The 57,671-nt window shown below is 36.8% G+C and carries 40 protein-coding genes (2 of these 40 running past the window's edge); 21 read left to right on the top strand and 19 right to left on the bottom strand.

Going from position 1 to position 57,671, the window contains the following annotated elements:
* A protein-coding gene (locus tag ACFIKQ_RS00695) for a YifB family Mg chelatase-like AAA ATPase (protein ID WP_375655578.1) crosses the window boundary here: on the top strand, nucleotides 1-1,197 show its 3' portion. 336 nt of this gene lie to the left of the window's left edge; the window shows 1,197 of its 1,533 coding nt (coding positions 337-1,533); the start codon falls outside the window, past its left edge; it ends in the stop codon at nucleotides 1,195-1,197.
* Nucleotides 1,198-1,208: 11 nt separating this feature from the next.
* On the opposite strand, the gene ACFIKQ_RS00690 is transcribed toward ACFIKQ_RS00695, so the two are convergent.
* Nucleotides 1,209-2,114, bottom strand: a complete 906-nt coding sequence (locus ACFIKQ_RS00690; protein ID WP_375644369.1) for a transporter substrate-binding domain-containing protein — start codon at nucleotides 2,112-2,114, stop codon at nucleotides 1,209-1,211.
* Between the two features lie 1,409 nt (nucleotides 2,115-3,523).
* On the opposite strand from ACFIKQ_RS00690, the gene gyrB reads away from it, so the two are divergent.
* The 11 genes from gyrB to tsaE all read left to right on the top strand — a co-directional run bounded on the left by gyrB (nucleotide 3,524) and on the right by tsaE (nucleotide 21,868).
* On the top strand, nucleotides 3,524-5,956 hold the full coding sequence (gyrB, locus tag ACFIKQ_RS00685) for a DNA topoisomerase (ATP-hydrolyzing) subunit B (RefSeq protein WP_375655576.1): 2,433 nt from the start codon (nucleotides 3,524-3,526) through the stop codon (nucleotides 5,954-5,956).
* A 118-nt stretch (nucleotides 5,957-6,074) separates the two neighbouring features.
* Complete coding sequence (gene ubiE, locus ACFIKQ_RS00680; protein ID WP_375635382.1) at nucleotides 6,075-6,857, top strand: bifunctional demethylmenaquinone methyltransferase/2-methoxy-6-polyprenyl-1,4-benzoquinol methylase UbiE; 783 nt, start codon at nucleotides 6,075-6,077, stop codon at nucleotides 6,855-6,857.
* Nucleotides 6,858-6,859: 2 nt separating this feature from the next.
* Nucleotides 6,860-8,446, top strand: a complete 1,587-nt coding sequence (gene ubiB, locus ACFIKQ_RS00675; RefSeq protein WP_375644366.1) for a 2-polyprenylphenol 6-hydroxylase — start codon at nucleotides 6,860-6,862, stop codon at nucleotides 8,444-8,446.
* Nucleotides 8,447-8,514: 68 nt separating this feature from the next.
* On the top strand, nucleotides 8,515-9,936 hold the full coding sequence (gene coaBC / locus ACFIKQ_RS00670) for a bifunctional phosphopantothenoylcysteine decarboxylase/phosphopantothenate--cysteine ligase CoaBC (RefSeq protein ID WP_375655574.1): 1,422 nt from the start codon (nucleotides 8,515-8,517) through the stop codon (nucleotides 9,934-9,936).
* A gap of 1,883 nt (nucleotides 9,937-11,819) precedes the next feature.
* Complete coding sequence (locus ACFIKQ_RS00665; RefSeq protein ID WP_375635379.1) at nucleotides 11,820-12,539, top strand: sulfate transporter family protein; 720 nt, start codon at nucleotides 11,820-11,822, stop codon at nucleotides 12,537-12,539.
* A 906-nt stretch (nucleotides 12,540-13,445) separates the two neighbouring features.
* On the top strand, nucleotides 13,446-14,366 hold the full coding sequence (gene accD / locus ACFIKQ_RS00660) for an acetyl-CoA carboxylase, carboxyltransferase subunit beta (protein WP_375635378.1): 921 nt from the start codon (nucleotides 13,446-13,448) through the stop codon (nucleotides 14,364-14,366).
* Nucleotides 14,367-14,370: 4 nt separating this feature from the next.
* Nucleotides 14,371-15,690 (top strand): bifunctional folylpolyglutamate synthase/dihydrofolate synthase, encoded by a 1,320-nt coding sequence (locus ACFIKQ_RS00655; RefSeq protein ID WP_375655572.1) that lies wholly within the window; start codon nucleotides 14,371-14,373, stop codon nucleotides 15,688-15,690.
* Nucleotides 15,691-15,732: 42 nt separating this feature from the next.
* Nucleotides 15,733-16,731, top strand: coding sequence for a complex I NDUFA9 subunit family protein (locus ACFIKQ_RS00650; RefSeq protein WP_375655571.1), 999 nt, complete (start codon nucleotides 15,733-15,735; stop codon nucleotides 16,729-16,731).
* 718 nt (nucleotides 16,732-17,449) lie between these two features.
* Nucleotides 17,450-18,847: an adenosylhomocysteinase gene (gene ahcY / locus ACFIKQ_RS00645; RefSeq protein ID WP_375644364.1), complete on the top strand. Its 1,398-nt coding sequence runs from the start codon at nucleotides 17,450-17,452 to the stop codon at nucleotides 18,845-18,847.
* A 33-nt stretch (nucleotides 18,848-18,880) separates the two neighbouring features.
* Nucleotides 18,881-21,346, top strand: coding sequence for a PAS-domain containing protein (locus ACFIKQ_RS00640; protein WP_375655569.1), 2,466 nt, complete (start codon nucleotides 18,881-18,883; stop codon nucleotides 21,344-21,346).
* Nucleotides 21,347-21,397: 51 nt separating this feature from the next.
* On the top strand, nucleotides 21,398-21,868 hold the full coding sequence (gene tsaE, locus ACFIKQ_RS00635; protein WP_375626156.1) for a tRNA (adenosine(37)-N6)-threonylcarbamoyltransferase complex ATPase subunit type 1 TsaE: 471 nt from the start codon (nucleotides 21,398-21,400) through the stop codon (nucleotides 21,866-21,868).
* Between the two features lie 774 nt (nucleotides 21,869-22,642).
* Here tsaE and trxA read toward each other — a convergent pair.
* The 6 genes from trxA to ACFIKQ_RS00605 form a co-directional block, all read right to left on the bottom strand.
* Complete coding sequence (trxA, locus tag ACFIKQ_RS00630) at nucleotides 22,643-22,966, bottom strand: thioredoxin (protein ID WP_375655567.1); 324 nt, start codon at nucleotides 22,964-22,966, stop codon at nucleotides 22,643-22,645.
* Between the two features lie 175 nt (nucleotides 22,967-23,141).
* Nucleotides 23,142-26,618 carry a double-strand break repair helicase AddA gene (gene addA / locus ACFIKQ_RS00625; RefSeq protein ID WP_375655565.1) on the bottom strand — a complete coding sequence of 1,159 codons (3,477 nt, stop codon included), beginning with the start codon at nucleotides 26,616-26,618 and terminating at the stop codon, nucleotides 23,142-23,144.
* Between the two features lie 2 nt (nucleotides 26,619-26,620).
* The gene (addB, locus tag ACFIKQ_RS00620) at nucleotides 26,621-29,740 is read right to left on the bottom strand and encodes a double-strand break repair protein AddB (RefSeq protein WP_375655563.1); all 3,120 of its coding nucleotides are present in this window, start codon (nucleotides 29,738-29,740) and stop codon (nucleotides 26,621-26,623) included.
* Between the two features lie 730 nt (nucleotides 29,741-30,470).
* Nucleotides 30,471-32,045 carry a peptide chain release factor 3 gene (locus ACFIKQ_RS00615; protein WP_375655561.1) on the bottom strand — a complete coding sequence of 525 codons (1,575 nt, stop codon included), beginning with the start codon at nucleotides 32,043-32,045 and terminating at the stop codon, nucleotides 30,471-30,473.
* Entirely contained in the window at nucleotides 32,045-33,706 is a 1,662-nt protein-coding gene (locus ACFIKQ_RS00610; RefSeq protein ID WP_375655560.1) for a lysine--tRNA ligase, read from the bottom strand. The genes ACFIKQ_RS00615 and ACFIKQ_RS00610 overlap by 1 nt, the downstream gene beginning before the upstream one ends.
* 364 nt (nucleotides 33,707-34,070) lie before the next feature.
* Nucleotides 34,071-35,318 (bottom strand): argininosuccinate synthase, encoded by a 1,248-nt coding sequence (locus tag ACFIKQ_RS00605; protein ID WP_375635369.1) that lies wholly within the window; start codon nucleotides 35,316-35,318, stop codon nucleotides 34,071-34,073.
* 170 nt (nucleotides 35,319-35,488) lie between these two features.
* Here ACFIKQ_RS00605 and ACFIKQ_RS00600 point away from each other — a divergent pair, with 170 nt between their 5' ends.
* Nucleotides 35,489-36,136, top strand: coding sequence for a LysE family translocator (locus ACFIKQ_RS00600; RefSeq protein ID WP_375635368.1), 648 nt, complete (start codon nucleotides 35,489-35,491; stop codon nucleotides 36,134-36,136).
* A 496-nt stretch (nucleotides 36,137-36,632) separates the two neighbouring features.
* On the opposite strand, the gene rlmN is transcribed toward ACFIKQ_RS00600, so the two are convergent.
* The 6 genes from rlmN to lptC form a co-directional block, all read right to left on the bottom strand.
* A complete protein-coding gene (rlmN, locus tag ACFIKQ_RS00595) occupies nucleotides 36,633-37,859 on the bottom strand; it encodes a 23S rRNA (adenine(2503)-C(2))-methyltransferase RlmN (RefSeq protein WP_375635471.1) in 1,227 nt (408 codons plus the stop codon).
* A gap of 42 nt (nucleotides 37,860-37,901) precedes the next feature.
* Nucleotides 37,902-38,405, bottom strand: coding sequence for an invasion associated locus B family protein (locus ACFIKQ_RS00590; RefSeq protein WP_273787736.1), 504 nt, complete (start codon nucleotides 38,403-38,405; stop codon nucleotides 37,902-37,904).
* 1,808 nt (nucleotides 38,406-40,213) lie between these two features.
* Nucleotides 40,214-40,678, bottom strand: a complete 465-nt coding sequence (gene ptsN / locus ACFIKQ_RS00585; protein WP_012754449.1) for a PTS IIA-like nitrogen regulatory protein PtsN — start codon at nucleotides 40,676-40,678, stop codon at nucleotides 40,214-40,216.
* A gap of 911 nt (nucleotides 40,679-41,589) precedes the next feature.
* On the bottom strand, nucleotides 41,590-42,384 hold the full coding sequence (gene lptB / locus ACFIKQ_RS00580) for an LPS export ABC transporter ATP-binding protein (protein WP_375635367.1): 795 nt from the start codon (nucleotides 42,382-42,384) through the stop codon (nucleotides 41,590-41,592).
* A gap of 6 nt (nucleotides 42,385-42,390) precedes the next feature.
* Nucleotides 42,391-42,990 carry an LptA/OstA family protein gene (locus ACFIKQ_RS00575; protein WP_375655558.1) on the bottom strand — a complete coding sequence of 200 codons (600 nt, stop codon included), beginning with the start codon at nucleotides 42,988-42,990 and terminating at the stop codon, nucleotides 42,391-42,393.
* A gap of 76 nt (nucleotides 42,991-43,066) precedes the next feature.
* Nucleotides 43,067-43,711 carry an LPS export ABC transporter periplasmic protein LptC gene (gene lptC / locus ACFIKQ_RS00570; protein ID WP_375644358.1) on the bottom strand — a complete coding sequence of 215 codons (645 nt, stop codon included), beginning with the start codon at nucleotides 43,709-43,711 and terminating at the stop codon, nucleotides 43,067-43,069.
* 184 nt (nucleotides 43,712-43,895) lie between these two features.
* On the opposite strand from lptC, the gene ihfB reads away from it, so the two are divergent.
* From ihfB to ACFIKQ_RS00535, 7 genes are all read left to right on the top strand, one after another.
* Entirely contained in the window at nucleotides 43,896-44,174 is a 279-nt protein-coding gene (ihfB, locus tag ACFIKQ_RS00565; RefSeq protein WP_012754445.1) for an integration host factor subunit beta, read from the top strand.
* Between the two features lie 7 nt (nucleotides 44,175-44,181).
* On the top strand, nucleotides 44,182-44,478 hold the full coding sequence (locus ACFIKQ_RS00560; RefSeq protein WP_375635364.1) for a lipopolysaccharide assembly protein LapA domain-containing protein: 297 nt from the start codon (nucleotides 44,182-44,184) through the stop codon (nucleotides 44,476-44,478).
* A 171-nt stretch (nucleotides 44,479-44,649) separates the two neighbouring features.
* On the top strand, nucleotides 44,650-45,585 hold the full coding sequence (locus ACFIKQ_RS00555) for a class I SAM-dependent methyltransferase (RefSeq protein WP_273787536.1): 936 nt from the start codon (nucleotides 44,650-44,652) through the stop codon (nucleotides 45,583-45,585).
* Nucleotides 45,586-45,587: 2 nt separating this feature from the next.
* Nucleotides 45,588-46,442: an RNA methyltransferase gene (locus tag ACFIKQ_RS00550; RefSeq protein WP_273787537.1), complete on the top strand. Its 855-nt coding sequence runs from the start codon at nucleotides 45,588-45,590 to the stop codon at nucleotides 46,440-46,442.
* Nucleotides 46,432-46,935, top strand: a complete 504-nt coding sequence (gene lspA, locus ACFIKQ_RS00545; RefSeq protein ID WP_375655556.1) for a signal peptidase II — start codon at nucleotides 46,432-46,434, stop codon at nucleotides 46,933-46,935. The genes ACFIKQ_RS00550 and lspA overlap by 11 nt, the downstream gene beginning before the upstream one ends.
* A 1,004-nt stretch (nucleotides 46,936-47,939) precedes the next feature.
* Nucleotides 47,940-48,713, top strand: coding sequence for a Bax inhibitor-1/YccA family protein (locus tag ACFIKQ_RS00540; RefSeq protein ID WP_012754440.1), 774 nt, complete (start codon nucleotides 47,940-47,942; stop codon nucleotides 48,711-48,713).
* 112 nt (nucleotides 48,714-48,825) lie between these two features.
* A complete protein-coding gene (locus tag ACFIKQ_RS00535; RefSeq protein WP_375655554.1) occupies nucleotides 48,826-49,689 on the top strand; it encodes an endonuclease/exonuclease/phosphatase family protein in 864 nt (287 codons plus the stop codon).
* Between the two features lie 5 nt (nucleotides 49,690-49,694).
* Here ACFIKQ_RS00535 and polA read toward each other — a convergent pair whose 3' ends face one another.
* From polA to ACFIKQ_RS00505, 6 genes are all read right to left on the bottom strand, one after another.
* Nucleotides 49,695-52,604 carry a DNA polymerase I gene (polA, locus tag ACFIKQ_RS00530; protein WP_375652553.1) on the bottom strand — a complete coding sequence of 970 codons (2,910 nt, stop codon included), beginning with the start codon at nucleotides 52,602-52,604 and terminating at the stop codon, nucleotides 49,695-49,697.
* A 322-nt stretch (nucleotides 52,605-52,926) separates the two neighbouring features.
* Nucleotides 52,927-53,634 (bottom strand): DNA polymerase III subunit epsilon, encoded by a 708-nt coding sequence (gene dnaQ, locus ACFIKQ_RS00525; RefSeq protein ID WP_375644354.1) that lies wholly within the window; start codon nucleotides 53,632-53,634, stop codon nucleotides 52,927-52,929.
* Nucleotides 53,635-53,638: 4 nt separating this feature from the next.
* Entirely contained in the window at nucleotides 53,639-54,223 is a 585-nt protein-coding gene (gene coaE / locus ACFIKQ_RS00520) for a dephospho-CoA kinase (protein ID WP_012754436.1), read from the bottom strand.
* Nucleotides 54,220-55,092 carry a shikimate dehydrogenase gene (locus tag ACFIKQ_RS00515; protein ID WP_375644352.1) on the bottom strand — a complete coding sequence of 291 codons (873 nt, stop codon included), beginning with the start codon at nucleotides 55,090-55,092 and terminating at the stop codon, nucleotides 54,220-54,222. Before ACFIKQ_RS00515 ends, coaE begins: the two co-directional genes overlap by 4 nt.
* A complete protein-coding gene (locus ACFIKQ_RS00510) occupies nucleotides 55,085-55,681 on the bottom strand; it encodes a Maf family nucleotide pyrophosphatase (RefSeq protein ID WP_273787544.1) in 597 nt (198 codons plus the stop codon). Before ACFIKQ_RS00510 ends, ACFIKQ_RS00515 begins: the two co-directional genes overlap by 8 nt.
* A gap of 12 nt (nucleotides 55,682-55,693) precedes the next feature.
* The gene (locus ACFIKQ_RS00505) at nucleotides 55,694-56,518 is read right to left on the bottom strand and encodes a pyruvate, water dikinase regulatory protein (protein WP_375644351.1); all 825 of its coding nucleotides are present in this window, start codon (nucleotides 56,516-56,518) and stop codon (nucleotides 55,694-55,696) included.
* Nucleotides 56,519-57,073: 555 nt separating this feature from the next.
* On the opposite strand from ACFIKQ_RS00505, the gene rho reads away from it, so the two are divergent.
* Nucleotides 57,074-57,671: the 5' portion of a transcription termination factor Rho gene (gene rho, locus ACFIKQ_RS00500; RefSeq protein ID WP_015857121.1), read on the top strand. 668 nt of this gene lie beyond the right edge of the window; the window shows 598 of its 1,266 coding nt (coding positions 1-598); the start codon lies at nucleotides 57,074-57,076; its stop codon lies off the right edge, out of view.

Below are 57,671 nucleotides of genomic sequence, written 5' to 3'. Positions count from 1 at the left end.
GGTTCACTTACCGCTGTTAATGGTGTTTTACCAGCTGCCATGACAGCTTTATCACTCGATAAAGGGCTGATTTGTCCCTTCCAATGTGGACCTGAAGCTGCTTGGGCAAATGCAGAAATAAATATTCTTGCCCCAGAGACTCTGCTCACTATAGTCAACCATTTCAAAGGAACCCAAATTCAAAAACGTCCACAACCACGCCAATATACTATCGAAACTGAACTCCCAGATCTTTGCGAAATCAAAGGACAGAAAACAGCCAAACGTGCCTTAGAAGTTTGTGCTGCTGGACGCCATAACCTTTTGTTTGTAGGACCTCCTGGTGCTGGGAAATCTATGTTAGCGCAACGCTTACCTTCCATTTTGCCACCTCTTGATAGCCGTGAGCTTTTAGATGTCTCTCTGATTGCTTCTATTACAGGAGAAACGGTTCATAATACCATTTCACTTCATTGCCCCTTTCGTTCCCCACATCATTCTGCTTCCATGGCCGCAATGATTGGTGGGGGACTTAAAGGACGACCGGGAGAGGTCTCTCTTGCCCATAATGGTGTGTTATTCCTTGATGAATTGCCTGAATTTTCTCCGCAGGTTCTTGATTCTCTTCGTCAACCCTTAGAAAGTGGGGAATCGGTTATCGCCCGCGCTAATCACCATATTAGCTATCCTGCTCGCTTCCAACTCATTGCCGCAATGAATCCTTGCCGTTGTGGTATGGCAGGCGAAAAAGACCATGTTTGCGCTAAAGGAATACGCTGCCAAATCGATTATCAGTCCCGTATTTCTGGTCCTCTGCTTGACCGAATTGATTTACGGATTGATGTCCCAGCTTTGACAGCTACGGACCTTATGCAACCAGAACAATCAGAAAAAAGCTGCGATGTTGCCAAACGCGTCGCACGATGCCGTACCATTCAAGCTAAACGTTTTGCAACAATGGGGTTTGATCATATTCGCACCAATGGCGATTGCCCTGCCAAAATTATAGAACAGATTGCCATTCCTGATAAAAGTGCGACCATACTCTTACGAGATGTGAGTGAAAAAATGCACCTCTCTGCACGCGCTTATCATCGCATTCTCAAAGTTGCACGCACAATTGCTGATCTTGACGGATCAGATAATCTTTCACGCTATCATCTCGCAGAAGCTATTTCCTATCGACTAGGCGCAGAAAGATTAACAGCCCTTAACTAAAAAACTATTCATCAATAAAAACTTATTGGAAAATAACGCAAATAAAGTTCTGTAAGTTTACCATCCTCTTCTAGAGATTTCAGCGCATAATTGAGTATATCAACCAATTTTTCATTCTTTTTTGCAACAGCAAGCTGCATTCCTTGTCCTAATAACTGTGGCGCCATATATGCCCCCCCAACAAAATGGCAGCAATCAACAGATTTTTGTTTTTTGAACCATAACGATAAAGCAAATCCATCATCAAAAATAAGGTCAATTTTACGCTCTTGTAATGCTTTATAGAGCTCTTCTCTCTTTTTAAATTCTTGCCATTTTGCTTTAGGAAAATAATGATGAAAGAGCTTTTCGTGAATACTTTTAGACAAAACACCACTGGTTAAATGTACCAATTGATCGCTTATTGGCTCATCGAGATCTAAAAGTCGAGAAGCAACAAATCGCGCTGGAAAGCGCAAATATGACTTTGTAAAAACAAGATCTTGCTGGGTTTTACTTGTTTCTTTTAAACCCGCAATAATGACTTCTGCACCACCATTTTTAACATATTCTACAAGCTCTTTCCAAGGAATTACTTCTACTTCACAAAGCTTCTCTAATTTTAATTTTGAGCAAATAGCGCGCAATAAATCGATATTATAACCTGCAAGATGCCCCGTTTGATCAAGGAAATTAAAAGGAGGAAAATCAAAAGTTGTTACAAAACGCAAACGAAGAATATCCGTCGTATCAGGTTGTACCAAATGTTCATGCGAATCAAAAAAAGAAGGCAACCTTTCAGCTTCTGCGTAAGAGGAAAATAGAACCCCCCCTGCTACAAATAAAATACGAATAAAAATATTGTATGGATTATTGAATAAAAAATACCATAAACGCAATTGAAGATGTTTTATATATATAGATTTTTTTATTTTCAAAATCTCTCCCCCATTTTTAAAGCTAAGATGCAACTCTTCTCGATTATTATCTAATGCTCTTCACCAAAATATCTGGCGTTTAATAAATAAAATTCTTGCTATTTTTAAAAACCATTGAAAATGCCTAAGCTTTTGGTGTTAATTTTCCCAAATGAATATATAAAAAGTAATTTGAGAGAAAGGCGATTTGATTTTTTAAATATAAGAAATAAGCTGTACATACTTTAGTGGCACACTCCATTTTATCAAAATATCAAAACCATTTTCTTGCGTATCACAACCAGAGGGAGTATATAGACACTATTAAAGAAAAGAGTAAAAATACCCTTCAAATGCCGAGGGGTTTCTCAACATTAAGGTTGCGTCAACATTTAAGAGCTGGAAAATAAAATGATGCTGCTGGTTTGCACCTTATTGTCAATATGGGCAAGATAGGGGACATGAATCTTGTAGTATTCACAGGGTATTGTGCGTTATACTATTTAAACATCGTTGTAAAATGAGTTTAGGAACATTGAGAGATGTTTCTTAAAAAAGCGCGTGAATAACAGCGCAATGGGGCTTTGTTTTAAATAAGGGACGTAACCTCCATTACAGGAATGAGAAAAACAAAAGCGTAAGACAATGCGTCATCACCCCCATTCTTTAAAAACATCGCCGTAGACGTTTTTAAAAGTTGTAAAACTGAATAAAAGAACGATAGTGGAAACGTGTTTTTACATTTACGCCTTTATATTTTCCACATTTTAAAGATGCCACAAACCAATATACCCAATATTTTCGCCTCAATCTAATATATAAAAATTTGAGCTGCTTAGAGAGCTCGTAACCTTTGTTTTAAATATACGGCAGCATTAGAATTGAAAATTGATTTATGGATAAAACAAGTAAGACCTTTGTTAGTCTAACACAAAAATGTATAACTAATTTTGAAACATTACGCATATGCAAAAATAAACAAAATAAATAGCATCATTATTGTAAAGCTTAATTGACCTCATTCCCACACCTCAAAGGAAAAGGATTCCTACTAGCGTTGACGTCTAGACAGTCCTGCTTCTCTCGACTAATTCTTTGGGGCTATCCACTCATGCAATTTACTTAACTAAAGGTTATACAAATAAACCCTGCTCCGAATATTCACCACACACTTTAAAAATACTTAATGTATCAAGGTAGTGCTTACTTTCCTTATATCACCATATCACCGCCCTAAATGACGGAGTTTTACGACATAACAGTACAATCTCATTTCATCATTCTCTTCATTATATATCGACAGATATTGAATCTAGTTCTGATATACGGTAAATGTTTAATGTGGTTATTCCATAAATAACTGATCAGAACATTAAGCTTTAAAAAAGCAGATAGAATATTGTAAATTGAACACAGGAATGGACTAACTTATGAGTGATGAAATAACCTCAGCGGCACAAAGTGATGATTATGGCGCTTCTTCTATCAAAGTCCTCAAAGGCCTTGATGCTGTACGCAAACGTCCTGGTATGTATATCGGTGATACTGATGATGGATCGGGTTTACACCATATGGTCTATGAAGTTGTAGACAATGCTATCGATGAAGCTTTAGCCGGTCATGCTACTCTTGTAAACGTTACACTCCATGCTGATGGTTCTTGTTCTGTTCGTGATAATGGACGTGGAATTCCGACAGATATCCATCCAACAGAAGGTGTTTCTGCAGCTGAAGTTATTATGACACAGCTTCATGCCGGCGGAAAGTTTGATCAAAACTCTTATAAAGTTTCAGGTGGATTACACGGTGTTGGCGTCTCTGTTGTGAATGCATTATCCGTTTGGCTTAAATTGCAAATCAGACGGAATGGTAAAATTCATGAAATATCATTTACCCACGGAGTGGCTGATGCTCCATTAAAAGTTATTGGCGATTGCGATAGAGAAAGTGGAACAGAAATCAGATTTTTACCAAGTTCTGAAACTTTTACTATGGTTGAGTTTGATTTTGAAACTTTGGAGCGCCGTTTACGGGAATTAGCCTTTCTAAATTCTGGCGTTTATATTCTCCTTGTTGACGAGCGTCATGCTGATACTAAATCAATTGAATTACATTATGAAGGTGGATTAACGGAGTTTGTCAAATATATTGATCAATCAAAAAAAGCTCTGCTTGATAATCCTATTTACATTGCAAGTGAAAAAGATGGTATGAGCGTTGATGTTGCCCTATGGTGGAATGATTCCTATCATGAGAAGGTCCTGTGTTTTACCAATAATATTCCTCAGCGTGACGGTGGAACTCATTTGATAGGTTTTAGAAGTGCCCTTACGCGCCAAATTAATGGCTATGCTGAATCTTCAGGTATTGCTAAAAAAGAAAAAGTAAACTTAACCGGTGATGACTGCCGTGAAGGATTAACAGCTATTCTTTCTGTGAAAGTTCCTGATCCAAAGTTTTCTTCACAAACAAAGGATAAGTTAGTCTCTTCTGAAGTGCGTCCTATTGTTGAAAATTTGGTCAATGAAGGTCTTTCAGTATGGCTGGAAGAACATCCTCATGAAGCAAAACTTCTCATTAGTAAAGTGGTAGAAGCTGCAACAGCACGTGAAGCAGCACGCAAAGCACGTGAACTCACAAGACGAAAAGGGGCGCTTGATATCACTTCTTTACCAGGAAAACTTGCCGATTGCCAAGAACGTGATCCTGCAAAATCAGAAATCTTTATTGTCGAGGGGGATTCGGCTGGCGGTTCAGCAAAAAGTGGGCGCTCACGTCAAAATCAAGCAATTTTACCCCTTCGTGGTAAAATTCTCAATGTTGAACGAGCACGTTTCGACCGCATGCTCTCATCTGATATGATTGGAACACTTATTACAGCTCTTGGAACGTCTATCGGTAAAGATGAATTTTCACCGGATAAATTACGTTATCATAAGATTATTATCATGACAGATGCGGACGTTGATGGAGCCCATATTCGTACTCTGCTGCTCACTTTCTTTTTTAGACAAATGCCCGAGTTGATTGAACGTGGGCATCTTTATATTGCTCAGCCTCCTCTTTATAAAGTATCGCGTGGAAAATCTTCCCAATATATTAAAAATGAAGCAGCATTTGAAGAATTCTTGATCGATACTGGATTAGAAGAAACAACGCTTGAGCTTTCAACGGGAGAAGTTCGTGCAGGGGCTGATTTGTATCAACTCGCTAAAGATGCTCGTATATTACGTCAACTTTTAGATGGTCTTCATACCCGTTATGACCGTAATATCGTTGAACAAGCAGCAATCGTTGGCGCTTTTAATCTTGAAGTCTTTGCAACACAAGAAAAAGCGCAAAAAATAGCAGATACTATAGCACACCGCCTTAATCTGATTGCTGATGATATGGAACAAGGTTGGAGTGGACAATATACAGCAGATGGAAACTTATGTTTTGAGCGTATTTTGCGTGGTGTTAAAGATGTTGTTACGCTTGATGTGGGACTTATAAATTCAACTGACGCACGCCAAATTGATCGCATTTCCCAAAATTTTATCGACATATATCATCCTCCTGTTCTTTTACGTCGCAAAGATAAAACAGAGCGTATTTTTGGTCCTATGAGCCTTTTAGAGAGCATTTTTACAAACGGTAAAAAAGGTATTACTCTTCAACGTTATAAAGGTCTTGGGGAAATGAATGCTGAACAGCTTTGGGAAACAACGCTTGATCCTAATGCACGTTCTCTTTTACAAGTAAAAATTAATGATGCAACCGATGCAGATTCACTCTTTTCTCGTCTCATGGGTGATGAAGTTGAACCTAGACGTATTTTTATTCAAGACAATGCCTTAAGCGTTGCCAATCTTGATATCTAAAGGTACTCTTCTGTTTTTAGCTGTGTAAATGTCGCAGTTTTATACGTTGTTTTTTCGTATTTGAACATTCCCTCTTTATTTCATTTACGATAAAAGAAAAATAAGGAAGGTCATACACATGGCAGTTGAAACAGAACGTGTAGGAGCCAAGGGTGGCATGGAGCACTCTTTTGGTTTTACAAGAGTAGATGAAACACAAAAACAATCCATGGTGGATGGTGTGTTTCATTCTGTTGCTGAAAATTATGACAAGATGAATGATATCTTATCATTAGGGTTACACCGTGTGTGGAAAAATTCCATGATTGCTTGGCTTTCCCCACCAGCACTTTCTCATTGGAAAGTTCTTGATGTCGCTGGCGGTACAGGTGATATTGCTTTTCGTATTCTCAATGCTTCACGCCAAAAAGCCCATGCTACAGTGCTTGATATTAACGGCTCAATGCTCAACATTGGCAAAAAGCGCGCACAAAAAAATGGTCTTGCCCCTCTGATTGATTTTGTTGAAGCCAATGCAGAAAATCTACCTTTTGAAGATCAAAGCTTTGACGCTTACACTATTGCTTTTGGAATTCGCAATGTTCCTCATATTGATCAAGCTCTTAGAGAAGCTTTTCGTGTTTTAAAGCTCGGTGGACGTTTTTTATGTTTAGAATTTTCAAATGTCGAGACGCCTCTGCTGGATAAAATTTATGATCTTTGGTCTTTCCATGCTATCCCTAAGCTTGGTCAATTTATTGCAAATGATGGTGATGCTTATCGTTATTTGGTTGAATCTATCCGCAAATTTCCTAAGCAAGATGATTTTGCCCATATGATCAAGCATGCAGGATTTTCGCGGGTATCGTACCGCAATCTCACCGGTGCGATTGCAGCGCTGCATTCAGGTTGGAAAATTTAAAAATGGTGCAAATTTCCCCTTACCTTCAATTGATGCATGCAGGATGGGTTTTAGCACGTGAAGGTGTTTTAAGTGCTCTTCCTCATGATGATCTTCAAGGATTTCCAGCGCTATGTCATCGTATAGCGAGTGCATTAGCACGACGCAAAACGAAAAAAAAACAGCGATCTGAAAATATTTCGTATGCCATTAATAAGCTTGGACCCTCTTACATAAAACTTGGTCAATTTCTTGCCACAAGACCTGATATTGTTGGGCGTGATATTGCGGAAGATTTGTCACAACTACAAGATCGTGTCCAAACATTTTCTTGCACTGCTGCTGTTGCTCAAATTGAAAGTTCTCTTGGTCGCTCTATCGATGATTTATTCATAAATTTTTATCCCCCCATTGCTGCAGCTTCTATTGCTCAAGTTCATCCAGCTGAATACAGTGATGAAACTGGTCATACGAAAAAATGTGCTGTAAAAGTTATTCGTCCTAATATCAGAGCACGTTTTTCTAAAGATCTTAGAGGATTCTATCTCATTGCTCACTTACAAGAGCGCTATATCCCTGCCTCTCGAAGGCTTCGTCCTGTTCGTGTGGTAGATACTTTAGCACAAACAACACGCATTGAAATGGATTTACGTTTAGAAGCAGCGGCTATATCTGAAATGGCTGAAAATATTCAACATGATACAGGCTTTCGGGTTCCACGTATTGACTGGGAACGGACAGGACGTAATGTTCTTACAATGGAATGGATTGATGGTATCAGAATATCCGAAATTTCCAAACTCAAAGAAGCAGGATTTGATTTGCAGGCGCTTGCCATTACGCTTATTCAATCTTTTCTTCGTCATACATTGCGTGATGGTTTTTTTCACGCTGATATGCATCCTGGTAATTTATTTGTAGATGCAAAAGGATGTATTGTTGCTGTTGATCTAGGCATTACAGGAAGGCTTGGCAAAAAAGAAAAGCATTTCCTTGCTGAAATCCTTTATGGCTTTATTACCCGTGATTATCATCGGGTTGCACGCGCCCATTTTGAAGCCGGTTATGTTCCTTCACACCATAACATTGAAAGCTTTGCGCAAGCCAACCGCGCTATTGGCGAACCAATACATGGACAATCAGCACAAAGTATTTCCATGGCTAAATTGCTCACTTTATTGTTTGAAGTCACTGAATTATTTGACATGCAAACGCGACCTGAACTTTTATTGCTGCAAAAAACGATGGTTGTCGTGGAAGGTGTTGCCCGCACATTAGACCCCACTTTTAATATGTGGAAAGCTTCTGAACCTGTTGTCAAAGAATGGATTAGTAAAAATTTGGGACCTGTAGGCGTTGCAAAAGACTTTAGTGAAGGAGCGCAAGCTCTCCTTTCGCTGGCACGCAAAACACCACAATTGGTTCAAAATTTCCAACGGATAGAAGAAGATTTCGATCAAATGAGAAAAACAGGTTTTAATCTTTCTCCTGCCACCATCAAACAACTTGCTGTCGAACAAAGTCGTAGAAACCGTTATGGTCGTTATAGTCTTTTCATCATTGCGCTTTGTTGCGTTTGTCTCACTTTTTACTTTTTTCATCTTTTCTAATTTCCTTAATATGCTAAAAATATCAACGATGAAATCATTGCAATCATTTTATTTCTTGGAGGTATTTTATGGCCAGTATTACTATTCGTAACCTGTCTCCTGAAACCAAAGAAGCTTTGCGCATACGTGCCGCGCAAAATGGTATTTCTATGGAAGAAGAAGTCCGACGCCTTTTAAGCAATCCCACTTCTCTCACCACACAACTCTCTCATACTAGTGCTGTTGAAGTGCAATCATTGAAATCAAAATCTCTCCTTCTTATTATTGGGGGAAGTATTGCATCCTATAAAGCACTTGATTTGATTCGCCGTTTACAAGAACGTGGAGCACACTTAAAAGTTGTGATGACAAAAGCAGCGCAAAAATTTATTACGCCTTTAGCTGCTGAAGCTTTAAGCAGTGGTACTGTATATACTGATTTATTTTCACGCGAAGAAGAACACGATATTGGACATATCCGATTAGCACGTAATGCTGACCTTATTATTTTAGCCCCTGCTACAGCCAATCGCATTGCAAAAATAGCCAATGGCATAGGAGATGATCTGGCTGATTGCATCCTTTTAGCGGCACGCTGTCCACTCTTAATTGCACCCGCTATGAATCCGTCCATGTGGGCGCATCCAGCCACTATTCGCAATGTTGCACAACTGCGCGCAGATGGCGTTCATATCATTGGACCAGAAATCGGAAATATGGCTGAACGTGACGAGATAGGATATGGGCGCATGAGCGAACCTTTAACGATTGTCGCTACCATAGAGGCTCTTTTGAATGTGCATGAAAAACCTCTCTCTGACCGCCATTTCATCGTTACCTCTGGCCCTACCCATGAACCAATTGATCCAGTGCGTTATCTTGCTAATCGGTCTTCAGGTAAACAAGGTCATGCCATCGCAACTGCTCTTGCGCATTTGGGTGCAAAAGTAACACTTATTTGTGGACCTGTTAATCTTGCAGACCCACAAGAAGTAAAAACCATTCATGTTGAAACAGCACAACAGATGTTACAAGCCGTTCAAACCGCATTGCCTGCTGATGGTGCCATTTTTGTCGCCGCTGTTTGTGATTGGCGCAGTCAAACGCAGTCTTTACACAAAATTAAAAAGAATGCTCATAAAATACCACCATCCCTTCATATGGTCGAAAATCCTGACATTTTAGCAATGATTGGACACGCTCCAAATCGCCCCTCATTGGTCATTGGTTTTGCTGCTGAAACATGTGATATTATTGCCAATGCGCAAAAAAAATGTGTTGAAAAAGGAGCTGATTTCATTCTTGCTAATGATATTTCTCTTCAACTAGATGGCACAAGTGTCATGGGTGCTGATACAAATCAAGTTTATCTCGTGAGTAAGGAAAAAGTTGAACAATGGCCCCATATGAGTAAACAACACGTAGCGCAAAAATTAGCAAACATGATTGTATCATTTTTTGCCCCCCAGACACCTACTCCTCATGAGGAAAATATACCCCATTTCAAATAATAACTCTTCAAATGCATTCATATTAAAACACCTTATAAAATAGAACTAACAATAGGTGTCTATCTATCTCGATTAGTATACAATATTTTGAGTTATAATGATCATCTAGCGTTGTTCATATTAAATTAGAATCCTGAATATCGTAAGATTCTCTCATTTCAACTCTCTCTCATGTTGAATCAATAAAAACCATTTTCTTGCACGTTGCAAAGAAGGATAGCCGTATGAATACAAAACGTTTAAGAAAGAACTAAAAACGCTTATAATGGACCGTCTCAAGAACAGAGCTGTCGAGCAATACTGAGAGAATGATGGTGCCCGCAGTGCTCTTTTATTAAGTGTAAAGATAGTGGTGCCCTATAAGTTTTATATTATTCACGAGAGCTTTACCCTTATACCATTCACAAGCACTGTTGGGAAATGGGTGTGACGAGCGTTGGGAAATGTTTCTTTAAAAAATTCTATTTCACCCATAGCCATCATAAAAAGTAGGATCTATTGCACCTCTGTTTCCCCAGCTTATAAAAAACAAGCTATTATTTACTTTGCCTACCATCAATTTTGAGAAAGCTCTTGCACTGGATAGAGTTTATAAAAGCATTTTCTTTCTTCAATGTTTTTATCCCCATATTAGTCCTATTTATGATGTGCAAATAAATGCTTTTGATTGTTTCATGATGAGAGCAGCTAATAAGAAAATATGACAACTTTACTTGGGGCTCTTATTCACTATGAAAAATAATGTATAAATCAATGTATTATAACATCTCAATGCAATTTGAAGCATATCTCACACTGATGCTCATAAAGAATGTAAACAAAATTCATTGCACCACTGTCTATAAGTTTATGAAACTGACGCCTTTATTATTTTCCTCAGTGATCGGTCTTTAAAATTAAATGTGTGTGTCCTCTCTCCAGCATACCAAGACCACAAAGACTAGGATTTGATCCATGATATCCTCACATTGTGATGTTTCATGAGAAGCATTTTTAGTCCTTTATCGAAAGCTTTGTATCCATACACTGGTCTCGCCTATAATGTGCAAGTAAATAATTTTTTGATGTTGAATAAAGGCTTTGAAATTAAAGAATATTTCTATATTTTGGATTCTTATTCAAGTTGAAAATGATCAATTCTCTTCATAAATTAGTGGTGTTATTATCTAAAAATTATTTGATACAGTGCACCACTTATATGAAAAGTGCTTCAATGAATTCTTACTTCATTGCACTTATAGCTTTTAAAATTCAAAATCTCATCATTTTTAATCATCAGTGGTGTCTCCCACTCTTTGCTTCTTCTCAAGAAATTACCCTTCCATGGGATATGGACAGTCAATCGCCTAAGCTTATTTTTTCCACTTCTATCATATTAATCATTCTGTTGCCCAAATCAGAATATCTACAAGCTACTACGTTACTCCTATTCCATTGAACTCAATATGTTTTGAATAAAAGCGAGAGGCAAAAGCATGCCGCCAAATAGTATAAAAGTACAGAGCATTAGGAATTGTGCAAAACAATTAAGCACGTAGATAAACGAAATTAGACAACTCTACTGAATAAATAGAAGTCAACAACTTTCCTCCCAAATAGTTCTTATTCCTTAATTTTTACATATATCATATAAACGCAATAACCTACACTCTGTACAAAAATATTAAAAATTTCTTCTACAACAGCTGCTTTTTAAATTCTTCTTGATTTTTAAAAATCAAAATTTCTATCTATTCAAACTTTATTTTAAACAAAGAAGCCTTAGCCGTTTTTTATAATGTTCTTGAAAAGAAATCTTGTAATTCAAAAAAGAAAAAACTACACCGTACATTCTTTAAATATATTTCTTGTTTTTTTTGCTTCTTTCCTTAGTTTATTAATTTATGATTTTTACTGCTGCCTATCGTGCTTTACAACGTCTTCTGACCTCGCAATATAGTATTATGATACTGAAAGCATTAGGGATTACTTTTTTCATTCTCGCCATTTTATGGTTATGTGTGCACCAACTTTTTATGTCTTACTTTTGGCCTTGGATTGCTCAGTTTTTTCCTGAACTCCCTAGTTGGGCGGGATGGATTGGTTTTAGCATGCTTATCATTTTTAATCTTGGTTTGGCTCTTTTGTTGGCTTTTTTGATTGCACCAATCGCAGCTATGATTGGTGGTTTTTTCATTGACTCTGTTGCTGAAATCATTGAAAAAGAGGATTACCCAAACGAGCCTATTGGACAAGCTTTGCCGTTTCAGCGTTCTCTTATCATTTCCTTTAAATTTGTTATTTTAAGCCTTCTTGGTAATGGAATTGCTTTTATTTTATTCTTCATACCAGGTATTAATTTAATCGCTTTTTACGTTATTAATGGTTATTTGCTTGGTCATGAATATTTCTTGTTTGCTGCTTATCGTTTTCGAACAGAGCAAGATGCACGTGCTTTTTTACATACTCATTACACAACGGTTTTTGGTGCAGGATTATTAATAGCGCTTTTTGTTTCGATTCCAATTCTTAATTTAACAACACCGCTTTTTGCAGCCGCCTTTATGACATATTTACACAAAATGCTTTCCCAAAAGACCATGGCACGCATTACACAAAAATAATGTTATTTGACTTTAAGGCTAATAAAACTTGCCAGCCAAAAAAGCATAATATAAAATTTTATGCTTTATCTTTTATTAAAGTAATATATTGATTTATAACGATAATTTATTGTTTCACAACATGAGTGAAAAACCTAAATATCATGAGGCTTTCTCATTTTAATCCTATTCATATTGGATTAATTGAAATCGTTTGTTAATATGTCACAAACGGAGGTGGTGTGTAGATAAAGGTACTTTCAAAAAGGCGTGAAATATCTTTTATGAATCCTCTCAATGCAAACATTATCGTCACATTAAAACTGGAAAAGAGTATGATGGTATCGATTTGTACCTTCTATTTCAGTAAAAATGAAGAGCATAATGTATTTTATACCATTTACGGAGAGTATATACTCTTCTGAGGACAGTCATTAAGAGAGTTTTGGTGATTATTGAAAAATGTCTTTGTAAAACAAGCATATGAATGAGTAATATAATAGCATTTTTGAGGGTATTCAATTTTAATTGTGAAAAGCGCGCGCTTTAAAGAAACCTTTTGAAAAAAATCTTGCTCTGATGATAACGTTTCGCTAATATGGTGTTATCATGTACATTATCTTAAATGGATTATTTTAGCCTTGTTAAAGCCTTATATTATAAGGTTTCTTTTCTTAAAAACTGTTGATACGAATGATTAATTGGATTTTCATTTTTATTAAAAAATAAGGGGTTTGTTAACCATCGCAAGGAGTGAATTTTAATACCAAAGTAAAAAAATAAAAATTAAAAAACAAGCTATACGTACACAGATAAAAGTATTAAATAGACTCCTTTGTTCCACCGGTAAAGCAAATGTGACTGCTTAGGTTCATATTCTTTCAAATCATGCGAAAGATGTGTAATATTTAAAGGAAGGTTATAAAGATGAACTGGATTACAAATTATGTTCGTCCTAAAATTAACTCTATATTGGGGCGCCGTGAAATTCCAGAAAATCTATGGATTAAAGATCCTACCAGTGGTGAAATGATCTTCCATAAAGATCTGGAAGCTAATCAATTTGTAGCTCCCAATTCTGGCCATCATATGCGTATCAGCGCTAAAAATCGTCTCATGCATTTTTTTGATGATGGTGTTTATACAGCTCTTGAAAATCCAAAAGTTGTAACAGATCCTTTAAAATTTCGTGACGAAAAACGCTATATTGACCGGTTAAAAGATTATCGTTCTAAACTTGGTGTTGATGATAATATTTTAAGTGCACGTGGTACGATTGAAGGCTTACCAATCATTGCGACCGTTCAAGATTTCGCCTTTATGGGTGGATCACTCGGTATGGCTTCAGGAGAAGCTATTATTAAAGCTTTTGATACTGCCATTGCCGAAAGGCGCCCGTTAGTTCTTTTTTCTGCTTCTGGTGGCGCACGCATGCAAGAAGGAACACTCTCGTTGATGCAAATGCCTCGTACAACCGTAGCGATTGAAATGTTGAAAGAAGCAAAACTTCCCTATATTGTTGTGCTGACTAATCCAACCACCGGTGGTGTTACTGCTTCTTACGCCATGCTTGGTGATATTCACATTGCTGAACCTGGCGCTATGATTGGTTTTGCTGGTCCACGTGTGATTCAACAAACTATACGCGAAACCCTACCAGAAGGTTTTCAAAGTAGTGAATATCTGCTCGAACATGGTATGATTGATATGGTTGTATCACGTTTAGAAATGAAAACAACAATTGCGCGTCTTTTACGTTTGATGATGAAACGCCCTGCTGTTTTTGACCCTTCCGATCCATCCCCAACAGACTCTCAAACATCGCTTTCTACAACAAAAGCAGCTTAAATTTATGCAACAAAACCAGATACAAAGGGTGGTGGATGATTTACTAAAAAATTATCCGAAAAAATTTGATCTTTCTTTAGAGCGTATTATTCACCTTTTAGAGCGTCTTGGTAATCCACATTTAAAACTTGCCCCTATTATTCACATCGCTGGAACAAATGGCAAAGGATCTGCCTCAGCGATTTGCCGTGCTCTTTTAGAAAGTGCAGGATACTGCGTTCATGTCTATAGCTCACCTCATCTCGTCAACTGGAATGAACGCTGCCGGTTAGGTCAAAAAGGAGGTGGTCAACTTGTTACAGAAAACCAATTGGCTGAGACAATCCGTGAAATTATAAAAGTAAATCGTCAAGAGCCGATTACTATTTTTGAAATTTTTACAGCCGCTGCCTTTATGCTGTTTAGTACACATCCAGCTGATGTTATCATTTTAGAAGTTGGGTTGGGAGGGCGTTTTGATGCTACCAATGTCATTAACAAACCAGCTGTATCGCTTATTATGCCCATTGATTATGATCATGAGAACTTTCTTGGAAACACAATTGCTCAAATCGCTTTTCAAAAGGGGGGAATTATCAAACCAAATGTTCCAGTAGTCATCGGGAAGCAAAATTATGAAGAAACTCTTGCTACTTTAATACCCCTTGCCGATAAAAATAAAGCACCTTATTCTCTATTTGATCAAGATTATCAAAGTTATAAAGAACATGGACGTATGGTTTTTCAAAACAATCAAGGTCTCATGGATCTTTCACTTCCTAACCTTATTGGAGACCACCAAATTGCCAATGCTGGCGCATCTCTTGAAGCAGTTTGTCAAGCAGGTTTTCAACTTTTAGAACAAACCATAAATGACGCTTTGAAAAATATTTATTGGCCCGCACGGATGCAACATCTTATCCAAGGACATTTGGTTGATCAACTGTCTCCTAATATTGATTTATGGTTAGACGGTGGTCACAATCCTGCTGCTGGAAAAGTTATTGCGGCAGAACTTACACAATGGAGAAAAAAAACAGATCGTCCCATTATTATGATTGCTGGCATGCTCAATACCAAAGATGCTGTCGGTTATTTTCGTTCCTTAGCGAACCTTGTCGATAAAATATATACGATACCGCTGATTAACAATAATGCCAGTATCTCTCCAATAAAATTAGCTGAATCAGCGCAAAAAGCAGGAATCTTTGCTACTCCACAAGCACATCTACAAGATGCTTTGCATAAGATTAGAGCCGAATATAAAGAGGCAATTGTCCTTATTAGTGGTTCCCTTTATCTTGCGGGCGATATTTTACGTGACAATAAAACACCTCCATGCTAGAAATTGATTATTTTAAAGCTTTGAAAGATAGACTTTTTAATCATGCAACTTGATTGTGCACTTTATCAACATCCTAAACTTATTACTGTTTTTGGCGGATCTGGTTTTGTAGGACGACATGTCGTTGAAACTTTGACTAAGCGGGGATATCGCGTTCGTATCGCTGTTCGTTATCCACAAAAAGCTTATTACATGCTCCAAATAGGAGAAGTAGGACAAACCCAAATGCTTAAAACGGATATCAAGCATCGTGCCTCTGTTGCACGCGCGTTGCTTGGAGCTGATGCGGCAGTGTTTTTACCTGGTAGCTTAAAACAAGCAAATCAATCGAATTTTAAAAACACACAAATTGATGGTGCTTACAATGTTGCTGAATTAACAGCACAAGCTGCTATTCCACTCATCTATATGTCAGCACTTGTGGCTAACGAGAATGCTTCATGTCTTTATGCACGTGTTAAGTTTATGGGTGAACAAATCATTCATAACAAGCATCCTCAAGCAATTATTATCCGTCCATCCGTTATCTTTGGACCAGAGGATTGTTTCTTTAACACCTTAGCAGATTTGTCACGTTTTTTACCAATTATGCCTCTTTTTGGGGGTGGGCAAAGCAAATTGCAACCCGTGTATGTTGGTGACGTTGCTGAGTTTATCGCGCGCACTTTAGATGGACAGGTTGCTTGGGGAAAAAATTATGATCTTGGTGGTCCCCAGATTATCACCTTTCAAAATACTCTTGAAAATATACTCAAAATTATTCACCGTAAAAAAACAATCCTATCCATGCCCCTTTCTGCTGGTCTATTGATTGGAGGAATTTTGGGAACTATCGGTAAATTGCCTTTTGTACCAACACTCGTAACAGCCAATCAGATACGTTTTTTGCAAATGGATAACATTGTTTCTAAAGAGGCTATAGAGAATGGATATACTCTAGAAGGTGTGGGAATTACCCCCAGAGCAATGGCTGCATTCTTGCCAAGTTATCTTTGGCGATTTCGTCCACATGGTCAATTTTCCCAAAACTTACTCGTCTAGAATAAATTTTTCCAAAACTGAGTTAATTATTTGATTTATAATTCATAGCTCGTTGTTCGCGGTTCTAAAATCAGAGTGCTCAATAGAGTAATGTCTTTGCATTTTTAATGCTCTATTCAGTATCACAAAAAATGTTTAATCGTATATCTATAGTATTTTGATAAAAATCGTTGAAAACAGGAGAAAAGCACTTCCTATAAACTGTCTTTATCCAAGAACAGATGCAACATTGGAATCCTAAAGAACCGATTCTGAATTGCCTATTCATAAATATGATAACCTATGGCTTTGCATTATATTATTTTGGTAGAAAGCTTAATAATGAGATTAAAGTAAGGTAATACTTCCTTTTTCAACAACCGCATAAGCGAGTAGAATACTCGTATACTACTTTCGATATTATCCCATAAAAAATCGATATAAAAACTATGAAGCAATGCACAATTTTTATTATTTAAAAGGTATTCTCTCTGGAGATTTTTAAAAGCTTTAACGTTACGTGAAAAGGATAGAGTTTTGTTTATATAATAAGACTTATCATGGAGATCTCTTATTCTGTCAGTAACATCATCACTCAGATTCATAAATGCATATTTGTTGCACAAATTTATGAAGATTTTAAAAGAGCTTTTTCACATAAAGAAGTCCTCTTCTTGTCTTGCATTTTTTTTTAATTTCTCCTACCGTCTTGGAAAAACTTATTTTAAAGGGATAAAGAATGGCAGCTCAAGATTTTGTTGTCAAAGATATTGCACTTGCCGCTTATGGTCGTAAAGAACTTGATATTGCTGAAACTGAGATGCCTGGTTTGATGGCTTGTCGTAAGGAGTTTTCCTCTAATCAACCTTTGCGCGGAGCGCGTATTTCTGGCTCATTGCACATGACAATTCAAACAGCTGTTTTAATTGAAACATTAAAAGCTATTGGCGCCGATATACGGTGGAGCTCTAGTAATATTTTTTCTACGCAAGACCATGCAGCAGCAGCTATCGCCGCAACTGGTATTCCTGTATTCGCCGTTAAGGGTGAAACATTGGAAGAATATTGGACTTATATAGATGCAATTTTCCAATGGCCAGATGGTAATCCTTCCAATCTTATTTTAGATGATGGAGCTGACGCCACAAACTATATTTTAATGGGAAGTCGTGCAGAACAAAATAAAGATATCCTATCGCATCCCAAAACAGAAGAAGAAGAATTTTTTTTCAAACAAATACAAAAGCGTATGGATGCAACGCCAGGATTTTTTACACGACAGCGTGCAACAATTAAAGGTGTAAGCGAAGAAACCACAACAGGTGTAAACCGTCTTTATCAGTTACAAAAAGAAGGGCTTCTGCCTTTTCCTGCTATTAATGTCAATGATAGCGTCACTAAATCAAAGTTTGATAATAAATATGGATGTAAAGAATCATTGGTCGATGGTATTCGACGTGGAACAGACGTGATGATCGCTGGTAAAACTGCCATTGTCTGTGGTTATGGTGACGTAGGAAAAGGTTCAGCAGCATCTCTTTCTGGTGCTGGGGCTCGTGTTAAAGTAACAGAAATTGATCCTATTTGCGCTCTTCAAGCAGCTATGGATGGCTATGAAGTTGTTAATTTGGATGATGCTGCTTCCAGTGCTGATATTATCATCACGACAACAGGCAATAAAGATGTTGTTCGTTTAGACCATATGCGACAAGTAAAGGATATGTGTATTCTTGGAAATATTGGTCATTTTGATAACGAAATCCAAGTCGCAGCCCTTAGAAATTTGCCATGGACAAATATTAAACCACAAGTTGATATGATCACCTTTCCCGATGGAAAACGCATCATTTTGCTCTCTGAAGGGCGTTTGTTAAACCTCGGGAATGCGACTGGGCATCCCTCTTTTGTCATGTCAGCCTCGTTTACTAATCAAGTTTTAGCGCAAATTGAACTTTTTACCCGTGCAGAACACTATACAAATGAAGTCACTGTTTTGCCTAAACATCTTGATGAAAAAGTTGCACGTCTACATCTTGACCGGTTAGGAATAAAATTAAGTGTTTTATCAGAAGAACAAGCCGCTTATATTGGAGTCACACCACAAGGACCTTATAAACCAACCCATTACCGTTACTAAACATTTCCTTGGGTTAAAAAAGGGAAAGATGTCGTGCGCAGCTTTGGTGACTATAACCCCAAAGAAAAAGCTCAAAAAATGATTCGAATCTATGCGTATATATTTTGCCTTTTTTTCTTTTTTTCTCCAACATGCGCTGTTGCTCAGTCACTGGAAGGTTATTTACCATTTTTCTTCACTTTACTAGATGGTCCATGGCTGCTTTTAGCACTGTGTGGAGGGATTTCTTGTGCTTCACTTCTCACGTGCTTGGCTGTTATTATGCGTGCAAAAAAAACTGCACAGAAGCCTTTGAATATAATTCAGGCAAATTTTTCTGAAAAACTTAAATATTATGAATGGCTTCTGGAAGAAACCGAGCAATTCCTTCTTATTTGGGAAAATCCAACAACCTTACCCCGTGTCGTTGGTGCCCTTTCTGCATTGCAAAAAATAGGAATCGACCAGAAAGATTTTCAGCGTTTTGAGCTCTGGGTTGAAGAAAATTCTCTGCGAGAACTTGATTATGCATTGACTCAACTACGTTGTAAATGTCACCCTTTTGATCTTTCTATCACCACCACAAACAATGTATTGCTGCAAGTTACAGGAGTCATCGCAGGAACAGTCGCTATTGCTCGTTTTCAAGATATCTCAAAACAACAGAGTGAAAATGCTCGTTTACAGAAAGATATCGCCCGCCTTCTTACTGAACTGAGAATGCAGCGTAATCTTCTTGATCTTATTCAAGAGCCCGTATGGATAAAAGATTGTGAAGGAAAAGTTTGTTTTATCAATCGCGCCTTTAGAGAAATGACAGATTTTCGTGAAGGCAGTGATGAAGTGGGGGATCTTTTCAATGAAAATACACAACGCAAAACAGATGAAACAGAAACAATTTTTCAAGAACATGTTCACACAGTTATTGATGGAGAACGACATCGTTTTCATCTCACACGTATTACAACAGCCGAAGGGATGGCAGCTTTTGCGCGTGATGACAGCGCATATGAAAATCTTGCTCATGAATTAAGTTATGTTCTTCAAAGCCATTGTGAAACACTTGACCAAATTTCAACAGCTGTAGCTATTTTTGATACAAACCAAAAATTAAAATTCTGTAATCATGCTTTTAAAATTTTATGGCCGTTGGAGACTTCCTTTTTAGAAAGTGAACCAAGCCATACATTATTTCTTGAACGTTTACGTGAAAAAGGGCTCATTGCTGAACACCCCGATTGGCGCGCGTGGAAAGAAGAACTTTTTAAAGCCTATCGACAAACAGAATCGAACCAACAAATTTGGAATCTTCCAGATGGGCGTACGGTGCGTGTTATCTCGAACCCTCATCCACAAGGAGGTGTTACTTGGCTTTACGAAAACCTTACAGAAAAAATTGATCTTGAACGCCGTTATAATACACTTATTAAAATACAAGGTGAAACACTTGATAAACTTTCCGAAGGCGTGGTTGTTTTTGGTACTGATGGGCGCCTTCGTTTATCGAATCCTGCCCTGTCGAAATTGTGGTCGCTTCCCTATAATTTACTGGTAGAAGGGACCCATATTACACAGTTACAAAGCCATTGTTCAGCCTTAACCTTAGGACAAGAATGGGATCAATTTACCAAATTCATTACCGGTTTTGCTGAAAAACGTGAAACATATTCAGGTCGTATAGATCTTAAAAATGATATGATTATTGACTATACTCTGGTCCCTCTTCCCGATGGACAAACGATGCTTACTTTTGTGAATGTTACGGACACTGTCCATGTTGCGCGTGCTCTTCAAGAAAGAAATGAAGCATTAGAAAGTGCTGATCGTTTGCGTAATGAATTTGTTCAACATGTTTCCTATGAATTGCGTACACCTCTCACCAATATTATTGGATTTTCGGATATTTTACGTGATCAAATTTTCGGCTCTATCAATAAACGTCAACAAGAATATCTTGGGCATATTCATTCAGAATCAGGAACTCTTTTAAATATTGTTAACGATATTCTTGATCTTGCTACCCTTGATGCAGGCATTATGGAGTTGGACATAAAATCGGTTAATATTGCAGATGCTATGATACAAGCAGTAACACGTATAGAAGATCGCCTTAATGGACGCCATATTACGCTTTTACAACAAATTTCTCCTTCCTTAAATTCCATTTCTGCTGACGAAAAACGCTTGCATCAAATTTTTGTGAATGTGCTGAGTAATGCTATTAATTTTGCAACGGAAGCGAGCACTATTGAATTTTGCGTCGATGAACAAGATGATAATATTGTCTTTAGCGTTCACAATGAAGGCTCTGATATTCCAAAAGACGTCCTTGATCGTATTTTTAAACGTTTTTCTTCTCATTCACACCATGGCGGGCGTGCAGGAGCGGGTCTTGGCCTTTCCCTTGTGAAGAGTTTCGTTGAACTACACGGTGGACATGTTGAGATTCTTACCGGTTCTGGAAAAGGAACAACAGTTAAATGTTTTTTCCCACTTCCCAAAGGAGATAAGATTTTTTAATTTCAATCTTTATTATAACAAAAATTTTTCATCCATTTCATGGAACTCTTAATGAATTTTAGTTTTTTTCTTGAAAATGAAGAGGCAACAAAGCTTTTTGCACAACATTTAACCCTTTCTTTAAAGCCGGGGGATCTTGTAACGTTGCAAGGAGATCTTGGAACTGGAAAATCAACTATTGCACGTACAATCATCCAAACACTTGCAAATGATAACACTATGGATGTTCCAAGCCCTACTTTTACTCTTGTGCAAAGCTATCAACTTCCACAGTTTGAAATTATTCATGCTGATCTTTACCGCCTTTCTATGGCAGAAGAAATTGATGAATTAGGGCTTCATGAAGCTCGTGAGAAAAATATTTTGCTTGTTGAATGGCCAGAAAGAAATACAGCTCTTTTAGAGCTTGCCACTTTTGCACTCACCTTACACTATAAAGAACATGGGCGTCATGTAACACTCAGATCAGCACAACATTCCATTGAACGTTTGCAACAGTCTTTTGCAATTCGTACATTTTAAAAAAACATCGACATGAGCATGGACCTCATCATTTTTTAATTGATAATACCTCTAATACGTACCGAAATTTGAAATGATGAACAACATAAAGAAGTCCCTCATGGCGGATCAACCATGAAGATGAGACGAAATACTGACTCTTTTATATAACAATGACATAAATTGCAAAGGACATCCGTTAATTTATAGGAATTTATCAATTTATTTTAGAGAATGTTTTTTGCCTTTCATATTTTTGGTAAAGGCTCCAAAAAAATCTTTTGATTCTAGAGAATAGTACAAGAGAATTTTAAATTGAAGTGGTAACCCTTTAGAAGAGCATTATATAATCTGTAGTGAATTGCTTACTTCTTTCTGCTTAAAAATTGTGAACTTCAGAAAAGTAATTTGCAAAGTTTTTTCTTAAAATCTCCTTTCATGATTGCTAAGGACTCCAAACAAAATCTCCTTATTTCTAGATTGATATTGCCTTTTTATGTGTTGAAAGCACTATCTATCTCAATAGTCTTATCCAAGAAGAAAATACCTCTATGAAATTATCATTCACCCAATATTTTTGACGCGCATATAAGGAAAGAATTGCCTATATTCTTCATACAGGGCAATTTTTTATAAAAAATAGTCAATTGAATCATGCATAAAAGTACGAATTCTTAAATTCATTTAACATTTTGATTTTATTATCTTTTTATTATAATATAATGCAAAAAAGAATGTTAAAAAAATCAAAAGGAGAGACAAAGCTTCTCTCCTTTATAGTGATTATATGTGGAATTAACTAAGCCCATCTTTTATCCATTCAGAAAGACATCCTTTAGAGGTAGCGCCAACCATATTCGATGAAATATTTCCATTTTTAAACATTAATAATGTAGGGATAGAACGTACTCCGTATTGGGTAGCCAGTTCTGGATTTTCATCAATATTTACCTTAGCAATTTTAACTTGATTTTGCATTTCTATTGAAATTTCATCCAAAATTGGAGCAATCATTTTGCAAGGGCCACACCATTCTGCCCAAAAATCAACCACAACAGGGGTGGAAGAGGTTAGAACTTCACTTTCGAAATTGTCCTTATCAACTTTTATACACGTCATTGATTTATCCTTTATATTCACTTTTTATAGATTGGTATGATAACAATTCATATCAAGTTATTGCAAAGATAAATTATTAAAGGACTTTTTTACACCAGAGATTGTGCATTGTGTTTGTTTGGGCGATTTTATGAAAGTAAAAAAGTGTAAGGATACTTTGAAGGAAAAGAGTAACTTATAAGGCAACTTCACCAAGAAATGCCTCGAGTTTTTCTGGAGAAAGTTTAAAAATTTTGGCTTCTTTACTGTAGATAAGCAGAGCTTGGATATCTTTATCGGGATGAATAGCTTGCAACAATTTTCGGTAAAGAGCCATTTGCAACCAGTGATGGGAAGCAATAGCAGCTTCATTTTCTGGCAGGGTTCCTGTTTTAAAATCAGCAAAGATAATGCTGTTTTGCGTGATGTAGAGACGGTCAATTTGACCAGAAATTGCGTGTTCTTTTCCACGAATTTTTACAATACCCATTAAGGAAACCTCAGCACGTGAATGCTCAGAGAAAAGGGGCTTGAGGTAAACGTGATCTAATATTTTCCAAACATGGCGAAGAGCATCTTCTCTTTGGCTCTCATACCAGTGAGAGGCTTTGATATTGAGATAGTTTCGAGCATAGTCTCGACGTTTTTGTAGGGGATAATCGGGTAAATATTGTAACAATCGGTGAACGATATTACCATATTCAATGGAAAAAGCTCTGTTAGTATTTGTTGCTCCTAAAACAGGGGAGGTGGTAAGCTGTTTTGGACTTGAGGACAGCTCTGTATCAGCTTCAATGGAAAGGCTCGCGACTGAGGGTTTTAACGGTTTTGGTAGCACTGGTTCTTCTGGTACTTTATGGGAGAAAAAAGCAGGCAAAGGTGGTAAGGTTTGGCATTCAGCGCAAGGGACTTTTGGGTTTATAGAAGCAGAGGAAGGAGGTGTAATACAATAACGCCAAGCTGCAATATCTTCCGCAGAATCTTTTATAGCAAGAGCATGCGGTTCGAGGGCTTTTTTTACCAGTTGTAACCATGTATGAGATTGCGTTTTCTGGCCTTTATATCCACAAATAAACAAGCGATCTTCAGCACGTGTCATTCCTACATAAAGAAGGCGCCTATATTCTTCTTCTGCACGCTCTTTTAAATGTGAAATTGCTTGTTTAGAGGGTTTTGTATCAAAATTTTCATTGGGGCGCCAAATAAAGGCTTGTTTTCCATTCCATTGTGCATTGTTTAAAGAAACTTTAAGCAAGTGAGGCGCATGCTGAGGATGCCAAATCGCACTACCAGGATCGACCAAAAACACAATAGCAGCCTCTAGTCCCTTTGCAGCATGAACAGTCATGATGCGGATTTCTTCATTATTTTGTTCAAATTCACGTTTAATTTCTGGTTCGCTTGCACTTAATGTTTCTAAAAAAGCTTGTAATCCTGGTAATCCTGTTTTTTGAATAGTGAGCGTATAATCCATAAAAGCATCGAGCACATCATTTGCTTCAGATCCTAAACGAGACAGAATTTTTTGTCTTCCCTTATCATTATTCAAAATATGGCTATAAAACTCGAAAACCGGTATTTTATCCACTAAAGCGCGATAATGGTTTAGCTTTTCAAAAGCATCTTTAAAAGATGCCTGCGATGATGCGTGCGTAAATAAGCTTTGCCAAAGAGAGCCGGTGCGGTGTGCAGCAAGCTGATAGAGTTCCTCTTCACTAAGAGCAAAAAGGGGGCTTTTTAAAACACAAGCAAGAGAAAGATCATCTTGTGGCTGCAAAATAAAACGCGCAAGCGCCATTAAATCACGAATACTAATATGTTTGGTAAGCTGTAAACGATCAGCCCCTGCTACGGGAATATTGCGGTGTTTAAAAGCACGAGAAAGAGCTGAGACAAATTGATCACGTTTACGAACCAAGATCATAATATCACTTGCACGTATTAAGCGTCCTTTTGCTGGAAGCATTTCACCTTTTTGTAACCAGTTGGCAATAGTTTCAGCAATTTTTTCTGCTAAACGAACTTCAGGGGTATCTAAATGATCAACGCTTAAATGCCAATCATGAGGAAATTCACTCGTCTCTTGGGAAATAGCATCCCATATAACAACTTCACCGGGACTATGAACACGAATAGCTTCATGCACCGTTTTTGTATTTTCTGCCGAAAGTCCTTTGTAGTTTTCTGGTGTTTCAAAAACAATATCAACGCTTTTAAGAACATCCGCTGTAGAGCGAAAAGAGTAATGCAGTTGTATTTTTTCAAATTGCTGATTTGTTTGCTGCACTTTTTTTTGAATGATTCGTCCATTTTCAGCAAAATTTTCTGGAGCTGCGCCTTGAAAAGAATAAATAGATTGCTTTTCATCTCCAACAGCAAAAAGAGTCCGTATATTTGTTCGTTGGCTATAACCTGAGAAAAACTCTTGTGCCAACAGTTGAATAATTTGCCATTGCTCAGGATTAGTATCTTGTGCTTCATCAAGTAGAATGTGATCAAGACCACGATCAAGTTTATAATGCACCCATTGGCTTGCACCTTTACGCTGTAATAAATGAAGTGTACGCTCAATAAGATCGTCAAAGTCTAAGAAGCCATTAGCCTTTTTTAGATTCGTGTAGATTTTGAGATAAACAGCACATAACTGAAAAGCAGCCATATTGAGAGTAGCAACTTTTGCACATTGATATTTCTCTAAAAGAATAGAAAGCTTGTTTTGTTTATCTTCAAGCATTTGTTGAATAAAAGGCCAAATTTGGTCTGACTTTTTACGAGATAAATGTGAAAACTTACGTGGCTCACCTTTTATTGTAAAATAAATATCAGAAATAATATTGAGAATATTTGTCTCATCATGCACCTTTTCTAATTGGGAAAGTTTTTCCACCATATCCTTGCAGCTTTGACTACCATTGGTTTCACAATGGTTAAGAGCATAAAGAGGAAGGCGCGCTGTCTGTTTAATTTGTTCCAATAGACATTGGTTTGTTTCATCTGGCGCTAAGTTAAAAAGTGCACGCAATTTTTCTTCTCCATTTTCAGATAGAAGAGAAGATAAAAAATCAGATAATTTATGTTGCTTTTCCGTTGCTTCATAGAGCAATTGATTAAAAGTATGTTCGCTAATAACTTTAAATAACTGTTGTAAAGCAGGCTGTACATCACGACGAGCTAAAAGTTGGCGACGAGATTCTTGTAGTAATTTTTTTCGACTGATATCATCGGGAAGTTCAAAATGCCCTGCAATATTGGCTTCTAACATGAATTGATGCAAGAGAGATTCACAAAAAGCATGAATCGTTTGGATTTTTAAGCCACCAGGCGTTTCGAGAGCACGCGCGAAGAGTTGTCGTGCATAAGTTAGTTTTTGCGCATTAACAGTTTTTTTTTCAAACCGTGTTAAGGTTTCTTGCAGCTGTGCGTCATCGAGTTCATTCCAACTGGAAAGCGTGCGAAAAATTCGTGATTGCATAACAGCAGCAGCAGCTCTTGTATAAGTAAGGCATAAAATACGTGCTGGAGGCGTACCGTTTAAAAGCAAACGGATAACACGTTCACTTAAAACATGGGTTTTTCCAGATCCAGCATTTGCAGAAACCCACACGTTTTTTTGGGGATGTGTTGCCGTTGCTTGTGCATCAAGAGCGGCTTCAGGAATAGAAAAAATCGTCATGATTACTCTTCTTTATGAAAACCACTTGACCATTCCCACAACCGAGCCAAATGGTCGTAGTCGCCTTCATATCGTTTTGACATGGGGACAGCATATGAGAGATAGCCTTGTTGTGGATTTTGATAATAAGTTATGAGTGCGATAAGATTTTCCCATGCATTTTCACCAAGATTAACAGCACTTAGGTGAGTTTTTCCGTCTTTTTTCTTTAAAAGAATTGATTGGGATTTAATTTCACCTTTTTTGTTAAGGGGTATGTAAAATAAATTTGAGGGAGTAAAATCTTGAAAATCTGGGAATCCCCCTTGTATGAGTAAAGCTGTTTCTAAAGCCAATTGCGGAAATAATAATTCACGAACTTGTTTTGATGAAGGAGGGGTACCAGTTTTGAAATCTAGAATTTCAACTGTTTTATCTGGCAAAACATCAAGACGATCAGCACGTCCTGAAAGGGTTACCCCTGTTGTTCCTATAGGGATTTTTTGTGATACCACTTCCGAATATCGCTCTCGCAGTCCTAAACTTTGTTCCCATTGAATAAGGCGTGGAGCAAGATTTTCAAAACTATTCCACCAAATTACTTCAATGTCGGGTGGAAAATTGAATTTATCAAACTCTTTACGTCCAATAGAAAGCAGCACATTGAGTGCATTTGCAGCATTTGGATTTTTTATTTGTGTGCAAAAAGCTGCAAGAATAGCGTGATAAAGTGTTCCACGTTCTGAAGCGCTAGGATCATGAATAAGTTCTTTAAGTGGTTTGAGCCGTAAGATTTTTTTAGCATAAATAGCATAAGGATCATACCGCAATGTTTCTATTTCAGTGACTGTAAAATGACGCGGACGTATATCAAGAGGTGGAGCAGGGCAAGGACGTTCCACCTCAGAAGTTATGCTTGTATGATCAAGCATCTTTGCCCAATGGCGTAGTATTTCACCTCGTTCACGGATTTTTTTCCAAACCTGTTTCCCTACAACTGTTTCCATGCGTTGTAGCCAGCGTGAAGGAATGGAGGGTGTATGATTAACGCGCAATGCGCGACTCATCACCACTTTATCCATTCCCATCGCCCATTGAAAATCATGCGCGGAAAGACCAATACGCTGCTCTGGTGGCTCCAGAGTTAACATCATTTTCATCGGTCGCGATAAAAAAGCATCATTTCGGGTTGATATCGGCCATGACCCTTCATTAAGACCGCCGATGACCACTGTATCAACTGTTTGCAAACGTGATTCCAAAGTACCCCAGATGAATAAACGTGGATGTCCTCCAGGCGAAGGTGTGACGGAACGGGTTGCTATTATGGCAGAAAACATAGCGGGCCATTCGCAAAGATGAAATGTTAATCCTGATTGATCACTGACCAATTCACGTAAAAATTTTGATAGGGCTTGTCCTGCTTCGTGTTGATAAAGATGTGCAAGAGAATTATCTTCATTGCGACCAAAATTTTCAAAAACCTCAACAGTTGCTATCGCAGCTTCGGTGATGGTGCATTCTTTCTCTTTTTTCATAAGAGATGTTAAAGGTTCAACAGCTTTCCTCAAAAGATGACAAAGGAAACGTGCTTCTTCACATTTCTGCTGATCAAGAGCGTTGATTTCAGAACTATTATGAAAGTGCGTTTCAATCCATTTTTCAAGAAATTGATCACATTCGCAAAGATTGATGCGCCCTGTATTCCCTCGAAGAATAAAAAGTTCAAAATTTTCTGCCATTTCGCGTAAACGATGACGGTTTTGTTGGAGTGTTGTCAGAGGATGTTTAAGAAGAGAAAGAAAAGCAATGGGATCATCGGGTTGCAACACATTTTCTAAAATAAGCCGTAAGAGAGTTACAGGCAATGTTTGTGCAAGTGGTATTCCGCTTGAATCATTTGCTTCAATTCCAAATCTCTGTAATTCCACAGCAACACGGCGTGCTAAATTACGGTCATTTGTAATAAGGGCCGCAGTTTTTTGGGGTTCTTCAATAGCTTTGCGTAAGGTAACAGCTATAGCGAGAGCTTCTTCACGTTCATTTATAGCTTCAATAAATGACCAATCTGCACAAAGATTTTCATAATCATCACGGACAATTTGTATCCATTTATCTGTTGTAGAAGCTGGTCGGAGTGCTTCTGATAAAAGAGCCATTCGTCTTTTCTTTGTTATACTTTGTTGGCCAATTTCGCAAACATGATGACGTTGACACTCCATGAGAGTTAGAAGTTTTTTTAAATGATATTGAGGATGGCTAAAAACATTTTCTGCAGGATCAAAAAAATCACAAGCTGTTTTTTCTTTATGGCTTGTGCATAGTGCATTCCATTGTTCTTCATCCATATGAAGATCAAGGCCAGGAAGAACAACAGCCCCTTTTGGCAGAGAAGCTATAACCTTTAAAAGATGAGAAACTGCGGGCATAGAACCTGACACACCAGCTGCAATGACCGGTTTATCAGGCGGCATACGTCGTAAAGTCTCTGCGTGCATTGTGAGTGCTTGATTACGCCATTCAGCGGGATTACTTCGTTGTCTTTCTGTCAAGATTTTTGGCCAATTTTGCGTAACAATAGTCAAGAAATCGAGCGTTATTTGCCACCATTCAGCGACCATATCAGGTGCAATATTTTTAAGTTTTGACCAGTCTGCTCCTTCTGTTTCAATTTCGTCCATCAAGTGTGCTAAATCTTGCGCAAGCCAAATCGCATCAGCACTATGAGCCGGAATAAGCACATCTTCTGTGCCAAACATGGCACGCAGATGCGCAGGTAAATTTTCACGCCATGGACGAATAAGGCGTGCTAAAAGTAAAAGACGTTCGCTTTCTCCAATAGGCGGATCGAGAGTGCTGGTATGATTTTCAACAAAAAGGAAACTGTCTTCATCTACATCTCCTAGAGCACGAATGGTTGGCAAGAATGTTGATTGTGTATCACTTCTTTCAACAAAGGCTAAACGCAAAGCGCGAGCAGCACGACGTGTCGGAACATAAATAAGGCTATCGGCAAGGGCAGTTTGAATATCTCCACTGGAAGCGAAATTATCAATAAGGCTACCAGAGAGTAGTGCATCAACAAAGTGAGGCAAAAAAGCAGTTCCCGGAGAAATAGAAAAGACACGCGGTTTATAGGTCATATGATCTCATATTTGGGATAACAAATTTCAGCTTATTGATTATTTGTATTATTTTGACTGTATACAATATTTATACAAGGAAAAACTGAAAAGCTATATTTATACAGCAGATTTTTTATTTTAGATTTAAAAAATCAGTTTCATAAATAATATTTTCCCATAAAAAGCTTGGGAAAAAAAATAATATTTCCACCCTTCACAGCGAAAATAGATTACTTTGATGGAGAGAGTTTTGCAAAAGTTTATCGTGCAAGCCTCTATTTTGCTAGGATTACATCCCTTATGCAAAATAGAATGCCCAAAAATATCATTATGTTGCAATTTTATATGTTTGTTTTTAAAGAGACATCTTTCATTGTACTTGAGCTTACCTCGTAATGTCGTCCCGTAAATAATATAAATGAATAGTATAACTTAAACTTCCGTGAATGGGATAAGATACACCACACACCACCATCGTTACATCATAACGCTACAAACCACCATCATCACTTTTTTACCCTCACCCAATATTTTGAAAGCTCTTGGCTATGGAGAAGATTTACAAGAGGCTTTGTATTTCTTGCTTCCAGTGTTTTACGCACACATCAATCCTACTTATGACATGCAAACAAACGATTTTGATTGTTTCAATATAAGAAACTTATAATATTCAGATTTTTAACCCAATATAAAAAATGATAAATTATCATTATAAATCAAATTATTGTAGAAAATATTTTTCTTTATTTTAAGAGCGTACTTGGTAATCTTTAAAAGCAGAAAATTTTATTTTAGGAGCTCTTTCTGCCTCATAATTCAATGAAAAATGATTCTCCGCTAAAAAGACTGGATCACCTTCTAAATCATACGCAATAGCAGAGCGGTGATTGCTGAGAAACTTTTGCAACTCATCTTTGCTCTGCGCTGAAATCCAACGACATAAATTAAAACGCGCAGACTCAAAATTCACTGGCAAAGAATATTCTATTTTTAATCGTTCTTTTAAAACATCAATTTGCAAAGCACCAATAACACCAATGAGAGAAGGCGACCCATCATCAGGAATAAACAATTGTACAACCCCTTCTTCAGCCATTTGTTGCAAAGCTTCTTTGAGCTTTTTTGCTTTCATTGGATCGCCCAAACAAACACGACGCAAAATCTCTGGTGCAAAATTTGGTACTCCCTTAAAGAGGATATCTTCTCCTTCAGTCAAAGTATCGCCAATACGCAATGTTCCATGATTAGGAAGCCCTACGATATCACCGGCATAGGCTTGATCAGCAATTTGGCGTGAACGCGCAAAGAAAAATTGTGGAGCCGAAAGTGTCATTGGTTTTCCTGTTCGAACCAACTTTGTCTTCATACCACGTTCAAGTGTTCCCGAACATACCCGAAAAAATGCAATACGATCACGATGATTAGGATCCATATTTGCTTGAATTTTAAAAACAAATCCCGTCATTTTAGGTTCCATGGCTATGACATTGCGCTGATCTGCACTTTGGTCACGAGGACTTTGACCAAAATCAATAAGCGCATTGATCAAATCACGAACACCAAAATTTCGCAAAGCTGAACCAAAATAAACCGGAGTCATATGACCTTCACGGAAAGCTTGAAGATCAAAATTCTTGCAAACACTTTGAGCGAGTTCTACCCCTTCAATAAAAGTTGAATGTTGATATTCAGGAAGTAAATGGACAACCTCTCTGGGATTTGAAACTATCTGCTGTGTTATCTCATCATCTTTTTGACGAAAACGATTATGATAAAGGTCATAGGTACCAACAAAATCTTTACCCGTACCAATTGGCCATGTTATAGGCGCAGTATCAAGAGCAAGCTTTTCTTCAATTTCATCTAAAAGCTCTATAGGATCACGTGCCTCACGATCCATTTTATTGATAAACGTAACAATAGGAATATCCCGCATCCGACACACTTCAAACAATTTTAATGTTCTAGGCTCAATTCCCCGTGCCGCATCCAAAACCATGACAGCACTATCAACAGCTGTGAGTGTGCGATAGGTATCGTCCGCAAAGTCCTCATGTCCTGGAGTATCTAGGAGATTAAAAATATGATTTTCATATTCAAACGTCATCACCGAAGTTACAACGGAAATACCACGATCACGCTCAATATTCATCCAATCAGAACGGGTTTGAATACGATCTTTTTTGGCTTTTACTTCTCCTGCAAGTTGAATAGCACCACCAAACAATAAAAGCTTTTCTGTCAATGTTGTTTTCCCAGCATCTGGGTGAGCAATAATTGCAAATGTACGGCGTCGCTTTACTTCCTGCACTCTCTTTTCCATTATTCCTCCATCGGCCGTGCAAGCGCTTCAGCAATCAGTGCACGCATTTCATTAATCCCATAAAGCGCTATAAATGATCCCCATCGTGGACCTCGCTCTTGTCCCAGAAGGACTTCATACAACATTTGAAAAAAAACATTGGAAACACCAGGCCCACCTTCAGGGCTTTTTTTGCTATGATCTTGATAGCGTTCCGTTAACCGTGCAACATCAAGAAGCATATTTTGTAGCATGTTGCCATCAACAGTTTCAGGTAAATTAGCTAATTTTTCATCAATTTGTGCTAAGGTTGCTCGTTCGCTATCATCAGGGAGCCGGAATTTTTTGTTTGGTTTAACAAAAACATCAAAATATTTAATGGCAAACTTCACCAATTGATCAAGTTCTGGATAAGTTTGTGCATTTGCTCCTTTAGCGTAACGAGAAATAAAACCCCAAAGAACTTCTGCATTCTCCGCATTTGAAGCACTTACCAAATTTAGGAGCATCGCAAAGGAAACAGGCAAATCAACTTGCGGAGGGCAACCATTATGAATATGCCATACAGGATTATTCAGCCGCTCTTTCCATTCTTGGCGACCATAGGCTGAAAGATGCGCATAATATTCATCAACCGCTTTAGGAATGACATCAAAATAAAGCCTTTTTGCTGTTTTAGGCTTTGAAAACATATAAAGCCCTAAACTCTCTGTTGGGGCATAAGTAAGCCATTCATCAATGGTTAAGCCATTTCCCTTGGATTTGGAAATTTTCTGCCCTTTCTCATCTAAAAAGAGCTCATAGTTGAATCCTTCTGGGGACTTCCCACCTAATACTTTACAAATTTTAGAAGAAAGATTTGTGGAATCGATAAGGTCTTTTCCTGCCATTTCATAATCAATGCCAAGTGCTGTCCAACGCATTGCCCAATCCACCTTCCACTGACACTTAACCTTGCCCCCCGTAACCTCTGTTTCTATGGTTTCTCCTGTTTCTGGCTCAATATAAGTAACTGTACCTTTTTCAACATTACGTGCAATCATCGGTACCTGTAATACTTTTCCAGAAAAGGGAGAAATTGGTAAAAAGAGCGAATAGGTCGCTTGCCGCTCTGCACCCAATGTTGGTAAAATAATTGCCATAACCTTGTCATAACAGGCAAGGATTTTCAAAAGTGTTTCATCAAAACGACCAGAATGGTAATAATCCGTAGCACTTGCAAATTCATAATCAAAACCAAAACGATCAAGGAAAGCCCGTAGCCGCGCATTATTTGCTGCCCCAAAAGAAGGATAGTCATCTCCAAAAGGGTCGGGTACACGGCTCAACGGTTGACCAAGATAATGTTCCATCCTCTCGCGATCAGGCACATTCTCAGGAACCTTGCGCAAACCATCCATATCATCAGAAAAACAAAGCAATTTTGTTTTTACTTTATTCTCCGTAAGAATATGAAATGCATGACGCACCATGGTTGTACGTGCAACTTCCCCAAAAGTACCAATATGCGGTAAACCAGAAGGTCCATAACCTGTTTCAAATATCACACTGTCTGGATAACCCGTCTTTTCATACCGTTTGATAATCTTACGTGCTTCTTCAAATGGCCAAGTTCTCGATTGAAAAGCCGCATCTTTTAATTCAGGCGCAAGGTTAAGGGTATCACACTGATCACGCATCATTATTTGTCCTAAAAATTACACTCTTTCAAAATAGGGTGTATGGTTCTTGAATTTATTCGTCAATAATAGCAAGCAAAAAGATGAAAATTTCTTTATACTCTTAAGTCACAATACAAAAATCGCCCTCGCTATAAACATATTTTGTTCTGATAAAAATCAAAAACATTCAATATTATAAAGCAAAATTGACTTGTTTTGATTATCAAAGCCTTCATTGCTATTATTATCATGAATTTTGCTTATTATACTGATTTAGTACAAAAGCGAAGCCTCTAACATTGAATGAAAGGACTGCAAAAACCAACAGATAAAAATGCTTAAGTTAGGCATTCCATACAAAAGTACTTCCCCTACTTTACACTTGTCACTGTAATTTTCTATTTCTTTTTTTGTCACCTTGATGACGCATTGCTAATGTACGCAAACGTAAAGCATTTAATTTAATAAAACCAGTTGCATCTCTTTGATCATAAGTACCTTGATCATCCTCGAAAGTTACCAACTCACTCGAATAAAGTGATTTTTTACTTTGTCGCCCTTCAACAATCACGTTTCCTTTATAGAGTTTTAACGTGACTTCACCTTCAACATGTTCTTGAGATAAATCAATAGCTGCCTGCAGCATCTTACGTTCCGGCGAAAACCAAAATCCATAATAAATGAGTTCTGCATAACGTGGCATCAATTCATCTTTCAAATGAGCTGCACCACGATCTAGCGTTAAAGATTCTATAGCTCTGTGAGCCGTTAAAAGAATGGTCCCCCCTGGTGTTTCATAAATACCCCGCGATTTCATACCCACAAAGCGATTTTCTACCAAATCTAACCGACCAATACCATTATCGCGCCCATAATGATTTAATTCTGCAAGTAAAGTTGCAGGAGATAAATTTTTTCCATTGATTGAAACAGCATCACCTTTTTTAAAGCCAAGAGTGATTCTGGTTGCTTGATCTGGAGCATCTTCCACCGAAAGAGTACGCATATGGACATATTCAGGAGCAGGAAGTGCTGGATCTTCTAAAATCTTTCCTTCTGATGAAGAATGCAATAAATTTGCATCCACTGAAAAAGGTGCTTCGCCTTGCTTATCCTTTTCTACAGGAATTTGATGTATACGAGCAAATTCAAACAGATCTGTCCGACTCTTAAAATCCCAATCACGCCATGGAGCAATAATCTTTATATCAGGGTTAAGAGCATAAGCGGAAAGCTCAAAGCGTACCTGATCATTGCCTTTGCCCGTTGCCCCATGAGCAATTGCATCTGCTCCTGTTTCCTTAGCAATTTCAATAAGGCGTTTTGAAATAAGTGGGCGTGCAATTGATGTTCCTAAAAGATAAGTTCCCTCATAAACGGTATTGGCTCGAAACATCGGAAAAACAAAATCACGCACAAATTCTTCGCGCAAATCTTCAATATAGATTTCTTTAACACCTAACATTTCAGCTTTACGACGAGCAAATTCTAGCTCTTCCCCCTGCCCCAAATCCGCTGTAAAAGTTACAACTTCAACGCCTAGCGTACTTTGCAACCATTTGAGAATAATTGACGTATCCAATCCCCCTGAATAAGCCAAAACAACTTTTCTAATATTTTGCCACTTCTTCATTTCAAAATTCTATATGAGCTGCTCTTTTATCTCTACCTAGAAATCAAAACAATGCAACAAATATAAAAATAAATTCTCTTTAAGCAACATTAAAAAGACGCAAAAAACGTAAATAAAAACGCTTTAGAGTGTAAATAATGAATACTGCTTAAAAATAAAAGGAGATTTACGTGTCATTTCTACCGGAGTGGTCTATTGTTGTACAATTTGCTTTAGCATCGTTGATTTTAGCACTTATTCCAGGACCTGATATGATGCTTTCTGTAGGACGAACCATTACACAAAGCAAAAAAGCTGGAATTATGTGCGCCTTGGGTAGTGCAACAGGGTTTGCCATTCAGGTTACCGCTGTAGCACTTGGCTTATCAGCGCTTATTTTTGCTGCGCCACACACTTTTATTCTTCTAAAAATTGCTGGCGCCTTTTATCTTTTATGGTTTTCTTTTCAAGCGTTACGGAGAAATCCAACTTTTTCCTTCGAACAGACATCTTCTAAATCTCAAAGCGCTAAACGTAACTATCTTGCTGGTATTGGAATCAATCTTTTAAATCCTAAAGTTATACTCTTTAACGCGACATTCTTACCACAATTTATCAATGCGGATGATCCTATGGCAACACAAAAGCTACTCTTTTTAGGACTCTCTTATATCCCTATTTCTTTTCCCATTACAATTTCTATCGTTTTTACAGCGCATAAACTTACCAAAATTCTCAAGAAAAAACCTCTTTATATTCGCTTTCTCGACTGGCTTATTGCTGGTACTTTTACTATCTTTGCCCTCCATCTCCTTATAGTTACAAAAATTGATTTATAAATGTAATTTATCGTTTTTAATTTAAATGAGAACCAAAATATTGTAGGATTCTCTCATTTCAAACCTGTTTATTTTGAATCAAACAATATCTTTCCCTTGTACGTTATAAGCGAATCGGGAGTTTTCGTGTGTGAAGCGAAATCTTTTTAAAGAACGTAATAAACAAAAGAGTGAGGCAATACACAATCTCCACTTTTTAAAAGATATTACCGTAGATGCTTTTAAAAGTCATAAAATAGAATTAAAATGTACGATAATAATATGGAAATTAGTTAAGACCCTTAAGACTTCATATTGCCTCTAAATGAGGTTTCCTCCTTATTTTAGAAATTACGCAAACAGACTGCTATATACAATATTTCTCCCCATTGAGCATATAAAAGCTGAAACTGTTCGTCTAACACTTATCCATCTTAATCTCTGTCTCACACATGCTATTATATGCTGATTTACTGAAAAAAAGCATAGGCTTTAATATCGCAGAAAGTTGCATTAACTAATGACCAATGGCATTTTCAAGTCGCAAACGTTCAGATTTCCGTAAACGCTCTGAAGCTGATTTAAGTTGTCCACATGCCGCTAAAATATCGCGTCCACGCGGTATCCGAATAGGAGAAGCATAGCCCGCTTGATTAACGACATCAGCAAAACGCTCGATTTGCTCCCAATCAGAACACTGATAATTGCTCCCTGGCCACGGATTAAAAGGGATTAAATTGATCTTAGCAGGAATCCCTTTCAATAACTTAATCAATCGCTTAGCATCATCTAAACTATCATTGATATCTTTCAGCATAACATATTCAAAAGTGATTCGTTTCGCATTGGAAAGACCAGGATAATTACGGCAAGCCTCCATTAGTAAAGCAAGCGGATATTTTTTATTAATGGGAACAAGCATATCCCTTAATGTATCGTGTACTGCATGGAGTGAAATCGCCAACATAACACCAATTTCTTCTCCGGTTCGGATAATTCCAGGAACAACCCCACTGGTTGAAAGCGTAATCCGACGTTTTGATAAAGAAAGCCCGTCGCCATCAGAAGCAATCAATAAAGCTTTTTTAACAGCTTCAAAATTATAAAGAGGTTCTCCCATCCCCATCATAACAATATTGGTAATTTTGCGACCTTCAATGGGAACTATTGCCCCATCAGGGGTATTTTTATCAGGAAAATCACCCAAACAATCACGTGCAACCAATAATTGTGCCAAAATTTCTTCCGCAGTCAGATTGCGAACAAGCATCTGCGTTCCCGTATGGCAAAAAGAGCAAGTTAACGTACACCCTACTTGCGATGAAAGACATAAAGTACCACGTCCTTCTTCAGGGATATAAACCGTTTCAATTTCAACAGGCCTTCCAGCTCCACGTGCAGAAAAACGTAAGAGCCATTTACGCGTACCATCTTTTGATATTTGTTCTCCAACAATTTCTGGGCGCGCAATGGAGAAATGACACTTAAGTGTTTCTTGCATTGCTTTAGAAATATTCAGCATCTCATCAAAATTTGAAACACCACGCACATAAAGCCAATGCCAAAGCTGACGCACACGCATACGCGTTTGATGCTCTGGTACACCAACCGTCTTTAAAGCTTGCACCATCTCATCTTGTGACAAACCAATTAAAGAGAGCTTAGAACTCTCCTTCACGACCACATTATCTGTTTCTCGCGCAAAACATGAACCAACTGGTCTAAGGTCATAGGAAATGGCCATTGCTTTCCAATTCACATCACTATTCTAGAAATTATCGAAACCTTAATGGCATTTTTGAGCTGCATTTAATGCAGCAGTGACCCCTTTTAAGGAATAAGTATAAGTGGTATGCGTTCCTCGTTTTGATATCGCTTTCACTGTCATATTGCTTCCAGCACGCATAGCAGAAACAAGCTGCTTTTCTAGCTCTGATGAAGCCAACCAAGCTGAGGAATCTTTCGTGAAAAAATCAAAGTCCTTACCTCCAATGGTCACTGTCACTCTCGACCCTTCTTGAAGGGTATAACCAGCCATAAACTGCGGTTCAAACGAAATAGGTGAATGAGAACGCTTGGTAACCAAGAAAAAGTTATCACCATGATTAACTGTCGTTGGAAGAGCCTTCAAAGGTACCGATAACACATAGCAAATCGTATTTTTGGGCGATTTATAAGAATAGGCTCCCCACGCTTCAAATTGATTTAAACGGCTTGGCGTTTGTGCATATGCCACGCCCGCTGTAACAAGAACCATTACAGATGCAGCAATAACAGTCTTTTCAAACATCTTCATTTAGCTCACTTCTTTAGTCTCTAACAAGATTCTCTTCATTGGAAAAATTCAACAAAAACTCCTCGATATTCATGTGTTATTGTCTTAATTCCTTCAATAAGCGAAATATTTTCACACTAACCAGAATAGATTTCCACGTTTCATTGTGACCTTTTAATCGTTACCAAAACATAAACTTCTTATTCAATAACCACATAAAAAATAACATCTTCATTTTACGCTACTCATTTCGTTTTTGTATAAAAAACGATTTCTTTAAGCTATAGAACTTCAAAACGAGATGAAAATATACCATCACTCTGTTAAGAAATAAACTGTACTCTTCTCATCTTATATCACAAGCAATCTGATGCAAAATTTTGAAAATACACCCCGTACTCCCCCGCAAAAAAGCTTAATCGCCTTACGAATATCAATTCTCGACTTTATGCATTCAATACATTTATGTTCGCAAAATACTCCATCTTTCACCCATTATAGTGCATTCATACTTCGTATTCAATATCGTCCCGATAACACTTTTTCTCAATCTTCAAAATATCTTGTAAAAATAATAAAATATTATCAAGATATTAATAATAAAACATAAAGAATTCAGATTCTATCTCAATAATCACATACCACTTTGTTTCTTTTGATCTTATTTCCCTATATATTTTATCTCCAATTATTAATTTCTAAAATGATTTTAGTAGCTTATAATAGCTTAATCATATTATTTTAATATGTTAGACGACATTTTCCTTTCTGTTATAAAAAACTTCCTAAGAATTCTTTTGAAAAGTTTCCTTCTCTTATTTCTAAGTAATTTATCAACAAAAATATAAAATCTTTTTCTACAGCAATTTTAACCTTATCGTTTTTTAACAACATTTTAATCAATTAAAGTGGATCTGAATAAATCTTCCCATGCACAAAGCTGTTTCACCCAACCTAAAGCTATAACTTTCATTTTTACCGTACAAAATTGTTTTTTAGCATGGGCTCTATAAAACAGCTGACATCTAAATCATATCTATAAAATAGTTGACCTCCCCACTTGTGAAGAAGCAAACCGGCACCATAACACTATTTTCCAGCTCCCAATGTTTTGCTACAACCCTCGATACTTGAGACGATTCATAGGAAGCATTTTTACCCTTTCTTGTACAGTTTTTATCCACACGCTAATTCCATTTACAACATGCAAAATAGTGAATTATATTTATAAATCAATATCTTGCTATACTGAGGATACACTCTTATTTCTTCTTGAGCATTAAAATATTATCCCTAAACACTCAAACTCAATTTACGAAAAAATTCGATGCACAAATAAATTTTTCTGTTGATTTCTTTCCCGCTTTCAAAGGACAAAGATTCTTAATCCAATCTGGACTGAAAAAGTTTGGATTCTTGTCGAGCGGTCTCCTCTTGTCTTCCCACTTATGTGATTTACCTAACCAAAAGCTCTACAAACAAGTCCTGCTTAAGAATATTTACCACACATTCTAAAAGCATTTAATGTATTAAGAAGACTTACATGCCTTATCTCTCCACACCTCAAATGATGGCTTTTTACAGTACAACAGGATAAATGAACCCACGAAGCATAATGATTAGATGCTTTAATATACAAGAGCAAGTAACAAAAACAAGTACTTCGTTTTTGTTACTTGCTCTTTAAAAAGAAGGTTCGCTTAGAAACGATTTCTCAAAATTGCATGACATAACCTTTTGTTATCAGTCTTTTAAGATAAAAATTATATTATTTTCTACGTTCCGTGGTGTATACCTTGCAACTTATACACTCATAATATCTTCTAAGCTGCATTTGATTCTGAAGTTTGAATCAGTAAAGCATAAAGCGCATTAGCATTATGCGTATTGCGCAATTTTTGCACAACATCAGTGTGGCGCAAAACACGTGCGATCTGTGATAAAGCTTTTAAGTGATCTGCACCAGCATTTTCAGGTGCTAAAAGGAGAAAAACGAGATCTATAGGTTCGTCATCAAGAGCTTCAAAATCAACAGGACTTTCAAGACGTGCAAATATACCAATGATCCGATTAATATCAGGTAATTTTCCATGAGGAATCGCAATACCTCCACCCAAACCCGTTGAACCAAGCTTCTCGCGTTGTAAAACAACATCAAAAATCACATGCTCACTAAGACCTGTTAGCTTGGAAGCTTTTTCGGCTAAAATTTGCAGAACCTGTTTTTTCGAATTAGCCTTAAGAGCCGGAATGATCGCTTCCGGTGCTATTAACTCACTCAAATTCATACTTTAATTTTCCTCTTACACGCTAAAATGCTCATCAATAAACCTATAAACGGTATAGATACTTAATGTTCTTTCACTTTTCGCAACATCGCATGTGTTTTTACTTTTCAATTTATAATGGGTGATGGCTCAATACATCTCATATCACTTCTAACACAACAATAAATAGTATTCGGATCATCATTAACGGCATGAGAAACCAAAGAAATGAAGTTGTTCATAAAGTTAATTTCCTCACGACTCTAGAAAAGGTCATTATTCATAAATTTATTAAACTTGTCATAAGAGTTGATGTATAATTCGCCATCAGAGTTTTTCTTTCTTTAAAAATGAGCCCTTAAATTAAGATGAAAAGCATACTGAGCAAAATGGACCTTTACTTTGAAAATTACTGTATAGCTTGAACATCGCCTTATAACAAGAATATAAAGGTTTTTAGAGATTTAATGATTATTTTGAAAGGTTTATAGATTTATCCTGATATCTTTAGCCGAGCTCCTATTTTCAAATAGGCCATATAAACCAATAAAATACGACAACTCCTATTGAATAACCGCAATATATAACCGGTGCTCCCATCAAAATACCTAAAACAGCATCATCGATATATTATTTGATTCGACAGAGAAAAATATGATAAATATCTCTTACCTTTCAATAACGCACGCATTTATTGAGAGCTTCGTTTATCACTCATTATCAAGTTAATCTAGTGATATCTTTTCTATGATACAATCATGAGCAAGCTAAACTTATAAAACAACAAACTAACCCTCTAATGATGAAGTCTTTTTCACCACTCAATAACAACATTAAGGTTATAGTCATAAAAGAAGTTTTGGCATAAATAAGGAGATTTTCAGTAATAATGTTTGGTTAAACTTAAATGGAAACTCGTGAAAGCTGTAAAATCAAAGAGAAAACTGATTTCCCAAATAAATTCTGCGTACATCAACGTTGTTGATAATATCATTAGGACAACCGTGAACTAACACCCGCCCTGTATGAATAATATAAGCGCGATCGACAAGCCCTAATGTCTCACGCACATTATGATCCGTTATTAGAACACCAATGCCACGCCTAGTTAAATGACGAATAAGTTGTTGAATATCGAAAATAGCGATAGGATCAATTCCTGCAAATGGTTCATCAAGTAACATAAAATGGGGACGAGAAGCTAAAGCGCGCGCAATTTCAAGTCGCCGACGTTCACCTCCAGATAACGAAAGTGCAGACATTTTACGTAAATGATCAATTTTAAATTCATGTAAAAGGCTATCTAACTCTTCACGTTGTTTAAGGCGATCTTTTTCAACGACCTCTAAAACAGCTTTAATGTTATTTTCTACTGAAAGACCACGAAAAATAGAAGCCTCCTGTGGAAGATATCCAATACCTAAACGCGCACGTCGATACATCGGAAGATGCGTAATATCAAATCCATCAATTTTAATGGATCCTCCATCAGATTTTATGAGCCCCGTAACCATATAAAAACAAGTTGTTTTACCTGCCCCATTGGGCCCTAAAATGCCAACGGCTTCTCCCGTACGAATGCCAAAAGAAACACCATTAACAGTTCGTCTTCCTCGATAAACTTTAATCAAGTTACTGGCAATCAAGGTCCCTTTTAAGGGATTTTTTGAAGCTTCACTTTCAAGATTATATTTATCGGTCTGTTTTTTTCTTTTGATTCCAAACATGAAATCTTAATGGCCATTCTTTTGATTTTGTTTTAAAATAATAGAAACACGACCTTTTTTCTTAGGCGTCTCACAACCTTCTAAAAAAGCCTTTCCGCTTTCCATATTTGCCGTTAGTTTGCACCCCGTGGCCACATTGTCACCGTCAGTTAACACAACATGACTCCCTGTCAAACTCATCATTTTTGACTTTCCATCAAAAACGCCTTTATCACCCGTAGCAATTTGCGTAGCAATTTTTATATAAACTTTTCCTAAAGCTTCCATTTTTTGTATACCCGACGAACCAAATAAAGAAACAGATGATGCCTTTGTACCTTCCTTGTTTTTATCAATTTCTTTATATGCTTTATCGTAGTAAACAACTAATTTTGCCGTTCTTAAAAGACGTTCACCTTGCACCACTGAAACATCACCTTTAAAAAGCGCTATCCCTTCTTTATCACGTATTTCCAAAGAATCTGCATGAAGTTCTACCGGTTCTTTGTCGCTTGATAAACTTATTCCAAAATGGGCCACTTCAGCATATCCTAAAACCGCTCCTCCTCCTAACATTCCCATGCTAAAAGCCAAGGTCACACCTATCCATCTTTTGTACGATTTCATTATTTCAATTCTTCTGTTTGTATATACACATACTTCTCTTTATAAATATCCTTTGAAGATTCGTATTGATCTTGCGTCATTGCTTTTGAAGCACTAAATGCACACCACCATGGAAATACATGTTTTTTCCTTTTTCTCGAATTTGTAAGGCATTTGCGGCAAGATGCAAACCGGCTTGCTGAATATTAACACGTTGATCTGTTTTTAACTGTCCCTCAGATAAGTTAATACTCGCTGACATAAATTGTGCCATCATCCCATCATTCGTCGTAATGGTGAATGGCTTGTCCAACTGTAAAAAACCATTAATGTTATCGTAAACCCCCCCTTGTGCTGCGAGAAAAACCTGTTTTTGTTGGCCCATAAATGCTTTAGCTGTAATGTTTTGCAACCCAATCATTCCAGAGTGTGTATGGTCTTGAAATGCCTTTTCTGCTTTAAGCCAATAAGGTTCATGAGCACGCGTATACCCTTCTAACTTTGGATTGAGCATTGTCAAATTCACCACGCCACTTTCTTCATTATTCAAAGGCATAGAATCAGAAGTAACGGGAACCAAGAAAAACGTAAACCAGCAAAAAACCAGCGCTGAAATCAACGCTAAGAGAGGTAAAAAAATTTTTAATATGCTAATGCGACGCGAATGAAGGGATGCTTTTTTAAAAACATCTCCAAAAGATGATTGCGTTGAAAAGGCTTCATAATTATTGTGTACGGACATACTCTCCTAATCTCTTAAATACTCCGCATTTTTAATCTGTATAACCTTTATAGAAGGTATTTTCAAATTTTGTTTCTTGCAATTTGTTTTTTCTTGGTTTTATTTTGCTTTTATCCGTTTATATATTGTAATATGCATGAAGTGCACAATTACAAAAAAATTTTTGTGTGAAAGTGAGGCTATTGTGGTAAAATCAGAGCTTGTGCAAATTATCGCTCGTCATAACCCGCATCTTTTTCAACGGGATGTAGAGAATATTGTAAACGCTATTTTTGAGGAAATTTCAACAGCACTTGCAAATGGCAATCGCGTTGAACTTCGTGGATTTGGAGCTTTTTCTGTAAAAAGCCGTTCAGCCCGTAATGGACGTAATCCACGAACAGGTGAAGCCGTTTCTGTTGAAGAAAAGTGGATTCCTTTTTTTAAAACTGGCAAGGATTTACGCGACCGTCTTAATCAGTGAGAAACTTATGATAATTAAACGTATTCTTCTAACAAGTATCGGTGTGATTCTCACAGCGTTCTTGATTATTTTTATCGTGGCTAATCGTCAGATGGTTCCGTTAACCCTTGATCCTTTTAGAGCAGATTCTGAAAGTTTTACTTATCATGCTCCCCTTTTTATATGGCTCTTTATTTTCTTTGGTTTTGGTATTTTATTAGGAAATCTGATCAGTTGGTTTTCCTATCACAAATACAAAAAAGCTCTCAAAAAAAGTAAAGCAGAGATCGAGAAATTGAAAACGTCTATCACAAATCTGGTGTAATGGTATTTTAATAAAATCTTTTCTCTCTGTATTTTATATTCAGTACAGAGTTAAAAGTGCTCTTTTCTTTTTTTATACATATTTTAATTGGCTTTAGCTCTTTTGCACTTTTACGAAACACTTAAGAGCTTTATAATATATTTTCATACCTCATATACCGTGATACAAAACATGCCCGCACAATGCTTTCAATCCTCCTCCCATAACAATAGATATCCGCAGGAAAAGTTGCCCCTTATTTTAGAAACAGGTGTAAGTGAAAACTATGCTCTCATTGATTCTGGTCATGGACAAAAATTAGAACGTTATGGAGCTTACCGCATTATTCGACCAGAAGGTCAAGCACTATGGAAACCCGCTTTACCACGAAAACAATGGGCTGATGTTGATGCTATTTTCACAGGAAACCGTGATGAAGAAGGGGTTGGTCGTTGGCATTTTCCTAAAAAGCCACTTGATGAAACATGGACTCTTTCTTGGAATGGATTGTTTTTTCTAGGCCGTTTTACTTCCTTTCGTCATGTGGGGGTTTTTCCTGAACAAGATGCTCATTGGCGCTCTATGGAAGAGCAAATTGTTAAAGCCGAACGTCCTATAAAATTGTTGAATCTTTTTGGCTATACAGGTATTGCCTCTTTGATTGGGGCACGAGCGGGTGCGAATGTTACCCATGTTGATGCTTCTAAAAAAGCCATTGCGTGGGCAAAAGCTAATCAAGAAAAAGCAGGATTACCAGATCATTCTATTCGCTGGATTTGCGATGATGCTATGAAATTTGTCGAGCGTGAACTGCGTCGTAAGAAAAGCTATGATATGATTCTTCTTGATCCCCCTGCTTATGGGCGTGGACCCCATGGTGAAATTTGGCAACTGTTTGATCATTTACCCGCTATGATCTCAAATTGTCGTAAACTTCTCTCTGATAAACCGCTCTCTGTTGTCCTTACAGCTTATTCTATTCGTGCTTCCTTTTTTGCACTTCATGCTTTAATGCGTGATGCATTTGTAAATCTTGGTGGTACGGTCGAATCAGGAGAACTCATTTTGCGTGAAGAAGTTGCAGGACGTGCTCTTTCTACTTCTCTTTTTAGCCGTTGGATTGCTTGAATATGTGTAGACCCAAAACTGGTAGAGTGAAAGAAATTACCTCTCTTAGCAACCCCATCATAAAAGACCTTAAAGCACTTAGCCAAAAGAAAAACCGTAATAGAGAAGGTCTTTTCATGGCAGAAGGATTGAAATTGGTCATTGATGCTCTCAATCTCGGCTGGACAATACAGACGCTTATTTTTTCTAAAAGTAAAATCGGTAATGCTGCTATCGAAAATACTGCCGCACGTGCTGTAGCCAACGGTGGTTTTGTTATTAAAGCCTCACAAAAGGTTATGGAATCACTTACACGACGCGATAATCCACAAACAGTTATTGGTATTTTCAAGCAAAAATGGCACTCTCTTGAAATGATAAAAGGACAGATTAAAGATGTTTACATCGCGCTAGATCGTGTACGTGACCCTGGAAATCTTGGTACCATTATTCGAACTGCTGATGCTGTAGGTGCTAAAGGTGTTATTTTAATTGGCGAAACAACAGACCCTTTCTCGCCTGAAACGGTCCGTGCAACCATGGGATCTATTTTCTCTGTACCACTTTATCGTCTTGATGAAAGCGCCTTTTTAAACTGGTCTGCTCACTTTAAAGGTATGATCGTTGGAACACATCTCAAAGGATCTCTGGATTATCGCACACTTGATTTCAAAAATGGCCCTATTATCCTTTTAATGGGAAATGAAAAACAGGGATTATCAGATCTTCTTACAAATCGGTGTGATAAACTTGCGCGTATTCCACAAAGCGGACGTGCAGACTCGCTTAATCTAGCTGTAGCAACAGCTGTTATGCTTTATGAAATCCGTCGCCCCTATTTAATACTGGAACCATGTGAGGAAAAATATGATGCGTAAATCACTCCCTTTTCTTCTCTTGGGCTTGGCTTTTACAGTAGTACTTGATCAAGTTGTCAAATACTGGGTTATGCACAATATGCCTTTAGGAACAGAAATTTCGCTTATACCTTTTCTTTCCCTTTATCATGTGCGTAATTCTGGCATTGCATTTTCGTTTTTTTCTTCCTTTTCTCACTGGGGAATCATCGCCATCACAATCATTGTGATTATCTTCCTTCTATGGCTATGGAAAAATACTGAACATAATAAGTCTTTAATGCGCTTTGGCCTTATTCTTATTATTGGGGGAGCAATTGGCAATCTCGTTGATCGTATTCGCTTTCATCATGTCACTGATTATATACTCTTTCATATTGATGATATTTTTTATTTTGCTATTTTCAACCTTGCAGATAGTTTTATAACTCTCGGTGTTATTGCCATTCTTATTGAAGAATTGCGCACTTGGATGAAAGAAAAACGTCATTCTAACAGTACATCTTCTCATTGATATGCTCATTGTCTTAGAAAACAGAGCTTATTGACCATCATAAGCCTGATTGTAAATTGATTTTTCTTGGATAATTCTTGCAGCTAATTGTTTTTCGTGTTTCTTTTCATAAAATTATAAAATCTTATTTTTCAACTTTACACTTCTACACTTGGTCAATGCAAAAGAAATGAACTCAAATAGAAATCAATATTTTTTATCCATATGTCCTCTATCAAATTCAGAGAGAAAATATTTTACAGCATTTAAAGTTCTATTATTTGCTTAGAACATTTGCTTTTCATATGTTTTTTAGTTTTTACAGATATTGTTTTTTACAGAGCCTTTCTTAAGTGCTTCGTTAAAAAACTCTCCTTTTTTATTTTATATATTGTTTAATAAAAAACATTTTTTCAACTATTTTCAATGGTGTATTGTTAAAGCAACCTATTGATTATAAATATAAATCATCGTTTTTTATATTGGATAAAAGCCCTTAATAGCCTAAATCTCTTTTATTTGAAATATCATTTAGCATACAAAAAGACAGTTTATCACTATATATCAATATGTTATATAAATCCAATTCAATAGCTCTTCTAACCGTGCAAAACAGGTGCAATATTGAAGGTTGAAAAATAGTATTATAGATACTTGCCGCTCTTCTTACAAATGCAAAAATAGTGGATATTTTATAAAGGATTGTATTACATAGTTTCTGTGAATAATAAAAATTTTTTGAGTGTAGTCTTTTTATCTTGTAAAAATATGGCAAAAAATGGAAATATTTTTTATTAAAATGAACCGTTTCCTTACCAATTTGTAAGGTTCCTTCTTCATATAAATCTCTTGTAATTTTTAAATAAATCTCCATAATAAGAGTAAATATGCTGGAATTCTGTCAGTGATTCTTAAGGGTTTTTGTATTTGCCCAATTAAGGCTTATGCCAAGCTTATCTGTGTAATGACAGAGACACTTTTAAAGCCCTATACCTGACGGGACATATGCTAAAGGATTTTATATTATGGCTAATTTTAAAAATTTACGTTCGGCGCCTACTTCTCACGCCGATGCATCAATTGATCAGGGATTGCGCGATTATATGTTGGGTGTCTACAATACAATGGCCATTGGTTTGCTTATTACAGCTGCTGCCGCTTATGTAATTGTATCATTAGCAACGACAACAGATATGAGCCAAGCAGCAGCTCAAATCAATAGCAGTGTTTATTTAACATCATTTGGAGTAACATTTTATACATCGCCATTCTCTTACATTGTTATGTTTGCACCACTCATAGCAGTTTTATTCCTCAGTTTTAAAATTAATACATTGAGCACAAATGCTGCTCGTAGCCTCTTTTTTGGTTATGCTGCTCTGGTTGGTCTTTCACTGTCTTCAATCGTTTTGCGCTATACGACAGAAAGTGTTGTGCAAACCTTTGTCATTTCCGCTGCAGCTTTTGGAGCTCTTTCACTTTATGGTTATACGACAAAGCGTGATCTCACGGCAATCGGTTCATTCCTATTCATCGGATTGATCGGCTTGTTTCTTTCCATGATTGTGAACATTTTTCTTGGATCAAGCGCTTTGCAATTTGCTATCTCTGTGATTGGCGTGTTGATCTTTGCTGGTTTAACAGCCTACGATACCCAAAGCATTAAGTTGATGTATTATGAAGGAGATGAAAGCGACACCAGAGGACGTAAAGTTATTATGGGCGCGTTGAATCTTTATCTTGATTTCATCAATATGTTTGTCTTCTTGCTACAATTTCTTGGCTCAAACCGTGATTGATTGCAGAAATCATAACTTAATTAAAGAACCTTGTTTCTAAAAGAGACAAGGTTCTTTTGTTTTTAGTGTAAGTCTTTACCCTTTGCCTCTTAGGGACTATTCTTTTCGCAAAATGACAAAAATACCTTATAAGCAAAAATTCCCTTGGTTTACCGGTTTTATCCAACAAAAACTCCATAGCTCCCTTTTAAATGCAATTCACAGCCGCTCTCATCATCAATCAAACATCATCAATCAAAATAGTAATTATGATCTGACTGTTGCTTCCTATAATGTGCATAAATGTGTAGGTGTTGATAAAATTTTTAATCCTACAAGAATTGTCCGTGTTATTACTGAATTACAAGTTGATATCCTTGCTCTTCAAGAAGCAGATAGACGTTTTGGAGAACGCGTCGGTTTGATTAATCTTCAGCTATTAAAAGCTGAAACCGGTTTGATTCCTGTACCTCTTAATACTATGTCACCTCATGGACACGGTTGGCATGGGAATGCTCTTTTTTTGCGAAAGGGATATGTACGTGATACTTTACAAGTCACTCTGCCTAGTATTGAACCACGTGGGGCTGTAATTGTAGAGTTGGAAATGGCAGCAGGCCCTATTCGTATTATTGCGGCTCATTTTGGCTTATTACGTTACTCTCGTAAACAACAAACAAAAATGCTCCTTGAAATTTTCCAAAAACGCTCCCTTATGCCTACACTCCTCATAGGAGATTTTAATGAATGGCGGATGGGAAAAGGCTCATCTTTAAATCATTTTTTTCCCTATTTTGATAGCACTTTTGAAGTTGTACCAAGTTTTCCCTCTCGCTTTCCTTTTTTAGCCCTTGATAGAGTTTTTTCTTTTCCCCACCAATTGGTAACAAGTATTGAAAATCATCATTCATCGCTTGCACGCATTGCTTCAGATCATTTGCCTATCAAAGCCTATCTTAATCTTTCCAACGCAATCAACATTCTTAAAAATAAATAAAAAAATTAATGTGCCTCATCCCAATTTTGAGCCGTCATGACTTTTACTTCAAGCGGTACAGATAAAGATAAAATCGGCATTGTAGCATTTTCCATAACATTTTTAACAACAGCCATGGTTTTTTTACTCTCTTCTTCTGGTACTTCAAAAATCAGTTCATCATGCACTTGCAGCAACATTTTTGCTGATAGTTTTTCTTCTTTTAAAGCATTTTCCATCTGTATCATAGCGCGGCGAATAATATCAGCCGCGGAACCTTGAATTGGAGCATTGATAGCTGCTCGCTCATTAAGAGAACGAATTTTTACATTCTTTGCTTTTATTTCTGGATAATGGATACGACGTCCAAAAATTGTTTCTACGTAACCATTTTCACGTGCAAAGATTTTGGTCTTCTCCATATAATCTTTAATTCCTGGAAATCTTTCAAAATACAGTTGAATATAACGACCCGCTTCTTGGCGTGAAATTCCCAATTGATTGGCTAATCCAAAAGCTGAAATACCATAAATAATACCAAAATTAATCGCTTTTGCACGCCGTCGTATATCTGAATGCATTCCTTCTATCGCAACACCAAACATTTGTGATGCCGTTATAGCGTGAATATCATGCCCTTTAGCAAAAGCTTCTTTTAATGCTTTTATATCCGCAATATGTGCAAGAATACGCAATTCAATCTGACTATAATCAGCAGAAAGTAACACATGTCCTTTTGGAGCAATAAAAGCTGTTCGAATTTTACGTCCTTCAGCAGTCCGCACTGGAATATTTTGCAAATTTGGCTCTGATGATGATAACCGCCCTGTTGATGTTATTGCCAAAGAATAATTCGTGTGAACTCGCCCTGTTTTTGAAAAAATATAAGAAGGCAAGGCATCTGTATAGGTAGATTTTAGCTTTGCAAGTTGACGCCACTCAATAATTTTACGCGGTAAAACATGACCTTCAGCAGCCAACTCTTCTAAGGTCTGTGCAGAAGTTGACCATTGTCCACCCTTAGTTTTAGCGCCTCCAGGTAATCCCATTTTTCCAAAAAGGATATCCCCTAATTGCTTTGGCGAAGCAAGATTAAACTTTTCATCAGCTTGTTTGTAAATTTCCTCTTCTAGAATCAAAGCAGCTTGTGCCAATTCTCCTGAAAGACGCAATAAAATCTGCCGATCAATAAGAATCCCACGTTCTTCCATTCTTGCAAGAACTTCTACAAGGGGTCGATCAAGACGTTCATAAATTTTTGTCATTCCACGAGCAACAAGTTGCGGTTTTAATACTTGCCAAAGGCGTAGCGTTATATCAGCACGTTCCGCCGCATAAAGGGTTGCTTGTTTTAAATCTACTTGTGCAAAAGAAGTAATTTTTTTTCCGTTATACGTTAAGTCTTTATAGGAAATTGGTTTATGCTCAAGCCAACGTTCAGACAAATCATCCATATTATGGGTTAATATTCCAGCATCAAAAGCATATGATAAAAGCATGGTATCATCAAAAGAGCTTATAATAATGTCGTATTGCTTCATCACCAACCAATCATATTTTATATTCTGACCAATTTTTAACACCGATGAATCTTCTAATATTGGTTTTAAAAGTGCTAAAGCTTTTCGGGTCTCAATCTGCGAAGCAATGTGCCCGCCCCTCAAAAGATCCTCTTCTCCTTCATCAAAATGTTCAAGAGGTATATAAGCTGCTTTTTCTGGCTGTAATGCGAGTGAAAAACCAACAAGCTTTGCTTGCATCGGATCAAGAGATGTTGTTTCAGTATTAAAAGCGAAAAAACCCTGCTCTTGTGCTTGTGATAACCAATCTTTTAAAATTTCCTCATCAAGAATTGTTGTATAAGCATCTCTTGTAATTTTTTGAGTCAGCGCTTGATCTTTACGTTTTTGTGCAAAAACTTGTGGAGAATTTTCAGAAAAATTATGAAGAGATGCGCGCTCAGTATTTTTGATATCAGAATCATGCCCGTGGCTCAGTTTTTCCCATTCAACATCTATATCAAGTGCATCAATAACAGCTGCATCGCATGTCGTTGCCTCTGCCACACGACGCGTTAATGTTGAAAATTCCATCGCTTTCAAAAAAGCAATTAAACGTGGACCATCTTGTGGCTCCAAAATAAAATCATCTAAATCATTATCTATAGGAACATCTGTTTTAAGCCTAACAAGTTCACGAGAAATTTTAACTTGTTCTCTATAAGCTTGAATGTTTTCACGTCGTTTTGTTTGTTTAATTTCTGTTACGTTTTGCAATAAAATATCAAGAGAATCAAACTGATCTAACAACTGAGCTGCAGTTTTGGGACCAATGCCTGGAATACCCGGTACATTATCCGTTGAATCTCCAATTAATGCTTGTAAATCAATCATTTTTTCAGGTGCAACACCCCATTTTTCTACAACTTCTGAGATACCTATATGCTTGTCTTTCATTCCATCATATAAAGATACATGCGTATTTACGAGTTGCATAAGATCCTTATCAGAAGAAATAATGGTTGTTTTTGCCCCAACCTTTGTTGCCAATTTTGCATAGGTAGCAATCAAATCATCCGCTTCAAAGCCTTCCTTTTCAATACAAGGCAAATTAAAAGCCTTCGTTGCTTGACGTATCAGCGCGAATTGAGGAATTAGATCTTCAGGAGGTTCAGCGCGATTCGCTTTATATTCAGGATAAATTTGTTTCCGAAAAGTATCAGATGAATAATCAAAAATAACAGCAAAATGTGTTGGAACAATACCAGTCGCTGTATTACGAGCATCACAAAGTAATTTCCATAACATATTGCAAAAACCAGCTACTGCTCCTACAGGAAGTCCATCCTTTTTACGTTTTAAAGGCGGCAAAGCATAATAAGCACGAAAAACATAGCCTGATCCGTCAACCAAAAAAAGATGATCTGTTGCTTTCATGACAATTTTATTTCTCCATTTTAGCTAAAAACGTAAATTACCCTTATATATTTTTTTCACTTTTATTTTATTTTTTTCACTTTGCCTCTAAAAAGCCATTTTTTCTTTTCATAAGACATGAAGTCGTTGCACTTTATATTAAGTACCTAGAGCTTTTCTTTGCTGTTACAGGATTAATAGCTTTCATTTTGCTCCTCCTATGATAGCTGAGGTACGATGTAGCGACAGGGTCGTTGTGGTGTTCCCCTCCCCACAACGACCGTTTTTTTTGACATCCATATTCTTTAATTTAAATGGTGACTTTTTTAGAGAAAAGATGATGTTATTCATGAATTTTGAAGTTATTCCACAGAGCTTTTTCACCCATCGTGTTGATAAAATCGGCATGAAACCTTTTTTCTTGCGTACTCAATCTTGAAGGTAAAGCCTGTGGGCGAATTTTAACTGCATAAGATGTATCTTTATCATTCTGGATATGTTCATCAACACCCCTTCTATTACCAAAACCCAATACACCTTGTTTTCCACCGATCAGTTCAATATAAACATCGGCTAGGATCTCTGCATCAAGCAAAGCACCATGAAGAACACGATGGCTGTTATCAATTCCAAAACGTTTGCATAAAATATCAAGAGAATTAGGCCCCATAGGGAATTTACGCCGTGCCATAGCCAGTGTATCAAGAATATTATCAACACTGATGAGCGGTTTGTTGACGCGTTTTAATTCTGCATTAATAAAACCAATATCAAAACTCGCATTATGCGCAATCATTGTCGCGCCTTTAATAAATTCCAAAAATTCATCAACAATATCACTAAAACTTTTCTCGTTTTTTAGGCGTTCATTGGTTAATCCGTGAATTGCTACAACTTCATCAGGAATAATAACGCCTTCAGGGTTTAAATAAACATGAAATTGGCGCCCCGTAAGATAACGATCAACCATTTCTACACAACCAATTTCGATTACGCGATCTTTTTCTTTATCTAAACCTGTTGTTTCTGTATCAAAAATAATTTCCCGCATGACTTCAATTCTTTAGTTTTTTTATCACATCAAAAACCTGTTGACGTGTATTCTCTAAATCTTTCCCTGTATAAATAATAAAATCAGCACGTTCTCGTTTTTTTTCATCCGGCATTTGTTGAGCATTGATAAAGGCAAATTTTTTCTCATTCATACCTTTGCGAATCATTACACGTTCTTTTTGTATTTCTGGTGGGGCAGAAACAACAATAACGCTATCCACACGACTTTCACCATTTTTTTCAAATAGAAGTGGAATATCAAGAATAACTAATTTTTTCCCCTGTTCACGCGCTATATTAATAAATTCCCTTTCTTTTTCTTGCACCAAAGGATGAATTATTTTTTCTAATGTTTGTAATTTTTCCTTATCATCAATCAAAATTTCAGAAAGTTTCAAACGGTTAACTTCACCGTTTTCAACAACACCTGGAAAAATACGCTCTATGAATGACAAAGCTGGCTCACTTTTATAAAGCTGTTGTACTGCTTCATCAGCACTAAAAACAGAAATACCCGCCTGCTTGAAAAAATCAGCAACTGTTGATTTTCCCATAGCAATTGATCCTGTTAATCCTATGATCTTCATTCTCTTTTTTCACTCATATCCTCTAAAATGGCTGTCCGTAACGCTTTTGTTACCTGTGGTCTTATTCCAAACCACTGTTCAAACCCTATAACAGCCTGATGTAGAAGCATCCCAAGCCCATCAACCGTCTTGAGATCACAAGCTTTTGCCTGTTGTAAAAAAGGAGTTATCAATGGTGTATAAATAATATCTGTTACTAACGCCGTTTTTTTTGCTTTATGAAAATCGCAAAAAAAAGAATCACTTTTTTCTTCTGGATTTTTTATGCCAATAGAGGTTGTATTAACAATCAAATCAGCTTGATGGAGTATTTCATGGATTTTATGCCAATCGTAAACTTTAATGGTTTTTCCAAAATGCTGAGCTAAATTATCGGCGCGTTGTTTTGTACGGTTAACCAAATAAATCTGTTCAAATCCGCGTTTTTTTAAGGCATATATGATAGCGCGTGCGGCACCACCTGCTCCAAAAACAAGAGCTGTTTCCCCTCCCCAATCAGATGCAAAATCATCAAGATTAGCGCTAAAACCATAGGCATCGCTATTCGTGGCACAAAGCTTATTTCCTTCATACCAAAGTGTATTAACAGCACCAATCATTATTGCTCTCTCATCTTTATAATCTGCTAAACGAAAAGCTTCCTGTTTATAAGGCAAAGTAACATTTCCTCCACAAAAGCCTATTTTTTGTAAAGACGCAATAAAATGACTGAATTCTTCAGATGTTACTTCTTGTGCAAGATATTCTCCTTGTAAACCATATTGTTTAAGCCAAAAATTGTGAATTTTAGGTGATTTTGAATGATGAATTGGAGAACCAACAACAAAAGCACGCGGATAATTTATTTTTTTTATTGTTAAGTCAACCATCAATAATTCCTAAATGACGCAGTTTTATGAGTAGAGGCAGCAAAGGTAAACCAACAATGGTAAAAAAATCTCCTTCAATTTTTTCAAAGAGATGAATCCCTTCCCCTTCAATTTGATATACTCCCACGCTGTTTAGAACATCTTTTCCTACGCGTGCTAAATAATGTTCAATAAATTCTGACGAGAGCAAACGGACGGACATATGTGCACTAAAAGCTTCAACCCAAATTTTTTGACCATTTTTAAATAAAGCTACCGCACTATGAAGAGAATGGGTTTTTCCTGATAACTCACATAAACGTTGATGTGCTTCCTTAATATTTGTTGCTTTGTGAAAAACTTTACCTTCCAAATCAAGCACTTGATCACAACCAATAACGAAAGCATCAGGAAAACGATCTGAAACATTTTTTGCTTTTGCACCCGCAAGAAAACAGCTGAGTTCTTTAGGTGTTTTTTCTTTTGCTTTTTTTTCTACTTCTCTTTCATCAAAAGAAGCTCCTTCAATGAAAAAATTTAAACCTGCTTTTTTTAATAATTTTGCACGATAAAAACTAAGAGATGCTAATATTAACGTATCTGCGTTCATGAGAATTTTCTCTCATTTTCCTTCACGAAATCGTGATAAAAGTTCAAATATTGCAGCAGCAGTTTCTTCAATAGAGCGTCTTGTGACATCAATAATAGGCCAACCAAAACGTTCGCAAATGCGTTTTGCATAGATTAATTCTTCAGCTATGTTGATACGATTTGTATAACTATCAAGAGCAAAACCTTCTCCCAAATCTCGATTTTGGCGAATATGTGAGATTCTTTCAGCTGAAGCAATTAAACCAATAATTAAAGAATTTTTTGCCTCTAAAAGGGATTCTGGCAAATCAATATTAGGAATAAGAGGAACATTAGCCGTTTTTATTCCGCGATTTGCTAAATAGATACTTGTTGGCGTTTTAGAGGTTCTTGAAATTCCCACAAGGATCACATCTGCTTCGGATAAGCTATTGGAAGACTGTCCATCATCATGCTCTATTGTAAAATCCAGTGCCTCAATACGGCGAAAATAATCTGCATTAAGATCATGTTGTGCGCTTGCACGTAAATGTGTTGGCATTCCAAGGTAAGACTGAAAAGCATTTAAAACAGGATGCAATATATCAATACAAGGAACTTTTACTTTTTTACACTTTTTTTGAAGGAGAAGTTTAAATTCTTCATCGATCATTGTGTAAAGAACAATACCTGGCTCTTGTTGTATTTCATCAAGAGCTTTTTGTAACTGTATTTTATTACGAATCATAGGATAGATATGCTCTGTTGCCTGACTCATTGTATACTGCGATGCTACAGCTCTTCCCACAGAGATTAATGTTTCTCCCGTTGCATCAGAAAGCATGTGTAAATGAAAGAATTTTTTTTCTTTTGTCACAGAAATTTTAACTCCTTGTTAAGATATGTGTATATACCTTTACCGTTTCTTATAAAACTAAAATTTAGGAAAAATTCTTCGTTTTTATGCACAAATTAAATGCTCGTGATAATTTTATACCTCTTATAAAAAAAGAGGGGATAATATCTTTAAGATAGTGTTATTTTTATTCTTTTTTTTAGTTCCTTTTGTGGATAAAATTGAGGATAAATAATAATCCACACTAAACACAGTTATAAATAAGAAGAATCCTTTCTTTAATATAAATTTATTAATATAAATTTCTGTAAAAAATACTTTTGAATAGCATTTAATTAATGCTATAACTCTAACTCATATTTTTGTTATAAATTAAATTTAATACTATTTGTGTTTTATATTTTTTCAAGTTTTTCATATAATTACTTAATATTATAGGGATAAATTTCATATAAATGGTACTTGCAGATTAAAAAAATTGAGTGTAAAATATTTCTCTTCTTAAGAATATTTCATTCATAAATTTCCGTAAATTATTTAAGATAATCTTCTCCTTAATTACAAAGAGCATATTTCATGCAAAAAATGAAACTACAAGAACTTAAAAGCAAAAATCCCGTTGAACTTGTTTCTTTTGCTGAAACATTAGAAGTTGAAAATGCCTCTCTTATGCGCAAACAAGAATTAATGTTTGCTATCTTGAAAAAACTTGCTCTACAAGATGTAGAAATTATAGGAGAGGGTGTTGTTGAAGTTTTACAAGACGGTTTTGGTTTTTTGAGATCTGCTGACGCTAATTATCTTCCTGGTCCTGATGATATTTATCTTTCACCAGCACAAATACAGTCATTTTCTTTAAAAACAGGCGATACCATTGAAGGCCCTATACGCAGTCCAAAAGAGGGAGAACGTTATTTTGCTCTCCTTAAAATTAATACAATTAATTTCGAAAAACCTGAAAAGATTCGTTATAAAATTCACTTTGATAATCTTACTCCTCTTTATTCAAATGAGCGTTTCCAAATGGAAATACAAGATCCTACAGAGAAAGATATGTCATCACGCGTGATTGATTTGATATCTCCATTGGGAAAAGGACAAAGAGGGTTAATTGTTGCTCCTCCTCGGACAGGAAAAACAGTTTTACTTCAAAATATTGCTCATTCCATTACCA

Source organism: Bartonella sp. MR63HLJHH, assembly GCF_042194155.1.
In the GTDB taxonomy this organism is placed as follows: Bacteria; Pseudomonadota; Alphaproteobacteria; order Rhizobiales; family Rhizobiaceae; genus Bartonella; species Bartonella grahamii.
Note: the sequence above shows the minus strand (reverse complement) of the source record. Positions and strands in the feature narration are given on the sequence as shown.

Coding starts and splice junctions, on each gene's coding strand:
- ubiB (WP_375644366.1), top strand. CDS start 6,860: ATGGTGCAAATTTCCCCTTACCTTCAATTGATGCATGCAGGATGGGTT.
- lptC (WP_375644358.1), bottom strand. CDS start 43,711: ATGTCCGTACACAATAATTATGAAGCCTTTTCAACGCAATCATCTTTT.
- ubiE (WP_375635382.1), top strand. CDS start 6,075: ATGGCAGTTGAAACAGAACGTGTAGGAGCCAAGGGTGGCATGGAGCAC.
- ACFIKQ_RS00575 (WP_375655558.1), bottom strand. CDS start 42,990: ATGAAATCGTACAAAAGATGGATAGGTGTGACCTTGGCTTTTAGCATG.
- ACFIKQ_RS00605 (WP_375635369.1), bottom strand. CDS start 35,318: ATGAAGAAGTGGCAAAATATTAGAAAAGTTGTTTTGGCTTATTCAGGG.
- addB (WP_375655563.1), bottom strand. CDS start 29,740: ATGACCTATAAACCGCGTGTCTTTTCTATTTCTCCGGGAACTGCTTTT.
- coaE (WP_012754436.1), bottom strand. CDS start 54,223: ATGAAGATCATAGGATTAACAGGATCAATTGCTATGGGAAAATCAACA.
- addA (WP_375655565.1), bottom strand. CDS start 26,618: ATGACGATTTTTTCTATTCCTGAAGCCGCTCTTGATGCACAAGCAACG.
- ACFIKQ_RS00650 (WP_375655571.1), top strand. CDS start 15,733: ATGCAACTTGATTGTGCACTTTATCAACATCCTAAACTTATTACTGTT.
- accD (WP_375635378.1), top strand. CDS start 13,446: ATGAACTGGATTACAAATTATGTTCGTCCTAAAATTAACTCTATATTG.
- ACFIKQ_RS00510 (WP_273787544.1), bottom strand. CDS start 55,681: ATGAACGCAGATACGTTAATATTAGCATCTCTTAGTTTTTATCGTGCA.
- coaBC (WP_375655574.1), top strand. CDS start 8,515: ATGGCCAGTATTACTATTCGTAACCTGTCTCCTGAAACCAAAGAAGCT.
- ACFIKQ_RS00550 (WP_273787537.1), top strand. CDS start 45,588: ATGTGTAGACCCAAAACTGGTAGAGTGAAAGAAATTACCTCTCTTAGC.
- trxA (WP_375655567.1), bottom strand. CDS start 22,966: ATGACGTGTATAAAAGTTGATAAGGACAATTTCGAAAGTGAAGTTCTA.
- ACFIKQ_RS00615 (WP_375655561.1), bottom strand. CDS start 32,045: ATGGAAAAGAGAGTGCAGGAAGTAAAGCGACGCCGTACATTTGCAATT.
- gyrB (WP_375655576.1), top strand. CDS start 3,524: ATGAGTGATGAAATAACCTCAGCGGCACAAAGTGATGATTATGGCGCT.
- polA (WP_375652553.1), bottom strand. CDS start 52,604: ATGAAAGCAACAGATCATCTTTTTTTGGTTGACGGATCAGGCTATGTT.
- ACFIKQ_RS00590 (WP_273787736.1), bottom strand. CDS start 38,405: ATGTTTGAAAAGACTGTTATTGCTGCATCTGTAATGGTTCTTGTTACA.
- lptB (WP_375635367.1), bottom strand. CDS start 42,384: ATGTTTGGAATCAAAAGAAAAAAACAGACCGATAAATATAATCTTGAA.
- ACFIKQ_RS00655 (WP_375655572.1), top strand. CDS start 14,371: ATGCAACAAAACCAGATACAAAGGGTGGTGGATGATTTACTAAAAAAT.
- ahcY (WP_375644364.1), top strand. CDS start 17,450: ATGGCAGCTCAAGATTTTGTTGTCAAAGATATTGCACTTGCCGCTTAT.
- tsaE (WP_375626156.1), top strand. CDS start 21,398: ATGAATTTTAGTTTTTTTCTTGAAAATGAAGAGGCAACAAAGCTTTTT.
- rlmN (WP_375635471.1), bottom strand. CDS start 37,859: ATGGCCATTTCCTATGACCTTAGACCAGTTGGTTCATGTTTTGCGCGA.
- ACFIKQ_RS00515 (WP_375644352.1), bottom strand. CDS start 55,092: ATGGTTGACTTAACAATAAAAAAAATAAATTATCCGCGTGCTTTTGTT.
- lspA (WP_375655556.1), top strand. CDS start 46,432: ATGATGCGTAAATCACTCCCTTTTCTTCTCTTGGGCTTGGCTTTTACA.
- ACFIKQ_RS00610 (WP_375655560.1), bottom strand. CDS start 33,706: ATGATGCGTGATCAGTGTGATACCCTTAACCTTGCGCCTGAATTAAAA.
- ACFIKQ_RS00560 (WP_375635364.1), top strand. CDS start 44,182: ATGATAATTAAACGTATTCTTCTAACAAGTATCGGTGTGATTCTCACA.
- ACFIKQ_RS00535 (WP_375655554.1), top strand. CDS start 48,826: ATGACAAAAATACCTTATAAGCAAAAATTCCCTTGGTTTACCGGTTTT.
- dnaQ (WP_375644354.1), bottom strand. CDS start 53,634: ATGCGGGAAATTATTTTTGATACAGAAACAACAGGTTTAGATAAAGAA.
- ptsN (WP_012754449.1), bottom strand. CDS start 40,678: ATGAATTTGAGTGAGTTAATAGCACCGGAAGCGATCATTCCGGCTCTT.
- ACFIKQ_RS00540 (WP_012754440.1), top strand. CDS start 47,940: ATGGCTAATTTTAAAAATTTACGTTCGGCGCCTACTTCTCACGCCGAT.
- ACFIKQ_RS00555 (WP_273787536.1), top strand. CDS start 44,650: ATGCCCGCACAATGCTTTCAATCCTCCTCCCATAACAATAGATATCCG.
- ACFIKQ_RS00665 (WP_375635379.1), top strand. CDS start 11,820: ATGATTTTTACTGCTGCCTATCGTGCTTTACAACGTCTTCTGACCTCG.